Raw genomic sequence first — 54,668 nt, forward strand, 5'->3', positions numbered from 1 at the left:
GGCTGGGGCACCTGGGCGTGAAGTTCGCGCTCGCGCTGGGCGCGCATGTGACGGTCTTCAGCCACACGGACCGCAAGAAGCAGGATGCGCTGCGGATGGGCGCCCACGAAGTGGTCGTGTCGACGAGGCCGGAGGAGATGGCGGCGAAGGCGAACAGCCTCGACTTCATCCTCGACACCGTCTCCGCAACCCACGACGTCAACGCCTACCTGGAGCTGCTGCGGCGCGACGGGCACCTCGTGCTGGTGGGCTTCCCGGCCCGGCCGCTGGAGGTGGCCCCCGTCTCGCTCCTCTCGCGGCGCGCGAGCTTCTCCGGCTCCGGCACCGGCGGCCTGCCGGAGACGCAGGCCATGCTCGACTTCTGCGGCGAGCACGGCATCGTCTCCGACATCGAGCTGATTCCCATCCAGGGCATCAACGAAGCGTTCACGCGGCTGGAGAAGGGCGACGTGAAGTACCGCTTCGTCATCGACCTCAAGAGCCTGGGTTGACCTTCATGGCGAGCATCGGGCGGTACGCCGCCCGGTAGGACCAGGCCAGGAAGATTTCGGCCGCCAGGAGCATCACGGCCAGGCCCAGGCCCGACGGCGCGAGGAAGGCGTGCGTCAGGAAGATGTTCACGATGACCGGGGCGATGAGCGCCAGCGCCAGCGGGACGAAGCGGTTGGCCAGCAGCAGCAGGCCCACCACCGTCTCCGTGCCCTTCACCAGCGCGAACAGGAAGCCCGTCGCCTTCATCGCGATGCCAAAGGCCACCGCCGGATCCGCCGGGTTCAGGTCCTTGGGCATGGGAATGAACTCCAGGAACCCGTTCAGGCCGAAGACGAAGAACACCAGCCCCATGAACACGCGGGCCGCCGTCGGCAGGAAGCGGGCGAACGACTTCTTCTTCGGGGTGGCATCCACCCCGGGGGTGGAGGAGGAGAGGGTGGCGTCCATGGCGTACTCCGTTCAGATGGAAAATCGCGGGCCTTCTACTCCACGTCGAACCAGGCCCACACGAATCGACATGACCCACGCTTTTCAGCGGTTCGGCACTCCGCCTACATGGCCGTACGTCCGAGCGCGCAGCCGCAGCACCTGGTACGTGGCGCCGCAGAGGAACAGGCCGAGCAGCGTCGCCAGGGCGGCCTGCACCAGGGGAGACTGCGGGCTGTCGGCCAGGGGCTTGTTCGCGGGCAGCCGGGTCAGCGTCTCGTTGATGCCCGGCACCAGCAGCACCATGAAGCTGGCGGAGTACGTGAGGGTCCGCACGTATTCCGTGGCGCGGCCGAACACGCCCAGGCCTGGCGCCGCCGCGCCCACCGCCATGAGCAGCAGCGCCACGAGCCCCAGCGCGTGGCCCGGGTTGAAGCCGCCCGTGCTGGACAGACCGAACGATGTCACCACCGACGTCACCATGCTGACGACGTACGCCTGGCCGACGCGCGTCCCCGGGTCGATGCGCCCGTCGCGCACGAAGGCCCAGACGCCGAAGACGATGGGAGGCACGCTCACGAGCGTGTGGATGATGCCCAGAATGGACAGGGGGTTCGCCATGACAGGACTCCAGATGAGAGGGATTGAGCTTCAGGCCAGCAGGTATTCGCGGATCATCACGCGGGCGCGGTGCAGGCGGCTCTTCACCGCCGCCGGCTCCAACGACAGGCGCTCGGCCATCTCGCGGATGGAGAGCGCTTCGAAGTCGCGCAGCACGACGACCTCCAGGTATTGCGGCGGCAGCGACTCCAGCGCGGACGCCATGTCCAACCGCAGCGAGTCCGGCGTGTGCGCGGACATCCACTGGTCCACGAGCGCTTCCTCGTAGGGGTCGTTCTTCAGCACCGTGCGGGCCAGGCGGCGGCACTCGCGCTGGACAATCTTGAACATCCACCCGGAGAACGACGCCAGCTTGCGCACGGCGGTCAGGTGGCGGGACATCACCAGCATGGCCTCCTGGACCGCGTCGTCCACGTCGCTGATGAGGCAGCGCTTCTGCGCGTAGCGCCGGAGGTTCGGCTGCTGGAGTTGCAGCAGGTGCACCATCGCGTCGCGGTCACCGGCGTGGGCCGCGAGCAACAGCGCGTCGGGAGTGGTGGTCGAACCCATGAGGCGGCCTCGTGCGACGGGGAAAATCCCCATTCGCAAGATAAGAGGCGGCCACGAGGCGAATGGATTCGCGGCCCTGCTGATTTTTCTCCGGCCCCGCCCAACCGCTGGAAATGTCAGGGGTTTCAGCGCCAGAGGTTGTTGCGCGCCAGCTCCAGCACCTCGTTGGTGCGGCCGTTGAGCAGGGCCTTGATGCCGAACAGGGTGAAGCCCGCGGCCATGGACGCGGTGATGCGCGGCGGCATCACCAGCTCCGCCTTGCTGACCACGGCGTCCACCAGCACGGGCCCAGGCGTCGCGAGCGCCAGTTGGACGGCTTCATCCACGTGCGCCGGGTCCTCCACGCGCAGGCCCTTGACGCCCACGGCCTCCGCCAGCGCGGCGAAGTTCGGGTTCTGGAGCGCCGTGCCCACGTCGAGCATGCCGCCCACCTGCTGTTCCATGGCCACGAAGCCCAGGGAGCTGTTGTTGAACACCACGACCTTGATGGGCAGCCCCAACTGCACCAGGCCGATGAAGTCCCCCATCAGCATCGTGAAGCCGCCGTCACCGGAGAAGGAGATGACCTGCCGGTCCGGGAAGGCCTTCTGCGCGCCAATGGCCTGCGCGAGGGCGCTGGCCATGGACCCATGGTTGAAGGAGCCCACCAGCCGCCGGCCGCCCTTCATGGTCGCGTAGCGCGCGGCCCAGACCGTGGGCAGGCCCACGTCACAGGTGAAGATGGCGTCGTCCGACGCCTGGAGGTCGAACGCACGGGCCACCTGCGGCGGGTGGATGGGCTTCCTGCCCACCGTGCCCTGCCCCAGCGAGTCCAGCTCCTCGCGCGTCTTGCGGTAGTGCACGAGCGCGCGCTCCAGGTGCTTCGTGTCGCGCTTCGCTTCGATGCGGGGAAGGAGCGCCTGGACGGTGGCGGACACGCTGCCCACCACGCCCAGGTCCACCCGCGTGCGCTTGCCGATGTTCTCCGCGCGCACGTCCACCTGGATGATCCGCGTGTCGGCGCTGTCCGGGTAGAACTGCCGGTAGGGGAAGTCCGTGCCCAGCATCAGGAGCACGTCGCAGTCGATCATCGCCCAGTACCCGGACGCGTAGCCGATGAGCCCCGTGAGCCCCACGAAGTGGGGGTTGTCCTTCTCCAGGAACTCCTTGCCCCGGAGCGCGGAGACGACGGGCGCCTGGAGGCGCTTCGCCAGCTCCACCACCTGCGCGCCCGCGCCCTCGCAGCCCGCGCCGCACAGCAGCGTCACGCGCCCGCCGCGATTGAGCAGCGCGGCCATCTGCTCCACCTGTGCGGAGGCGGGCATCAGCTGGGACGGCGACGCGCGCAGCGACTCCGGCGTGGGGGCGCGCGCGTCCTCCGCCTTCATCATGGCGATGTCGCCGGGGAGCACCACCACGGCCACGCCGCCCTTGCCCACCGCGCTGCGGACGGCGATCTCCGCCGTGCGCTGCATCTGGTTGGGCCCGGAGACCAGCTCACAGTAGTGGCTGCACTCCTTGAAGAGCGACTCCGGATGGGTCTCCTGGAAGTAGCCGGTGCCCAGTTCCACGGTGGGAATCTGCGCGGCGATGGCCAGCACCGGAGCCCGGTTGCGGTGGCAGTCATACAGGCCGTTGATGAGGTGCAGGTTGCCGGGGCCGCAGCTCCCCGCGCACACGGCGAGTTGCCCGGTGAGGTGTGCCTCCGCGCCCGCGGCGAAGGCGGCGGCCTCCTCGTTGCGCATGGGCACCCATTCGATGTCGCCCCGGCGGCGCAGCGAGTCCGTGAGGGCGTTCAGGCTGTCGCCCACCACGCCATAGATGCGCTTCACCCCCGCGAGCGCGAGGACCTCCACGAACTGGTCCGCCACCGTCTTCTTCATGGTCCATCCCTCGCCTGGGCCGGTTCACCCCGGGCGAAGATGTGCACCGTCCCGCTGGCCTGCGACCGACCGTGCAGCCGGGCCCCAAGCAAGGCTGGCTGCCCGGTGCAGTCGGGCGGTCGCCATTCGCCGCGCCCCGAGCACCGTTCGCCGCGCCATTCAGGTCACTGGCGGCATGACCCCTGGAGGCAGGTGCCGGCCGCGACATCGTGGGGCCATGCGAAGCCCCCTGCTGTTGTCCGCTGTCACGGCGCTGCTGCTCACCCTGCCCGCCTCCGCCGCCGAGGACCCCGGCCGCGCCCACGTCCTCGCCGCCGCCGAGGCGATGGGCGGCGAGGCCCGGCTCCGCGCGCTCAAGGGCCTGCGTCTTCGAGGCGTGGGCCACTGGAACCTGCTGGAGCAGTCCGAGCGCCCCACGCCACCCTTCCTCGTCATGTACGAGCAGTTCGAAGAGGTGCGCGACCTGCGCCGGGGCCGCCTGAGCCAGAAGTCGGAGAGCCGCGGGATGGTGATGGATGAGTGGAAGGGAGTGACGATGCTGCTCGCTGACGGTGTCGCGGCGGCGGACTTCCAGGGGAAGTGGAGGCCCCTGGGCGCGGCACAGCTCCAGGACATGCAGGAGCGGCTGGCCTTCGCGCCCGAGCACGTGTTGCTCGCGGCCCTGGACGCCAAGGACCTGCGAGCCCAGGCGGACACGGTGCTGCAGGAGGTGCCCCACCACGTCGTCGCCTTCCACCAGGACCGCGCGAGCGTGCGCCTGGTCCTCAACGCCCGCACGGGCCTGCCCACCGCCGTGGAGACGGTGGACGCGCATCCGGAGGACCCGTTCTGGAGCGTCTGGGGCGACGTGCGAACCGTGTTGTCCTTCCAGGCGTGGACGTTGGAGCCGGGAGGCCTGCGCTACCCGCGCCACTGGGAGTGGGCGCGCAACGGTCAGCCCCACCACTCCGTCACGGTGACGGCGGTGACGGTGGATCCGCCGCTCGCGGACGCGGACTTCGCCGTGGCGGATGACGTGAAGCAAGGCTTCGAGGCCCGCCGCGCAAGGAAGCTGGACGAAGCCCCCGTGGTCCGTCCGGAAGCACCGCCCGTGGAGGTAGCCCCCGGTGTGGTGCAGCTGCCGGGAGCGTGGAACGTGGCGCTGGTGGCGCAGGATGACGGCGTGGTGGTGGTGGAGGGCCCGCTCGCGTCCGGCTACTCGGCGCGAGTGATGGACGAGGCCGCGAAGCTCTTCCCGGGCCTGAAGGTCAAGGCCGTGGTGTCCACCAGCGACGCCTGGCCGCACATCGGAGGACTGCGCGAGTACGTGGCCCGGGGCATCCCGGTGTACGTGCTGGACCTCAACCGCACGCTGGTGGAGCGGCTGGTAGCGGCGCCGCGCACGCTCGTGCCGGACGCGCTCGCCAGGAAGCCGCGAGCAGCGAAGCTCCAGGTCGTAAACGGACAGCGCGTGCTGGGCACCGGGAAGAACCGGCTGGAGCTCGTCCCGGTGCGAACGGAGACGGGGGAGCGGATGCTGTTCGCGTGGCTGCCGGAGCACCGGCTGCTCTACACGTCCGACCTGGTGCAGCCCCAGCCGGACGGCACGTTCTTCAACGTGCAGCAGGTGGACGAAACGGTGGAGGTGGCCGCGCGAGAGAAACTCCCGGTATCCCAGGTGTTCGGCATGCACCTGAAGCCCACGGATTGGAGCGCCCTCACCACCGCCGTGGACAAGGTCCGCAAGCCCTGAGGCCCTTGGCCAAGAACCCTGTCGCCACCGATGAGAAGGTGAGAACCCAGCCGGGCCTCCCCGTCGGCGGCGCACAGCGAAAACCTGTCCGACAGTCGGACAAGTTTCGGAAGACCGCTCCGAGCAGGAGGGCTGCTCGACCCGGACGGCTAGAACCTGTCCGACTGTCGGACAGGTTTTGGAAGACCGCGCCCGGCGGGCGGTGGACAACCTGGGCTGTCTGGAGGTTTCAGCGGGCCCGGCCCAGCCGCCGCTCCAGGTGCTCGCGGCGGCTACGGCTCACGCGCAGGCGCATGCCGCTTCGCAGCACCACCACCTGCTCCGTGGGCGAGGGCCGGTGCACTTCTTGAATGCACGCCACGTTGACGATGGCGGAGCGGTGGATGCGCACGAAGCGCTCCGGGTCCAACCGCGCCTCCAGCGCCGCCAGGCTCTCGCGCAGCACGTGGGCCTTGCCGTCCGCGTGCAACGTGACGCAGTAGTCGTCCGCCTCCACCCACTCGATGTCCGCGACAGGGACGAGCACGGAGCGCAGCCCCACGCGCACCAGCAGCCGGTCCGCGGGAGGCTCGGCGGGCCTTGGTGCCGGGCCCGCGTCCGCCAACAGGTCCGCGAGTCGCCGGCCCAGCTCGGCGGCCTCGCCGGCGCGCAGCCTCTGACGAGCCCGGGCCAGCGCCTCGTCGAAGCGCGTGTCGTCGAAGGGCTTCAGCAGGTAGTCCACCGCATGCACGTCGAAGGCCTTCACCGCGAAGGTGTCGAACGCGGTGATGAAGATGACAGCGGGCATGTGCTCCACGCCCACTTCCCGCAGCACTCCGAAGCCGTCCAGCTCCGGCATCTGAACATCCAGCAGCACCAACTGAGGGCGCTGGGCGCGGATGGCATCCACCGCTTCGCGGCCGTCGCGGCACTCGCCGCACACCACCGCGTCGGGATGGCGAGCCAGGGCCTGCCGCAATCCCTTCCGAGCCAGCGGCTCGTCGTCCACCAGCAGCACCCGCAGCTCAGCCATGCGCCACCCCAGCGGCGCCCGGCTTGGAGCGCCAGGGCAGCAGGACCGTTGCCACGGTGCCCTGCCCTTCCGCGTTGGCGACTCCCAGCCGTCCCGCTTCGCCGTAGAGCTGCGCCAGTCGCGCCCGCGTGTTCGACAGGCCGATGCCCCTCGCCGCTTCCAGGTCGAAGTCCCGGGGCAGCCCCGGACCATCGTCACGCACGGTCAACTCCAGCGCGTCTCCGCACCGCCTCGCGCCAATGCGCAGCACCCCGGATGCGGAGCGCACGCCGATGCCGTGGCGGAGCGCGTTCTCCGCGAGCGGCTGGAGCACCAGGTGGGGCACTCGGGCCTCCAGCGCTTCCGGCTCCACCGCCCACTCCACTCGCAGCCGGTCCGCGAAGCGCAGCTGCTGGAGCTCCAGGTAGCGCGACAGCACGGCCACCTCGTCTCGCAGGGACACCTCCTGGGTGGCTCCCTGCTGGAGCAACTGCCGGAGCAGATCGCTCAACAGCACCAGCATGCGCGCGGCCTCCTCCGTCTCCTTCTCGCGCACCAGCACCACGATGGCGTTGAGCGTGTTGAAGAGGAAGTGCGGCTGCAATTGCGTCTGGAGCGCGAGCAGCCGGGACTCGGCCAACTGCACCGCGAGCGCCGCGGCCTGTCGCTCGCTGTCCCTCGCCCGCTGGGAGGCCCGGGTGGCGGAGGCCACCGCCAGCACCGTCGCGTAGGCCATGCCCATCATCGGCAGCCAGCCCCACCATGCACGCAGCCAGCGCGCGGCCCAGGTGGCATCCCGCCCGGGCATGAACTGCGCCGTCGTCAGCGCGTACACGGCGGCGAACAGGGCGCCCATGCCCAGACACGCCGCCAGGTGCACGAGGACGGGGCGCGGCCTCGGAGGGCTCAGGGGCTCGCGCGCGGCGAGCCGGGTGAGCCACGGCGTGAGGGGCAGCCACACGTACCAGGCGGGCATCTGCGCCGCGAACACCCGCCACAGCGCGGGCGCCCCGGCCATGTCCCGGCTGAACGTGTACGTCTCCAACGCGGAGAAGAGCGCGGGCACGGACCACGCGGCGGCCCGCTTCGCCCAGGCACGCCACGCGCTTCCAGAGGTGTCTTCCACAGTGGCCACGAGGCCCGCGAGTCTACCGGCGGGCGCCGCGGACTTCACCGCCTGCGCGAGGGTTCAGGGAAAACCGCTGAGCACAATCTTGCCCAGCGTGCGGCCCGTCTCCACCGCCGCGTGCGCGCGCCGGAGGTTCGCGGCGGTGAGCGGGCCGAAGTCCTGCGTCATGGTGGTCCGCAGCGTCCCCGCCTCCACCAGGTCCGCCACCGCGTCGAGCAGCCGCTGCTGGGAGAGCGGATCCGCGTCGTAGAGCGCGCGCGTGAACATCAGCTCCCAGTGGAGCGCCAGGCTCTTGCGCTTCATCGCGTTCACGTCGAGCGGCGTCTGCGGGTCGTCGATGATGCCCAGGTGCCCGAAGGGCGCCATCAGCTCCACCAGCTGCGTGAAGTGCTGCTCCGTCGCGGTGAGCGCCATCACGTAGCGCACGCCGCCCGGCACCAGCGACTTGACCTGCTCGGCCAGGGGCTGGCGGTGGTCCACCACGTGGTGCGCGCCCAGGGACTTGCACCACTCCACCGTCTCCGGCCGCGACGCCGTGGCGATGACCGTGAGGTCCGTCAGCTTGCTGGCGATTTGAATCGCCATGGAGCCCACGCCGCCCGCGCCGCCCACCACGAGCAGCGCGTCCTTGAGAGTGCCCGTCTTCTGCTGAGGCACACCCAGGCGCTCGAACAGCAACTCCCACGCGGTGATGGAGGTGAGAGGCATGGCCGCCGCCTGGGCGAACGTCAGCCCCTTCGGCTTGCGGCCGACGATGCGCGCGTCCACCACGTGCAGCTCGGAGTCCGTGCCGGGCTTCGCGATGGAGCCCGCGTAGAAGACCTCGTCACCGGGACGGAAGCGCTTCACGTCCTTCCCCACCGCCTCCACCACGCCGGCCGCATCCCAGCCGAGCACACGCGGCGAGGACTCCACCTTGTCCTTGGGCGCGCGCACCTTCACGTCCACCGGGTTCACGGACACGGCGCGTACGCGCACCAGCAGGTCTCCGGGACCGGGCGTGGGGTCCGGCAACTCCACGTCGACGAAGGCTTCGGGATGGTCACTGGGGAGGTACTTCGTGAGGGCGACGGCTCGCATTGGGGGCTCCTTTGCGTGCAACATCGTCCCGAAGGTCGGAACGGACAAGTACGCAGGATTTCCGCCCATACGCACGAAAAGGGAACCATGGCCCGGCACAAGACCTATGACTGCTCCGCCGGTTGTCCGGTGTCCGCGACGCTGGATGTGATTGGCGGCAAGTGGAAGGGGCTCATCCTCTACCACCTGCTCGAAGGCACGCTGCGCTTCGGCGAACTGCGCAAGTGCATCCCGGACGTCACGCAGCGGATGCTGACGCAGCACCTGCGCGAACTGGAGGAGAGCGGGCTCGTGCACCGGCAGGTGTACGCGGAGGTGCCTCCGCGCGTCGAATACAGCCTCACGCCGCAGGGCCAGACGCTGCGAGGCGTGATTGCCGCGCTCAAGTCCTGGGGAGAGACCTACCTGGGCCGGAAGGCTCCGCAGCCCGCGGCCCCGAAGCGACGGCTCGCCGTCGCGAGGCGCTGAAGCGCGGCGCCCTACCCCGCCGCGCGCACCAGGCGCAGCACCAGCACGAAGTGCAGCCCCGCGCCCACCAGCGTCATGGCGTGGAACACCTCGTGGTAGCCGAAGACGCCGGGCCGGGGGTTGGGCCGCTTGAAGGCATACGCGAGCGCGCCCAGCGTGTAAGCCAGCCCCCCGGCGATGATGAGCACGATGGCGGAAGACCCCACCGCGCGGAAGACATCGCCGAAGTACGGCATCATCGTCCACCCCACCCCGATGGCCAGCGCCGCCGTCACCCACTTGGGCGCGCCCACCCAGAACATCGACTGGAGGATGCCCAGCAGCGCCCCCGCGTAGAGCCACGCCATCAGCGGGTTGCCCACCTCGGGAGGCAGCCCCAGCAGGATGACCGGCGTGTACGTCCCCGCGATGAGCAGGAAGATGGCCGCGTGGTCCGCCCGGCGCATCCACGCGCGGGCCTTCGGCGACCAGTTCACCCGGTGGTACGTCGCGCTGATGGTGAACAGCCCCACCAGGCTCAGCGCGTACAGCGCCGACGCCAGCATCGTGCGAGGCGTGGGCGCCATCGCCACCAGCACCACGCCCGCGCCCACCGCGAAGGCCGCCGCCCACTGGTGCAACACCCCGCGCAGCTTCGGCTTCTCCATTCCCAACACCACCGCGCTCACGCGCGCCCCATGACGGACTCGACACCCTTCGAAACGAAGCATTTCATGACGGTGGCGACTCCACGCCTTCCCTACGGAATGGTAGGTTTCGGTCCGGTAAGTTACCGGTGGGTAGGTTGGAGGTCAACTTGAAGAAGAAACAGCGGCTTACAGGCGCGGAACGCCGGATCCAGTTGATGGAGATCGGCCGGTCGGTCTTCGCCTCGAAGGGCTACGAGGCAACCTCGATTGAAGAGGTCGCCCAGCAGGCGGGCGTGTCCAAGCCCATCGTCTACGAGCACTTCGGCGCGAAGGAGGGGCTGTACGCGGCCATCGTGGACCGGGAGCTGGAGGACCTGGTGGCGCGCGTGTCCGCGAGCATCGCGCAGGGCACGCCCCGGCAGCGCTTCGAGGACGCGGTGCTGGCGTTCATGTCCTACGTGAAGGAGGAGCCTGCGGGCTTCGCGGTGCTCACGCGGGACTCGCCTACGGCGGCGGCGCGGCGCGGACTGACGCGCGTCATCGACGACCTGGCCCAGCGCGTGAGCGACGTCTTCCGCAGCGAGTTCGAGCGCGCCGGCTACCCGTCCAAGGTGGCGCCCATCTACGCCAACGCGCTGGTGGGCATGGTGACGCAGGTGGGCCACTGGTGGGCCGCGGAGGGCAAGTCCTTCTCCACGGAGAACGTGGCCCGCCATGTCGCGGCGCTCGGGTGGATGGGATTGAGGCACCTGCCCAAGGACCCAGCGGCACCCGGCGCGAAGCGCGAGCCGAAGCGCCGGAGCTGAGGCTACGCCTTCGGAGGCCGCGCCTTGAGCGCCGCCTGGATGCCTTCCAACGCGCCCGGGTCCTCGATGGTGGTGAGGTCACCCGGCTCGCGATCCTCCGCCACGGCCTGGATGCTGCGGCGGAGCAGCTTGCCGGAGCGCGTCTTGGGCAGGTTCGCCACCACGTACACCGCCGCCGGGCGGGCCACCGCGCCCAGCGTCCGGCCCACCGTGTCCATCACCTCGCGCGAGAGGGCATCCCGGTCCTCCTCGCGTTGCAGGCGCGCGGGGTCCTTGGGCACGACGAAGGCCATCACCACCTGGCCCTTGAGCTCGTCCTTCACGCCCACCACCGCCACCTCCGCGATGGCCGGGTGTCCGCTGATGGCTTCTTCAATCTCACGCGTGCCCAGGCGGTGGCCCGCCACGTTGATGACGTCGTCGGTGCGGCCCAGGATGAAGTAATCCCCATCCGCGTCGCGCGTGGCCCAGTCGAAGGTGTTGTAGAGGGGCGTGTCGAAGCTTGCGAAGTACGTGGAGACGAACCGCGCGTCGTCGCCCCACACCGTGGACAGACAGCCCGGCGGCAGCGGCGGTTGAATCACCAGCACGCCCTTCTGGTCCGCCGCCGTCACCTCTTCGCCGCTCAGCCCATCCACCAGCTTCACGCGGTAGCCATAGATGGCCGCGCCCGGTGAACCCAGCTTGCGCTTGCGCGGCTCCACCCCGGGAACGGGCCCCAAGATGGGCCAGCCCGTCTCCGTCTGCCAATAGTTGTCCAACACCTGCGTGGACGGCAGCGCGTCCGAAATCCACGCGTGCGTGGGCGCGTCCAGCGGCTCTCCCGCGAGGAACAGGTAGCGCAGGCTGGACGTGTCGTGGCGCTTCAAGAACGCCGCGTCCTGCTTCTTCAGGATGCGGATGGCCGTGGGCGACGTGAACATCACGCTCACCTTGTACTGCTCGATGAGCCGCCACCAGACGGCGGCATCCGGGCGGATGGGCAGGCCCTCGTAGAGCACCGTCGTCATGCCGTTCAGCAGCGGGCCGTAGACGATGTACGAATGGCCCACCACCCAGCCGATGTCTGAGGCGGTGAACATCACCTCGCCGGGCTGGCCCGTGTAGATGTGGCGCATGGACGCGGCCAGCGCCACCGCGTAACCGCCCGTGTCGCGCTGCACGCCCTTGGGCTTCCCGGTGGTGCCGGACGTGTAGAGGATGTAGCTGGGCTCCGAGGACTCCATCCACTCCACCGGAACCTGGGCGCCCTCGTGCTCGCGGCCCAGCGTGGCGAAGTCCACGTCGCGCTCCGGCGTGACGGGGCTGTTGGGAACAAGCCCCCGGTCCACCACCAGCACGCGCGCGGGCGGGTGCTTCGCGAGCGTGAGGGCCTCATCCACCAGCGGCTTGTAGGGGACGACCCGGCCCGCCCGCATGCCCGCGTCCGACGTCACCAGCAGGACAGGCTTCGCGTCGTCGATGCGCATGGCCAGGCTGTGCGCCGCGAAGCCGCCGAACACCACCGAGTGGATGGCCCCCAGTCGCGTGCAGGCCAGCAGCACGAAGACAGCCTCCGGCACCATGGGCATGTAGACGATGACGCGGTCCCCGCGCTTCACGCCCAGCGAGCGCAGCACGGCCGCCGTCCGGTTCACCTCCGTGTGGAGCTGCGCATAGGTGTGCTGGCGGCGCTGGTCCGTCTCGGTGGATTCGAAGACAAGCGCCAGCTGGTCCGCGCGGGTGGCCAGGTGCCGGTCCACGGCGTTGTGGCACAGGTTGGTGCGCCCGCCGACGAACCAGCGCGCGAAAGGCGGCCGGGAGTCATCCAACACGGAGTCGAAGGGCTGCTCCCAGTCGATGAGCCGGGCCTGCTCCGCCCAGAACGCCTCCGGCGCTTCGATGGAGCGGCGGTAGAAGTCCAGATAGCTGCCCATGCGGACGCTCCTGCGAAGGGAATGTGCCCCGACGATAGTGGCGAGCCCGCGAGGGTGGGAAGGACGCCTTCCGGAAGATGCCCGGGACTCATCAGCGCGACGGGCGTAACCCCATCAGCTTTCCACTGAAGGGGAGTCCACACCATGAAGCGTTTCGCGCAGGCGTTGGGAACGTCCGTCGCGCTGGCCCTGCTGGCCGTCCCCGTGGCGTACGCGGGGACGAAGGCCGCGTTCAACGTGGTCGTCAACACCTCCATCCGCGACGAGGAAGGCGCGCAGGGCACGGCGCACAACAGAACCGACACCGTCCAGCGCATCTACTGCCGCACGTCCGCGGACGCAGCGGGAAATGAGTCGGTTCGGTGCCTCGCCGTGTCCGCGGCGAACGTGTCCGCGACCTGCTTCTCGACCCTGCCCGCGCACGCGCGCAGCGCGCAGTCCGCTGGCAACGCGTCCTTCATCTATTTCACCTGGGACGTGAACGGCGTCTGTCAATCCATCGACGTGCTCAAAGCCGAAGGCGCCGTAGTCCCGCTGCTTGCGCCACGCCCCCGGAGCCTCTTGATGAAGACCTTCCTCCAGACACTGTTGTCACAGGTCCCGGGCATCGCGCTCGGCATCACCGGGGGCGTGGCGCTGACCTTCGCCACCCTGGAGTCGCGGGTGGAGCGGATGCTGGACGCGAAGCTGGAGGCGCAAGCCCGTCAGCTTCGCGGGCTCGTTGGGCCGCTGGACGGACGATGATCAACGGCGCTTCCACCAGGCCCTCGGCGCCGGCCCGCGCGAGGAGGTCGAAGCGATGGAGCGCGACCTGTCCCTGGCCATCAACAGCGGCCTGCTCCGGCCGGCGCTGGGCGCCGAGAGGTAGCGCGCGACACGACGCAAGCGCGTCCTGTCAGCACGCAGCCTGGGGGGCGTGAGCGAGCCGTGGATGTGATCACGCGGGGTTGAGTTCTGGTCCTGACCTTGCAGTTGGAGAGGGCGCATCCGTGAAACAGGTTTTGTTTCACGACACAGGTCCCTCACTCGCCAGGTCCTTCCATGACGATCTCCACGACCCTCACCATCCAGAACAACTCCGGCTGCCCCATCGATAACCGCGGCACGCCGGACTACAAGGACGGCGCGCTCAGCGGATCCGCGCCCGCCACCAGCATCGCGGCAGGCTCCAGCACGACCTTCAAGATCGAGCAGAAGAACTCCGTCTCCCCCGGCCCCGAAGGCACGGTGACGTACAAGCTGGAGACGGGGAACGAGCAGGTGCCCCTCTCCTTCTACTGGAACTACTCCAGCGGAGCGCAGCACCACGAGTCCTATACCGCCACCACGAACTCCAGCCTCGCGCCGGTGGTCATCACCCAGACGGACGCGAGCGGAGACAACCACGCGACCACCTACCGGGTGGACTTCAAGCCGCGCGCGCCGCACGAGTGGGACCTGGTGTGGGCGCTGTCCGTGGGCCTCATCAACAAGCAACTGCACGCGCTGCGCTACTACCAGCTCATCCCGTCCTCCTTCACGCAAGCGGCGTCCGGCGGCGCGCAGCTCACCGTGACGGCCATGGGTGACCCTACCGTGTCGGTGTCCGACGACCAGACGACCCACCTGGACGTGCACCTGGCCTTCACCACCGCGACCCTCCAGTACGTGGAGTCAGGCGCGACGAAGACGCAGGACCTGTCGGGCACGACGGTCATCGTGTCCCTGGACCTGTCGCAGGCGCAGGTGACGGACCCCAACACGCTGGCCGCCACGTCGGATGCGAAGCAGCACATCCAGGGCCTCCAGTCGCTCAACTACTCCGTCTACCGCCTCTTCCTGGACCTGGCCCAGCCGTCGCTGTTCCGCGCGCTCCAGGTCGTGAACGCGAGCAACCAGTCCGTGTCGCTCAGCCAGGCCGCGCAGAGCGCCCTCCAGGCCACGCTGGCCGGCGTGGGCCACATGGACGTGGCGTACACGACGCAGGCCCCGGGAAGCCCCGCGAGCATCATCCCCACGTTCGCGAAGGAGCGCACGACCCGCTACAGCACCAACGGGAACTTCAGCACGCTCAACGTGTGCATGATGAGCCGGGGCCGGAAGGAGCCCAACTGGAACTCGCGCTTCGGCTTCACCGCGCCGCTGGCCGCCACCACCAACCCGGACGGCACCCCGGCGGAGGCCCGCGCGAGGCTGTTCCTCAGCCAGGACACGCTGGGCGAGGGCTACCTCAAGCCGACGGTGCTGCCCGCCATCCTGAGGGCCTCCGGCATCCCCGGCACCATCTCGCGGCTGGCGCCGCTGATGTACCAGTGCGTCGGCTCGCGCGATAACTCCAGCAAGAACGACGGCCGGGGCGAGTTCGTCCAGGTGGACAACGGCTTCGACCAGTACGTGTTCGGCACGGAGACCGTCGTCTTCACCACCCAGCCCAACCTCACCCAGACCGACCGCTGCACGGTGGCGATGAACGGCCAGTTCCAGGTGAACATCGAGGCCAGCCAGTATCCCCTGGACTTCATCGGGCTGGGCCTGAAGGACGTCCTGGGGAAGGCCACCTACGTGCAGCCCTGGACGGGCACCATCACCATCGCGGCCGGAAACGGCGGCAAGCTGGTGACGTCCGTGACCATCGTGCTGGGCAAGGCCCCGGCGCCGGACGTGGACAAGACCCTGGATGGCTGGGTCTTCAACGCGTTGGACAAGCTGTTCAACTGGTCCTCCACGTCGCCGCAGGACGAAATCACGCAGAAGGCGCAGGACTTCGCCAACAACCTGGCCGCGACCTTCCAGAACAACGCCTCCATGTCGCTGGATGTCGAGGACTGCGTCGTACTGCCCACGGGCTCCGCGCATGACTACAGCCAGTTCGTCTTCAACTCGGAAGGCGCCGTCCAGGTGGACGTGTCCTTCCCTGGCTGAAGCGCCCATCCCTCCCAAAGACATCCAAGGAATCCATCCATGTCCCAGACAACCCAGACGGGCTCGGCGACCGTTTCCTCCAGCCTGATGTACAACTACCTGGCCGCCACCTCCGTGGACGCGGCCTATCCCCTCGCCTCCGCGGAGGACACCGGCGGCTCGCCGCTGCTGTTCAGCGTGGGCGCGTCCTCGGCGAACACCGCGCGCAAGACGCTGTGGGTGATGTTGCGCGACACCACCGTGACGACCGGCTGGCGTCAGGTCGAGCTCAGTCCGGACGCGAACCACGACGTGCAGGGCTACGCGGTGGTCCAGGCCCCCTCCGGCCAGGTCATCATCGCCGTGGCCATGGATGACGGCGCGGGAGGCAGCCGCGTGTTCGTCTCCCCCGCCCTCACGCCCACACCGGACGGCGGCCCGTGGAACACGCTCAACACGGCGTGGGTCCAGCGCAACGGAGCCCCCACCGGCATGCCCGTGCAGCGGCTCCTGCTGGGCGACTTCGTCAGCGCCAGCGAGGCGCCGCTGCTGGTGGCGGAGGTGAAGAACACGAACAGCACCACCGGCCGCTACTTCGTGGACGCGTCCACGAGCGCCACGAACAGCGCGTGGGTGAACTGGGCGCCGCCCAAGGACATGCAGACGCTGCACGACGTGGTGGTGGCCCGCGCCTCCATCACCGGCATCTCCTACCGGGGCACCTGGTCGCTGTTCGACGACAACACCGGCAAGCGGTGCCTCACCTTCACCAGCCTCCTGGACCCGTCCACCAACACCACGCATTCGCTGTCGGTGACGGCGCCATCGGGCGGCCGCTGCCTGTGTGCGCTGGAGGACCGCCAGAACCAGGGCCTGAGCGCGCTGTACGTGGGCGGTGACGGGCTGTCGTGGTTCCCCTCCACGGGGCTGAAGAACGCGAAGAGCACCGCGCTGGCCATCGCGTCCTCGAACGTGCTGTCCGGCGTTACCTCCATGCTGGCGCAGCAGGACTCCCAGCGCGTCAGCGTGTGGGCGGTGGACGGCAGCCAGCGGCTGTTCTCCCTGAACAACGCGGTGGGCGCCACGGACGGCTGGTCCGCGCCGCTCCAGCAGCGCGAGCACGTGGCCCGGCTGGCCCCGCGCCGCAACCAGAAGCGCTCCACGGGGGAGCTGTTCGTGACCTCCACGGACAACAGCCTCATCACGTACCTGTGGCAGGACCCGGACACCACCGCCTGGCAGAACACGGACATGGTGCTGCCCACGCTGGCCAACGGGCAGGAGTTCCCCAGCTACACCACGGTGGTGCGCTTCACCGACGCGCAGGGCGCGGCGCTGGTGGGCCAGCCGGTGCAGGTGAACGCCTCCGAGTGGTCCCGCGTGATGGTGAACGGCTACTGGACGGACCTGGACACCAGCACACGCGTGGAGGTGAAGACAGACGCCAGCGGCACGGTGACGCTCATCAACAAGGTGTCCGACGTGGGCACGCCCGTGTTCCGCTTCAGCGCGTCGTTCCTCGCGCAGGACGTGACGGCGGACCCCAGCGCGGAGCTGCGCGCGAACCTGGCCGCGAAGCTGAAGGGCCAGGACCTGTCCCAGTGGACGAAGCCGGACGGCACGCCCATGGTGCCCCCCGGCGCGGACCCGGACCTGGTGGCGCAGGTGCAGGCGTCGCTCCAGCAGCTGATGGACAACATGGACAGCCTGCCCGCGGACGGCTCGTCGGCGCCCCTGGAGCCAGCCGCGCCCACGGCGATGGCGAAGACCCAGACGTCCTTCGCGGTGCTGGGCAACGTGACGAACGCCATCGAGACGGCGGCGGGCGACGTGCTCCAGGCGCTCAAGAGCGCCGCGGGCGCCGTCTACGAATACGTCATCCAGCCCATCGTCAACGGCGCGAAGACGCTGCTCCAGTTCTTCGTGAAGATTGGCGAGCAGGTGGTGACGTTCGTCGTGCGCACCATCAAGGAGGCGCTCCAGCTCATCAGCTGGCTGTTCCAACAGCTGGCGGTGCTGATTGAAGACATCATCGCCTTCCTGGGCTTCCTGTTCGCGTGGGACGACATCCTGGCCACCCAGCGCGTGATGGAGGCGATGACGAAGGACGTGGTCCTGGCGCTCGCGGGCAGCATGAAGGGCATGGAGGCCTCCATCACGGAGTACTTCAACGGGCTCATCGCGAAGTGGGACGGCGTCTGCCAGACGGCACTGGGCATGCCGGACGTGACGACGCAGCAGGTGGTGACGCAGACGCAGGCCGCGCAGACGCCGGAGCAGAAGTCCGCCACCGACTGCCTCACCACCAGCCCGGGCGCGACCTTCTCCACCTACCAGGTGTCCCACGGCGGCATCGGCGACAGCACGGCCGATGACTCCGACGCGCCGGTGGCGCAGGCCGTCACCGACTTCCTCCAGACGGTGGGGAACATCCTGTCGGACGTCGCGGACTCGGTGAAGGAGCTGTGCCAGGGCCTCCAGACGATGGTGCAGCAGGGCACCGTCAGCCTGCACTCCATCGTCCAGCTGCTGGCGGGCGAGGCCGCGAAGACGCTGCTCGCCGCCGCCAGGGACCTGCTGGTGGGCCTGTGCGAGGTCATCGCGGACGTGAGCCAGTCGATTCTCGACGACGTGCTCCTGCGCCCGTTCAACATCCCGGTGCTGAGCTGGCTGTACAAGAAGCTCACGGGTGAGGACTCGCTGACGATGCTGGGGGCCCTCAGCCTGCTCGCGGCCATCCCCGTCACGATTGTCTTCAAGCTGCTGACGGGCCATGCACCCATCCCCGAGCAGAAGCAGTCCAGCTTCATGCGGGTCATGACGCCCTGGCGGACGACGTCACTGGTGGCGCTGCCCGAGTCGAAGGACGACAACGGCGACAACGTGCTTGGCGACTCCGCCCACAACTACTCGGTCATCGGCGGTGCGCTCTCGATCATCTCCTCGTTCTGCTACACGCTCTTCCTGACAGGGGGGCAGCTCACGAAGAGCGCGCCCGCGCAGCGGTGGTTCTCCACCGGGCAGACCGTCGCGACCTGGACGGGAGTGGCGGGGAGCTTCCCCTTCGACGAGGACGTGCCCTCGCAGCAGTTGGACCGGATGGTCTGGGCGCTCTATTCCCTGGAGGCCGTGGTCACCGGGCTCGTGTCCCTGCTGAGCTGGACGCGGGGCGCGGATGTGGAGGCGAAGGGACTGGCGAAGGCGCTGGAAGTGACGGACAGCACGCTGCTCACGTTCATGGGACTCGTGAGCCTGGTCCTGTCGGTCGTCAGCTACATCCTGGAGTTGGATGGGGAGATCGACCCCTCCGTGCCCTACCACTCCACCTTCTGGGACACGGAGAAGTTCGGCGCCAACGTCCTGTCCTTCGGCGGCATGACGGGAGAGGGAGTGGCGGGCCTCATCCCGGGCGAAGCCGACAAGGCGCTCATCCTCGCGGGCTCGGCGGTCGCGGAGTGGGGAGCGCTCCTGCTCGATGTCACGCGCTGGGCGGACGCCGTCCTCTACAACAACACGGGTGACGGCTCGGACAAGAAGCTCTTCCAGCTCTGGTGAGCCAACACGCCCCCGTCCCCTGGCACGAAGCCGGGGGACGGGCGGTGTCACGGAACGATTAGCGCGCCTGGGCGCCGTCGGCGCTGACCAGGGCGGTGGCCTCGTTCACGATGGTGTAGCTGCCGGCGGAGCCCTTCACGTCGATGCCGGAGAAGTGGCGGTAGGGATAGGCGCCGTCGCCGATCTGCTCCACCAGCTCCAGGGTGTCACCGGTGAGCTGCTGACCATTCACCTGGGTGGTGAAGGTCTTGCCCTTGAGGCTCATGCGCCAGATGCAGGCGCCGTCCTCGGTCTGGGGCACGGCGTCCGCGCGCACGGCGAACGGGAACGGCAGGTGGCGGAAGTCGATGGCCGCGAAGCCCCAGGCCATGTACACGTTGCCCATCCAGTCCGTGAAGATGACGACGCGGGCCGCGGGCTCGTGGGTGCCGCCGCCCTGGAACACGCCGTCGCGGTACACGTTGACGCGGTAGGTGGAGCCACCGGCCGTGCCGGTGAAGGCGGGCGCCACGGACAGCTGCGACCCGTTCGCGCTCGGCGTGACGCTCAGGGTGCTGACCACCTGGTCCGCGTCACGCGCGGCCAGCGAGAACTGGCCCTGACCGCCGCCCAGGTTCATCCGCGCGGCCTGCTGCCAGCCCGTCGCGTTGGAGAACCGGCTGGCCACGCCGTTCGCGGTCCCCTGCGCGAGCCCGAACACCTGGAGCCCCTCCGCCGTGGCGGCCAGCTGCGCGTTGCCCACCGCGCAGCTCTGGATGCCATTGAACCGAGAGACACAGCCCTGCGCCTGCGACTCCTGCGTGCCCGTGGGGGCCTGCGCGCTGTCGTCCGGACCCTGGCAACCCGCCAGGGACAGGAACGCCGCCGCCATCACGAATCCGGTCTTCATCGTCCGCATGTCTTCAACCTCGAAATGGGGTGTGTTTCACCCGGTGGGCGAAACACCGCGCGCAAGACCTCCGCCCCGCGAGCGGCGGCAGCGGCCTCTGCACCCGCCGAGCCAGTAACATGCGAAAACAAATCTTTCGGATTCCCCCGGAAAATCTGCTGACGCGGTAAGTCGCAGTAGCCCCGCATGTCACACGCTCCTGGGTTTGTAGCGTGCGCCGTCACCGTTGGGCCTCCACCGGACTTGCTCGGGTACACTCGAGCGCTCGGGAAGGTCTTTTGTGCCCCGTCCAGGAGTCGCCGCATGCACGCCGCCCCTTCCGATTCCGCGGTCCTTCCGCCCCCACTTCCCGCGGGGCTGCCGTGGGTGGGTCAGGGGTTGGAGTACCGGAAGGATCCGCTGGGCTTCTTCCTGCGCTACGCGGACCGGGGCGCGGTGGTGCGGACCCGCTTCGTGGGGACGGACATCTACCTGCTCAACACGTCGGAGGCCATCGAGCACGTGTTGGTGAAGAACTTCCGCAACTACCCGAAGGACGCGTTCCAGAAGCGCGCCCTGGAGGCGGTGGTGGGCAACGGCCTGTTCACCAGCCACGGCGACTTCTGGATGCGGCGGCGGCGGATGATGCAGCCGGCCTTCCACAAGAACCTGCTGGCCGCGCACGGAAGCATGGCGGTGAAGGCCGCGAACACCTGGATGGCGTCGCGGCCGGAGGGAGAGGCGTTCGACGCATACACGGAGATGATGGCGCTGACGTTGGACGTGGTCGCGGAGACGCTCTTCGGCGCGAACCTCTCCGCGCAGGCGCGGGAGCTGGGACGGGCGATGGAGGCGGTGATGCTGCATGCCCAGCACCTCTTCGACACGCCCATCACGCTGCCCGCCTGGGTGCCCACGCCGGGACAGCTTCGGTTCAGGGCTGGCCTGCGCGCATTGCACGCCGTCGTGGACGACGTGGTGGAGCGCCGAAGGAGGCAGGGAGGCCCTGGAGAGGACCTGCTGGGCCTGATGCTGGAGGCGCAAGCCGAGGACGGCGAGCACCTGACGGACGCGCAGCTGCGCGACGAATGTCTGACATTGATGATCGCCGGGCATGAGACGACGGCCGCCGCGCTGGCGCTCAGTCTGTGGTTGCTGGCGCGCCATCCGGAGGCGGAAGCAGCGCTGCGGCAAGAGCTGGCCACGGTGTTGGGAGGCCGCGAGCCCACTGTGGCGGACCTGCCGTCACTGCCGTACTGCGAGCAGGTGGTGAAGGAGTCGCTGCGTCTGTATCCGCCCGCGTGGGGCATGAGCCGGGTGGCGGAGCAGGACGACCGGATGGACGGCGTCTTCGTGCCAGCAGGGACGGTGGTCGCGTGGTCCCAGTGGGCACTGCACCGGGACGCAAGCCACTTCCCGGAGCCGGAGGCCTTCCGACCCGAGCGCTGGGCGGACGGGCTGGAGCGCCGCATTCCGCGCTTCGCCTACTGCCCTTTCGGAGGAGGGCCCCGGCTCTGCATCGGCGCGGGCTCCGCGTTGATGGTCATCCGCCTGGTGTTGGCCACGGTGCTCCAGCGCTTCCACTTCGACGCAGCGCCAGGGCCCGCACCGGAGGTTCTTCCCGCCATCACCCTGCGTCCGAAGGGCGGCATCCCGCTCACGCCGAGGAAGGTGTCTCTTCGGGAGTGAACACTGCATCCGCCCCTGCTCCAGGGGTGGGCGATTTTCCGGCCCCGGACGCTTCCGGTTCCGCGGTGCCGGTCCCACTTTTGGCGGTGAGGAGTCACACACCCCATGGATGCGGACGGCACATCCGAGCTGGGAGCCGCGAAGGTTCCCCTCGTATCCAACCAGAAACAGCAGCGCACGCGGCGCGCGCCCCGGAAGCTGAAGCCCTCGCGGCTGCAGGCCGTGGACTTCCGCTCCGTGGAGGAGCGCATGGACGCGGGCCGCGCCCTGCGCAAGCGCTGTCCCCGGAGCAGCCACGCCGCGTGGAAGGCCTTCCGGGGACGCGACCCGCGCGCGCAGCTCAAGGAGTCCGACGCCACGCGGTTGCCGTGGCTGGTGCCCGTGCGCCATGAGCGCATGTCCGAGTCCCCGTTCGCCTTCCTGCGCGGCACGCCCTTCGTCATGGCGCGCGACCTGGCCCACACGCCGCACAGCGGCCTGCGCAGTCAGATTTGCGGAGACGCGCACCTGGCCAACTTCGGCCTGTTCGGCACGCCCGAGCGCAACCTCATCTTCGACCTCAACGACTTCGACGAGACGCTGCCCGGCCCCTTCGAATGGGACGTGAAGCGCCTGGCCGCGAGCTTCGTCGTGGCCGCGAAGCAGAACGGCCTGGGCGCCCGCTGCGGCAAGAAGGCCGCGCGCAAGGCCGTGGAGTCCTACCGGCTCACGATGCGCGAGTTGACGACCCGGAGCCTCCTGGAGGTCTGGTCGCTCCACGTGGACGCGAAGGAGCTGAAGAACTCCGACTCCGTCGACACCGCGAAGCTCGCCGCGGAGGCGGTGGAGAAGGCGAAGCGACACACGAGCGCGCACGCGGTGGAGAAGCTCACCGTGGAGCGCAACGGCCAGCGACACCTGGCCTACCAGCCGCCCCTGCTCTTCCCGCTCAGCGCGGTGAAGATGGACGTGTCGGCCACGGAGCTGGACCGGCGCATCAAGCGGCTCACGGTGGGCTACCTGGAGTCGCTGGACGGCGCGGTGAGGGATTTGTGCCTGCGCTACCGGCGCAAGGAGTGGGGCTTCAAGGTCGTGGGCGTGGGCAGCGTGGGGCTGCAAGCCTACGTCGTGCTGTGTGAAGGCAACGGCGGGGAGGACCCGTTGGTGTTGCAGCTCAAGGAGGCCAAGGCCTCCGTGCTGGAGCCCTACGTGGGCCCCAGCGAGTTCCACAGCGCGGGCGAGCGCGTGGTGGTGGGCCAGCGGCGCATGCAGGCCTTCTCCGACCTGTTCCTCGGCTGGACGGAGGTGGAGGGCATGGGCGCCTTCTACGTGCGACAGCTGCGCGACATGAAGGGCTCGCTGGACGCGGAGAAGATGGAGGGGCCGGTGTTCCAGGACTACGCGGACGCGTGTGGAGCCACCCTGGCCCGCGCCCATGCGCGCACCGGCGACGCCGCGCTCATCGCGGGATACCTGGGCACCAAGGACCACTTCGACGAAGCCGTCACCGAGTTCGCCTGTGCCTATTCGGATCAGGTGGATTCGGACTACGGGCACTTCATCGACGCGCAGGCGAAAGCCCTGGAGGCCCTGACACACTGAGGTCAGGATGCGGCGCTTCCTGAGCTTGGGGAGCGCCATGAGGCTGGCCGGAGCCGTCACGCTGTTGCTGCTGCTCGCGACGGGGTGTGCGACCCGCCGCGTTGTCCATATCGATACCGGGAGAGGACCCCGGGTTGTCCACGAGCCGGTGGAGGCCGCCCCGGTCCAGGTGAGCGAGGACGCGTTCACGTCCGCCCTCACGCAGCTCATCCTGGACATGCGAATGGACGTTGCCTTCCGTGAGGCGGAAGCAGCGGATGCGCGAGGGTGGGTGCGGTCCAGGACGCTGCTCGCCTCCGCAAAGGGCCTCGCGGACCCTGGCTCGGGGAGTTCGCCTGAATCGTTGTACGCGCGCCTCTGCCCCGAGAAGGATGACTGCCTGGCCCTGGTAGGCGGGACGGGGCTGACGTTCTCGCGCAAGGACCGGACGCTCATGGCCCTGTCCTTCGCGCTCGATAGCGTGTGGGAGAGCGTCGAGGCTGAGGTTGGCAAGATGCTCAACCCGGCGGTACTCAAGGCCATGGTGACGTCGGCCGCGCTGAGCGTGCTTCTCACCATGACGCTGCCCGAGCCTGTCACCAAGGTCATCGCCGTGGCGCTGACGGCCGCCATGGTGGCCTACCTGGGCATCGTGCCGGTCTGGGAGATTGGGCGGGGCTTCGTGCGGCTTTGGGACGACGCAGGGACGGCGACGAGCACCCTTGAACTGCAGGACATCGGTCACCGGTTCGGGCGGGTGTTGGGGACCAACGGCACGCGCGTCCTGGTGCTGCTCGTCACGGCTGCGCTGGGCGGGAGGAACGCGATGGCGGCCCAGGGGCCCAAGCTCCCGGGCTTCACCCAGGCCGCGCTCCGGGGACAGGCCGAGGCGGGATTCTCACTCGGGGCTGCGCTGAATGGGGGCGTAACTTCCATGGCGATGCCCGCCGCGGGTGTGCTCAACGTCACGTTGGCGCCTGGAGCAACGGCTGCTCTCGCGATGTACTCGAGCGGCCAGATTCCAGGTGACGCCGAGGGGCCGGTTCATCACATCTGCACAAACAAGAACCTGGTCTCCGCTGTGTCCGGCGGGCCTTGGACGCCGCTATGTGCAAAGCTATTTGCCCGGGCCGGGATGAAGCTGGAGGACGTCGCGAACCAGGTACGTCTAAAAGCCCATCAGGGGCCGCACCCACGCGAATACCATCGGGCTGTTCTCGACCGATTGGAGAAGGCGTTGGGGCGATGCAAGTCAGAGGAGACGTGCAGGGTCCGCCTGATTGAGGAGCTGGCAAGGATTGCTGGAGATCTTCTTACGACTGGCACGGATTTGAGGAAACTGGTCGTGGTGGGTGGAGGCTGAGATGGCGCGAGAATTCTACGCGGTGGAGATTGGGGATGTAGCGCAGTGGAGCCTTGATACACCCGCCCCCATGGAAGGAGGCGCGCTGGAGGAGCCGTGGATGTTCGTCGAGGGTAGACCGGTGATTGACCCGGGGCCGCTCAAGACAACCCCCTTTCACGTTGATGTGAAGCGTACTTTTTCGGTAGCCAATGCAGACCGTACGCCCATTGCGAATGAGCAGGTCGCGAGCGTCTTCCGGGAACTTGCGCCTGACGACGTGCAGTTTTTTCCGATAGAGATTGAGGGGACGCCAGAGCGATACTACGTCGTCAACGCGACCCGGCGCTTCAAGTGCATTGACGAAGCCAACTGTCGCGAGGTCCAGATATATCCTCCGGACGGGGCTGTACCCGAGCGGGTAGGCGAGTACCGCTCAATCTCTGGCCTGCGTATCGACACTTCGAAAATTGAAGATGCGCGTGTCTTCCGCCCTATGGGTTGGGAGCTGGCCTTGATTGTCTCCGAGGAGGTCAAGGAGGGCATTGAGAGAGTCGGCAACACGGGAGTGTTCTTCAACCGCGTGACGGGTCCCCAAGCGACCCCTGAGTGAGGAGCGCTCCACGGGCCAGCAGTCCTGAAGTGCCTCTCTTGGGGATGGCCGTCCCTGAACCGCCGCCGCTACCATGAGCGGGATTCCCCGGAGCGGAATCCGCATCCCTCCACCCGCTCCCCCTTCGCTCCGGGTGCACCGAGAGACTGCCTTCGCCTGAGCCGAAACGATTGCTTGTGAGTGGAGTTCCTGATGCGGCTTCCATGGCTGGTGCTGTCCCTGTTCTGGGCGCTGGCCGGGTGTAGCGGTGCGACGAAGGTCGTCCGGCTCGACACGGGGCGCGGTGCGCCTGTCGTCCATGTGCTTCGTGCGGATGGAACAGCCCGGCCGGTCCCGCTTGATGCGGGGGCGCTGAAGGAAGCCGTGGCGCGGCTGGCCCCGGGGCTTCGGTTGTCACCGAGGGCCCAGGATGCCTCCCGGCGCCTCTTCGAGGTGGAGCCCCGGAGCGGTTCGTACCTGGTGGATGTGCAGCGCCGCCGCATCACGCCTCTCGGGCCGGGTGAGCACCTGTCCTCCGAGCAGACTCAGCCAGACGTGGAGCTGACCCGCGCCTACTTGCGCTGGTGCGGACGGACCGGACGGGCCGGTGACTGTCTGGGGCTGCTGAAGGAGAGCCCGGTCATCACAGGGGACGCGCGCTTCGCCCTGGCGCTCGCGCTGGCGAAGGGGGCGGTGCTGGAGGAGCTGTGGGAGGCCGTGAAGGACATGGCGAATCCCGAAGCGCTGATGCAGGCCGCTCTGTGGACAGCGGTCACGTATGCGCTGCTCTGGACCGTGCCGGAGCCCGCGACGAAGGGCGTGGCGGCGGTGCTCTCGGCAGGGCTCATCGCCTACGTGGGCATCGACACGTTCTGGGCGCTCATCCAGGGCTTCCGGCACCTGATGGCGGAGTCAGATGCCGCGCTGACGTTCGACGAGCTGCGCGGAGCGGGAGAGCGATTCGGCAAGGTGATGGGCCGGCAGGCGGCGCGGGCCTTCGTGATGCTGGCGACGGCGGCCATTGGAAGCACGGGCGCGACGCTGGGGGCGAAGCTCCCGGGCCTGCCAGGGGCAGCCCAGGCCGCGGTCCGGTCCGAGACGGAGGCCGGTGTGCTCTACGCGGCCGTGGGACAGGTCGAGACGGTCGCCATCGCCGCGGATGGCTTCACGTTTGGCCTCGCGCCGGGCGCCGTGGCCATGTCATCGAATGGAACGCACGGCGGTGGGAGCGCCTCCACTGGATACAAGGCCTGGCAGACACACCGGGGCATGACGAAGGCACGAGGGAGCGCGGGCACGAACAGGGAGTGGCACCACGTCGTCGAGCAGACAGAGGGGAATGTCCGCCGGTTCGGGCCTGACGCGATACACAACACCGAGAATGTCATCGCCCTGGACAAGATGCTCCACGACCTGGTCAGCGCGTTCTATTCAAGGAAGCGTGCCTTCATTACCGGCTCTCCGGATATGACGATTCGAGAGTGGCTGAGTACGCAATCGTATGCGGCTCAGCGGGAGTTTGGCTTGCTCGCAATTGAGAACATCAAGGCTGGGATGTGGCGATGACCCCGGAAGCCCTTGTCAAGCAGTTTGCCGATAACGTTGCCGCGCAGACTGATGCCATTTTCAAGCCTGGGGCCGACCCTGACGATCGCCATGGTGACCTCTACATCCAAGCGTTCAAAGAGCTTCGTGCGCTTGGGGATTCCGGTCGTGAGGCGCTTGCGAGCCTCTTCACGCATCCGAGGGCCGATGTCAGGGTCGCGGCTGCTTCATTTTTGCTTCGCTATCGAACCGCCGAAGCCAAAGCTGTTTTGGATGAGGTGGCTCAGCGAAAGGGGTTCTTTGCTTTCGAGGCGGGGCAGGCACTGAAGCGCTGGGAGGAGGGCACTTGGGCCCTGGACCCAGCATAGCGAGCGGTCCGTTCGCAAATGGCTTCGCGGACCGACTTGTGGGATTCAAAGAGCCCTCAAGCGATGAGCCCCCTTGCGCGGATTGGGAACGACAAGACAGGAATCGGGCATGAGCTCGGATACACTTGTTGAACATTTTGCCGAGTATGTCGCGGCACAGACAGACGCAATCTTCCAGGTGGGTGCGGATCCCGAGGACATACACGGCGACCGGTACATCGCGGCTTTTGATGAACTCCGTGCCCGAGGTAACGAGGGAAGAGAGGCGCTATGCATCCTCTTGAAACACCCCAGGATGGACGTGAGGGCCACCGCTGCTGCCTTCCTGCTTCGCTACCGCACCGCCGAAGCCAGAGCGGTGTTGGAGGAGGCTGCGAAAGGAGAGGGGCTCGTTGCCTTTGGCGCTCAACAGACGTTGAAGGGGTGGAAAGAAGGCGTTTGGGCCCTGGATCCGGAATAACGGCGGGCCCCATGCGTCTCGGCCCCTCCCACCATTCCCCCATTCAGAGCAGGAGTTGAAGCGCTCGGTTTGAGCATGAAGACACGTGACCTCAAGGTGCTAGGGACAGAGGAGTTGATTGCGCGTTTTCGCGAAGTTTCAGCCAGGCACGGGCGCCTACTGAATGCGCGCGACATTCGGGCTGCGAACAAGGACTACCTTCTCGCGGCAGCCGCCAGGAAAGGGCTGCGTACCCGTGGGCCCGATGCGGAGAAATGCCTGCTGGTGTTGCTGACCGATCCGGAGCCAGGGACGCGGTACTGGGCCGCGACGGCCGCCCTGGGCTTCGCTCCCAGCGAGGCAGAACGTGCGCTTGCCCTGTTGGCGGAGCCGCCGCCGACTCTGCTGAGCGTGAGTGCGGCGATGACCCTTGATGCGTGGAAGAACGGAACCCTTCCCCTGGAAGAGTAGAACCGCTCAGCCCGCCATCCGCGTCCAGTCGTCCTCGTGAGCGAAGAGCTTCACACCCTTGCGTTCGCAAACCTCCGCGTGCACCTGGGCGGCGGGGCCTCCCACCCAAAGGGGCAGCCCTTTGGGCACCGCCTCCTGGATGCGCGTCAGCACATCCTCGAACACCATGGCGCCCCGGTTCATCACCGCCGACAGGCCCACCACGTCTGGCTTTGCCCGGGCCACCATCTCCCCCAGTCCTTCCGCCGGCACGCGCTGCCCCAGCAGCGTCACCCGCATGCCCGCGTGGCGCAGCCGCAGCGCAACGCCCAGCAGGCCAATCTCGTGCTCCTCCTCCGGGAAGCACGCCAGCACCGCGTGCTTGCGTCCTCCCCGTGGGGCACCGTGCAGCAGGCTCACCAGCCGCTCGCGCACCACCTGCGTCACCAGGTGCTCCTGCGCGACCGTCAACGTGCCCGCGTGCCAGCGGTCGCCCACCTCGCGCTGCACCGGCACCAGCACGTCCTCGAAGGCTTTCAACGGCGGAAGCGCCGTCAGCACCTCGTCCAGGATGCGCACGACGCGGGGTTGGTCATACGCCTCGGCCGCGGCCATCACCGCCGCGCGCCACGTCTCCGGTTGCGACCCGGTCCGCGCCTGAAGATTCTCGATGGGCGCGGAAGGCGCCACGTCCAGCTCCGCGCGCAGCTGGGGCAGAAGCTTCGCCGCCTCGCTGATGGCAACACCCTCGTCCGTCAGCGCCTTGAGCCGCTTGAGCAGGGCCACGTCGCGGTCGGTGTAGACGCGATAGCCCGCGGGCGTGCGCTCCGGCTCGAGCACCCCGTAGCGGCGCTCCCAGGCCCGGATGAGCTCCACCCGGACTCCCGACAGCTCCGCGGCGATGTGGATGCGATAGGTGCGCTCAGCCATGGTGTGCGTGCTTCACGGTCGGTTCTGCGCGTTTCGCGCCTGCTGCCAGACGGCGATGAGCTCCTCCGCGGACTCCGCGTACTGCGCGCCCAGGGTGAACAGCGTCTTCAGGTGCTCCCGCGCCCCAGGCCCGCCTACCACCACCGGCACCGGCGCGCACGCATGCATCGCTTCGGACAACACCGAGACGAAGTCGGCCGAGTCCCGGCGGCGGATGAACGACAGCGCCACCAGGTCCGGGCGCACCTGCAAACAGGCCCCCTCCAACGCCTCCGCGGGCGTGTCCGCCCCCAGCAGCGTCACCCGCCAGCCCCGCGCTTTCAGGTGCACGCCCAGCGCGAGCAGCCCGCCCTCGTGGTGGTCCCTCGCCGGACACGCCAGGAGTCCCCGGGGCCCTTCGCCCACACGCTCCATCCCCGCCAGCAGCATGCGCAGCCGATGCCGCACCAGCGCGGACGCCATGTGCTCGCGCGCCACGTCCAGGCGCGAGGCCATCTCGCGCAGCAGCGGAATGAGGACGGTGTCGCAATACGTGGTCGCGGACAGCCCCTCCTGGGCCGCGGACACCGCCGCGTCCGCGGCCTCCGAGTCCAGCACCATCACCGCAGCCCAGAAGCGCTCCAGATGCCGCGCCAACGGAGAAACGGACGTCCGGGGCTCGTCGCGCACCTGGGCGATGGCCTCGCTCACCGAGAGGCCCCCTTCCATCAGCTTCGCCACCCGGCGGACGGCCTCCACCTCGTCGCGTGAATAGACGCGGTAGTTGTTCTCGCTGCGCTCCGGACGCGGGAAGCCATGGCGGCGCTCCCAGGCGCGCAGGGTGGCCTCGCGGATGCCAGTGAGCCGGGCGATGGTGCGGATGCGCAGGCTCATGGGCTCAAGCCTCGCGCACGGTCCCAGCGCTCCGCCACGCCGCGCGCCCCCGCCATCTTCCGCGTGAAGCCCTCCAGGCTCGTGGCCTCGGATACCCGCCGCACCACCGTCTCCAGCCCGCTCTGGAAGCGCTCCAGCGGACCGGCCTCGTGGACCTCGCCCACCTCCAGCAAGACGTCCGGACGCTCGTGCTCGAAGAAGGCGTAGCGGATGGCGATGGGCACGCACTCCGCCTTCGCCGCGCGGGCCAGCAGCTCCACGCCGCGCTCCAGCTTCAGCGGGTGGACACCGAAGGGCCGGTGCTCGCCTTCCGGAAAGACACACACCGCGGCGCGCGGCTTGCGCAGCAACTCCTTCGCGTACCGCAGCGAGGACAGGGACGACATCGCGTCCTGCTTGCGGATGCTGAAGGCGCCCATCTTCGTGTGGAATGGATAGCGGCGGAGGTTCTCCTCGTCCATGAGGCAGTACCCGTCCCAGCCCGCCGCCTGGCAGAGCTGGTGCAGCACGAAGCCGTCCCACCAGTTGGAGTGGTTCAGGTAGACGAGCCGGCCCACCCCGTCCGAGGGCAGCTCGCCGCGCACCCACAGGCCCCGGAACGTCGAGCGGACCTTCCACCCGATGTACCGGTCCACCGCCCACCCGAAGGGCCCACCCTTGGCCGCGCGAATCAAGACGCCCGAGCCTCCCGGAGCCGCAGGAGCGCCGTGAACAGCGCGAGCCCCAGCGACACCAGCACGCTCGTGATGAGGAAGAAGAGGATCTCCTCCAGCGGTACGGCGCCGATGAACACGCCCACGTGGCGTCCCTCTCCGAAGTTCCAGATGCCGGTGGAGATGGCCAGGTGATCCGCGACGGACAGGTACACGCCCACGACCAGGGCCGGGGGCAGCACCGCGCGCAGCACCTCGCCCGAGCGGGCCTTGTAGTGCATCACGAGCGCCGCCAGCTGGATGGCAATCACGGGCAGCGTCCACGCCAGCAGGTGGATGAGGTACGCCCAGCGTGTCTCCATCATGGCGACACCTCGGAGGGCTCCAGGGTCCGCTCCGCGCGGACGGACTTCCGCTCGTGAGACACGGGCTGAGGCTTCTTCGCCAGCACGCGCTCCAGCCGGTCGCGCGCCCACAGTCCCACGAGCAGCGTCTGGAGCCCGAAGAAGAGGTACTCCTCCAGCGGCAGGTAGCCCAGCTTCACACCCCAGATGCGCTCCGGGTCGAAGCCCCACAGGCCCCACTTCACGGCCATGTTGTCCCACGGCGACGTGGCCGCGTAGACGACGATGAACAGCAAGCCCATGGGCGCGAGCCCGCGCCACGACAGCGTGCGGCGGTAGCGCACGAGCAGGAACAGGATGGGCAGGACGACGAAGATGCCCAGGAAGCGCGCGTAGGTCATCCCGGGCCTCCACTCCACTGCGACGCCACCCGCACCATGCGTCCCCCGGCTTCCAGCGCGTAGGTATGGCCGCGCCAGGTCACCCTTCCCTGCCGCGTCAGCGAGGCCGCGAAGGCCGCGAGCAGCAGCAACTCACCCTGCATCCAGTCCGTCAGCGCGTGGCCCCGGTCCACTTCCGAAGGCACACTGCTCAGCGCGGCGAGGCGCAGCGACAGCAACGTGCGCACGGCGACGAGCGCCGCCACCGCGAGCCACACAGCGGGCTCATGAAGCCACGCGGCCAGGAGCAGCAGCGGCACGGTGGGCGTGAAGAGCAGCGGCACGGTGGGATACAGCGCGGGCCGATGGCTCGCGAGCACCTGCATCCAGCGCGTGAAGCGCTCCAGCGGCACGCGCCACGACGTCCCGTTGGCGACAGGCACCCACGCAGGTGAGGGGCTCAGGGCCACGTCCAGGCCACGCGCGTGCAGTCGCTTCGCCAGCTCCAGGTCCTCGCCGATGTGGTCCGACAGTCCGGCCAGCTCTTCCGCCGCGCGCGGTGACAGCCCGAGCGCCTTGCCGCACACGGCCTGCGCGCCCGCGCTCATCGCGTGCAGCGCGCGGAAGCTGTGATGCGTGTAGCGGAGCAGCCCAGCCATCGCGCGGCCCGCCGCGTCCACCGCGCCCACGGGCGTGGGAGCGGCGGTGCTCAAGGCGGCGCCGGCCACGAGCGGAGAGGCAAGGCCTTCCACCAGCGCGCCCGTCACCGCCACGTCCGCGTCCACCGCGAGCACCACCCGTCCGCGAACATCGAGTGTCTCCAGCGCGTAGAGCAGGTGGCCCACCTTGCGGTTGGGGCACACGGGGTCGCTCGGAAGCCAGCGCACACCCTCGGCCAGGCGCGGCCGGTACGGAGACAGCACCACCTGCTCCAATGGTCCCGCGTAGTCGATGGGGTGCGCCAGGTTCTCCAACTCCAGCGGCGTGGGCGCATCCACGGGACGCAGGAGCAACACGGAGGGCAGCGCCCCCCCGGCCGTCACGGGCGCACGGCGATACAGCCGCGCCAGCGCCACCGCGCTGAAGCCACCGGCCATCGCCGTCCACCCGAGCGTGAAGAAGCCGAGCGCGTTCATACCGCTTTCCCCACGCGCGTGCGGAAGTGCGCCATCCAGCGGATGAACGGGGAATGGAAGCGGCGGAAGTCCGCCACCTCTCCCATCGAGTCCAGCGTGTCCCGCCGCGACTCCAGGCGCGCGTAGAAGGGCGACGACTCCAGCAGATGCGGTACGCCCACCACCTCGTTGCCCGTGTGCAGCTTCGAGGGGACGCGCAGTCCCCAGCCCGTCAGGTTCGTGGGACGCGCCTCGGGGTTCGGGCCGCGCTCGCACACCACGCCATTCGCTCCCGCCATCATGCGCACTGGCGCCACGCCGTCCGGCAGGTGGTAGTCCACCACCGTGTGGTTCGCGTGGTGCGTACGCGCCCAGTGCCAGCCGGACAGCCTCGCGCCCAGCAACTCCTGGCCGTGGTTCGTGTCGTGGTAGCCCATTCCTTCCGCCGTCACGCCCAGCGTGGACACCTCCAGCCGGGCCTCGGAGCGGGGCGCCAGGGCCTGCCAGTAATGCGGCAGGCCCGGCATGAGCCGCACCTCCGTGCCCCGCCCCGTCAGCGGCCGCAACGTCAGGCTGGCGCGCACTGGACGGCCCCACGGCGCCGTCCGGTCATCCACGTCCATGCGCACCGTGCCATCCACCGCGTGCGTCAACGTGGAGCGGCCGATGCGCAGCCGTCCCGGCCCCTGCAACTCCACGCGAGGGTACTCGCTCAGCACCCACAACTTGCGCACACCCTGGTGGTAGAGCGCGAAGTTCACCGCGCTGTACGCCAGCGGATGTCCGCCGCGCCGAGCCGCCACCGAGTAGCGCGGCGAGAACAATGACCCCAGCATGAAGATGCACACCGCGCTGTACGGCCCGGCGGTCACGTCCGCGTAGAACCAGCGGTACGCCCCCGCCAGGTCCGGCAGCGCGGGCAGCGCGCACGACTCCGCCGCGTCGGACAGGAGGTTCTGCGCGAGGACGGACTTCATGCCCCCTCCCGCAGGTGCGCGGATGCCATCTGGGCCGCGAACCGGCCCGACAGCATCACCAGCGGCACCCCGCCGCCCGGATGCGTGCCGCCGCCCGCGAAGAAGAGCCCAGGCGTGCCGCCCCGGATGCGCGGCCTGCGGAACGGACCGAAGCGGCCATGCGGCAGGAAACCGTAGATGGAACCGCCCGGGGCCCCGCGCGCCGCCAGGTCCACCGGCGAGCGCTGCCCCACCACGCGCACGCGCCCCTTCAACGCCGGGTAGTGCCGCACGAGCTTCTCGAACATCTGCTCGCGCACGCGCTCCGCGTTGGATTCCCAATCACGCCGGGCCTGCTCCGCCCTGCCCTCCTCCAGCGGCATGGCCGGCGCGTTCACCATCACGAACAACCCCGTGCGGCCCGGCGGCACCATGCTCGAATCCGTGGCGGACGGGTTGCAGACATACACCGTGGGGTCCGTGGCGAGCTGGCCCGCGAAGAGCTCATCGAACTCCTTCCGGTAGTCCCCGCCGAACATCACCGCGTGGTGCGGCACCGCCGTGCGCCCCTCCACCTCCAGGAGCAGCACGAAGCCGGACAGTGACAGCGGCTCCGATTCCCGGCGCAGCGACGCCAGCGGATCCGCGTTCACCACCACGCTGTCGAACACCTCCGCGACCGGCTCCACGCGGTAGCCTTCGGTGATGCGCTCGAAGCGCGCGCGCGTGTCCAGGTGCACCGTCACACCCAACCGCCGCACCGCCTGCCCCAGCGCCTCCACCAGCGCGCCAATGCCGCCGCGCACGTGGTGCACGCCATACGCATGCTCGATGTGCGGGATGAGCGCGAACGCCGCGCTGGACGCATAGGGCGACCCGCCCGCGTAGGTGGCGAAGCGCCCCACGTACTGCCGCAGGTGGTGCGTCTGGAAGTGCTTCGCCGCCAGCGCGTGCAGCGTGTCCATCTTCATCCCGGCCAGCATCGCGCCGATGCCCCGGCGGGCCACGCGTGCCATGAAGCCGGCCATGCCCTCGAAGGGGGCCTCCAGGTAGGGCTCGCCCGCCGCGCGCCAGATGGCCGCGGCCTCCGCGTAGAAGGAGTGCACGCCCTTGCGCTCCACGGGCCGCAGCTCCGCGGCGCTGTCCGCCATGCGCTCCAGGTCCTTGTACGCCGTGAAGCCGCACCCATCCGTGAAGTGATAGGTGCACTGCGGCTCCAGCTCCGTGAACGGCGGCAGCAGGTCCAGCGCGCCCAGCTGCTCAAACGTGCCGCGCACCAGCGCCGGCAACGTGAGCAGCGTGGGGCCCGTGTCCAGCGTGAGCCCCTCCACCATCACCGCCTGCGCCTTGCCACCCAGGGTCGGGCCGCTTTCGAACAGCGTCACCGCGTGGCCCTCCTTCGCCAGGAGGCCCGCGGCCGTCAGCCCACCAATGCCGCCGCCAATCACCGCCACGCGCGAGGCCTTCATCGCGAGCCTCCCGTGCCCGTGGGCAACAGCGGCACCGGCGCGGACGGCAGGGCCAGGGGCGCCTCCGGCAGCGCGGCCCGGGGCCGAAGGAACACGGTCGCCGTCAGCTCCAGCTTTCGCCCCGTCGTCGTGTGGGCCCGGGCGCTGAACACGTCGTAATCCCGCGCCTCGATGTCACGCAGGATGTCGCCGTAGATGGAGCCCATCAGCCGCACCATGCGCTGGCTGCCAAAGCCGGTGAGGTAGTGCACGCCCGCCGCCGCCCGCGCGTAGTACGCCCGCGCGCGCTGGATTTGAAAGCGCATGAAGTCACGCCACTTCGCGTCCACCCGTCCTGCACGCAGGTCATCTTCGGTGATGCCGAAGGCCCTCAGCTCCTCGGAGGGCAGGTACACCCGGCCGCGCTCCAGGTCCTCGCGCACGTCGCGCAGGATGTTGGTGAGCTGCATCGCGCGGCCCAGGTCCGCCGCCGGCTCCACCGCGCGAGCGTCCACACAGCCCAGCACCGGCGTCAGCATCAACCCGACCACACCTGCAACCCGGTAGCAGTACAGGTCCAACTCCTCCCACGTGTCGTAGCGCACCTTCGTCAGGTCCATCTCCATGCCGGAGATGAGGTCCTGGAAGGGCTGCTCGGGAATCCGGTAGTGGTGGATGGTGTGGCGCAGCGCCGCGAACTCGCTCGGGTCCCACGGCGACGGCGCGTCCGCGGAGGGCTGGCGCGCGGACGGCGGGCCCAGCTCCTTCGAGGCCAGCTCCGGCAGCGGCAGGTACACCTCCGCCACGCGCTCGCGAGCCCGGGCCAGACGCGTCGCCAGGTCCATGGGCGCCTCACCCGGCAGCGCGCTCTCGCCCGCGTCCACCAGGTCATCCAGCCGCCGGCAGAAGGCATACAGCGCGAAGGCCGCCTTCTTCCGCTGTCCGAAGAGGAGATACGACGCGAAGAAGAAGCTCTTCGCGTGGTGGCGCGTGACGACCCGTGCGCGCCGGTAGCCCTGCGCGATGAGCGCCGAGGAAGCGGTGACGCTCATGCCGCCACCTCCACCGCGGGAACGCCCGCGCGAGGAGACAGCGCCACACCCTGCTTCTGGGCCCACTCCGTCAGCCGTTCGGTGACGAGCCGCGCGGAGATGAGCACCGTGGGCAGGCCCGTGCCCGGCTGCGTGGAGGCGCCCACGAAGAAGAGGTTCTTCACGCGGGGGTCCACGTTGGCCGGACGGAAGGGGCCAATCTGGAAGAAGTTCTGCGCCAGCCCGAACGCACTGCCACGCGCCAGGTTGTACGTGCCCGCCCAGTCATCCGGGGTGAAGACGCGCTCCACTTCGATGTCCGCCTCCAGGTCCGGGTACCCCAGCTCCGCCATCCGCTGGAACACCTTCGCGCGCACCTTCGGGCCCTCCACCTTCCAGTCCAGCCCCGAGTGCTGATGCGGCACGGGCACCAGCACGTAGAGCGAGTCCTTCCCCTCCGGCGCCAGCGACGGATCCGTGCGCGTGGGCACGTTGACGTAGAAGCTGGGGTCCTCCGGCACGCGGAAGCGCTGGAAGATGTCTTCGAACGAGCCCGCGTAGTCCCGGCCGAACATCACGTTGTGATGCAGCAGGCCCGGCACCTTCTTCTTCATGCCCAGGTAGAGCATGTAGCCGCTGGAGGTGAACCGCAGCTTCTCCCCTCGCTTGAACGGCGCGTCCTTCGGATCCAGCAGCTTCTCGTACGCGTACGGCAGGTCCGCGTTGCACAGCACCGCGTCCGCGGACACCACCTCGCCGCCCGCGAGCCGCACTCCCGTGGTGCGGCCGCCTTCGGTGAGGATGCGCTCCACCGCCTGGCCGTAGTGCAGCGTCACGCCCTCCTCGCGCGCCAGGCGCTCCAGCGCGAGCGGAATGGCATACAAGCCGCCCTTCGGGAACCAGATGCCCACGCCCAGCTCCGTGAAGGGCAGCAGGCCATACACCGCGGGCGACTCGAAGGGAGACACACCCAGGTACATGGTCTGGAACGTCATCGCCGCGCGCAGCCGGTCGTCCTGGAAGTAGCGGCTGACGTCCGCGTACATGCGGCGGTGCGCGCGTGCCTTGAAAATCTTGGCCAGCACCCGGGGGGAGAAGTAGTCGCTCACTCCGTTGAAGTTGCGGCCCACGAAGTGGTCCAGGCTGATGCGGTACTGCTCACGGCCCTGCGCCATGAAGGCCAGGTAGCGCTGGAAGCTGCCCGGCTCCACGCGCTCCAGCTCGCGGCCCATGGTACACAGCTCGGACGTGAAGGTGACATCCGAGCCGTCGCGGAAGTGCACCCGGTAGTTCGGGTCGCACCGCACCAGCGTGAGGTAGTCCTCGATGCGGCGGCCCAGCGCGCGGAAGGTCTCCTCGAACACCTCCGGCATCAGCACGATGGTGGGACCCACGTCCCACGTAAAGCCATCCACCTGGAGCTGGTTGCACCGGCCTCCCGGGCCGTGCGTCTTCTCGAAGACCTGGACGTCGAAGCCCTGCCGCGCGAGCCTCGCCGCCGCGGCCAGTCCGCCCACCCCCGCGCCCACCACCACCACCCGATTGCCCTGTGCGCTCATGACGGTGTCCTCAGGAAGCGCGACGCGACAGCCGGGTGATGAGGGCATCCAACAGGTCCCTCAGGCCATGGGGGTTGGGCAACGCCTGCAGGCTCCGCCGCGCCGAACGCGACGCACGCTCCACCGCGCGCTCACACGCCGCACGGCCACCGAAGTGCTCCACCAGCTCCCGCGCACGGGCGAGCGCCGCGTCGTCCTTGCACTCCACCGGCAGCGCCCACAGCTGCTCCAATTCCTCGCGGCCCTCGGGCGTGGCGCGCACGTACGCGGCCACCACCGGGAAGGTGCGCTTGGCCTGCATGAAGTCGCCGTCGGACGCCTTGCCCGCCACGGCCGCGTCGCCGAACAGACCGATGAGGTCGTCGCGCAGCTGGTACGCGAGCCCCACCGAGCGCCCCACCCGCTCCAGTCCCTCCAGGAGCCCCGCGTCCGCGCCGCCCAGCATCGCGCCACACACCAGCGGGGCGCAGAAGCCGTAGCGCGCCGTCTTGAGGTGCGCCACGCGCAGCGTCTGGAAGAGCGACATCTCCGCCAGCGGCACGCGCGCCAGGTCCAGGTCCAGGTACTGCCCCGCCGCCGTGTGCCGGCACACGCCCAGGTAGTAACGCGCCACGCTCGACGCTCCCGTCAGCCCCGACTCCAGCATCGCCTCCAGCGAGCGCGCGAAGAGGTGGTCCCCCATCACCACCGCCAGGTCCTCGCCCGGACGGCCCGGAGCCAGCATCCGGTGCAGCACCGGCCCGCCCCGCCGCAGCTCCGCTTGATCCGCCACGTCGTCGTGGATGAGCAGGAACGTGTGCAAGAGCTCCAGCCCCGCGGCGAAGCGCCACAGCCCCGGCGGCACCGAGGTGCTCCCACGCGCCAGCCCGTGCCCCGCCAGCACCAGCGCCGGCCTCAGCCGCTTCGCCGGCCGCAGCGCATAGGCCCTCGCCTGCGCCGCCGCGTGTGTCCAACGTGCGTCCAGGGCCTGCTCGTCCGGCAGCTCGAACAGCTGCGCGAGCGCGGCCTCCACTTCCGCCTGCACGAGCTGCAACCAGGCCTGTTCAGGAGGCCCGGCTCCGGCGGAGGGCTGCTGCACGTTGGGAAGCAGGGGGGCCATACAGCGGATCTCCGGAATCGGGAGCACGGCAGCAGCCTTCTCACCTAGAGGTAGCGTTTGCGTCCAGAGATTGTCAAGACTATGTCTAAGGTTTGTATAAACCTTGTACACGGAGGCTCCCTGATGAAGGCGTGGATCGCAGGCGCGTTGACGGTGACCCTGGCGGCGGGAAGCGCGGGTGGCGCCACCCCGGCTCCAGAGCCCGTGGACGCGACGTTAAGCACCAGCAGCGGAGAGCGGGTTCAGCTGGCCCGCTGGCGTGGGAAACCCGTCATCCTCTTCTACGAGGACAAGGACTCCACGACACTCAACGCCCCCCTGAAGGCGGAGCTGTTCACCCGGGGACGCGAGCGCGGCCTCCTGCAGAGTGCGTTCGTGGTCGCGGTGGCCAATCTGGAGAAATACGACTTCTTTCCCGCGCGGGGGATCGCCCTGTCGTACGTGCGTGACGAGGAGAAGAAGGCTGGCGTGCCCATCCTGGTGGACCTGAAGGGCACCCTGGGCCAGGAGCCCTTGAAGCTGCCCACCAAGACGTCCACGGTGATGCTGCTGGACGCGGAAGGCACGCCGGTCTACCGCCACTCCGGGCGCATGAAGCCGGAGGAGCAGGCCCGCTTCTTCACCGCCCTGAGTGAGCTGGTGGGCCAGGACCTGACCGCTGAACGAGAAAAGGAGGTCCACCCTTGAGGGTGACCTGCACGGGCGCCACCGGCTTCCTCGGTCCAGGCCTTGTCCAAGGTTTGTTGGAGGCCGGCCACACGGTGCACGTGCTCAGCCGGAACGTGGAACACGCGCTCGGCCGGCTGCCCGCCGGAGTCACGGGCTCCTATTTCGATGGGAGCACGCCGCTGTCGCCGGACGCGCTCGCGGGCGCGGAAGGCGTGGTGCACCTGGCCGGGGAGCCGGTGGACCAACGTTGGACGCATGAAGCGAAGCACCGCATCCACCTCAGCCGCGTGGAGGGCACGCGCGTGCTGGTGGAGGCGATGAAGCAGGCAGGCAGCGTGCGGCACTTCGTCTGCGCGTCGGCGGTGGGCTTCTACGGCGGCGCCCGGACGGGACAGACGCTGACGGAGGAGGATGCGCCCGGCGACGACTTCCTCGCCCGCGTGTGCCAGGGCTGGGAGGCGGAGGCCCTGCGCGCGGAGGAAGCGGGCATCCGCACGGTGCGCCTGCGTATCGGCGTGGTGCTGCACCCGGCGGGCGGCGTGCTGCACCGGATGCTGCCGGTGTTCCGCATGGGCGCGGGCGCGAAGGTGGGCAACGGCCAGCAGTACGTCAGCTGGGTGCACAGAGAGGACCTCTTCCAGCTGATGCGCTTCGCGCTGGAGCACGCCGCGCTGTCCGGCCCGGTGAACGCCACGTCACCGGAGCCCGTCACCAACGCGACCTTCGCGCACACGCTGGGCGCGGTGCTGGAGCGGCCCGCGGCGCTGTCGGTGCCGGGGTTGGTCCTCAAGGCGCGCTTCGGGGAGATGGCGCGCGTGGCGCTGGAGGGCCAGCGGGTGATGCCCCGGCGCGCGCTGGAGGCGGGCTTCCAGTTCCGCTACCCCGACCTGACCGGAGCGCTGCGCGACCTGCTGTCCCCTTAATACAGTGCGAGCCACGCATGGACGACACCCGGACGCTGGAAGCCCGCGCGCGCGAAGAAGGCACGCCGCTCATCGACGGAGACACCGCCACCTTCGTGTGGAAGGGCCCCCGGCAGGTCTTCCTCCAGGGGGACTTCCAGGACTGGCGCGGCACGCCCCTGCCGCTGGAGCGCGTGGGCAAGGGATTGTGGGCGCGCTCGCTGGCGCTGCCCGAGGACGCCTACGTCGAGTACGCGCTCCAGGACGCGAAGGGCCGCCGCGTGCGCGACGCCTTCAACCCGCGCCGCTCCGACAACGGCTTCGGCGACTTCAACCACTGCTTCTGGATGCCGAAGGGCGAAGCGACCCCGCTGGGCAAGCGCATCCGGAACGTGCCCAAGGGCCGCGTGACACGCCACCAGCTGGCGACACACGAGTGGGCCGTGGGCCAAAAGCGCGCGGTGGCCCTCTACGCGCCGCCCATGAAAGGTCCCGTACCGCTCATGGTGGTGCTGGACGGCGACGACTACCTCCAGCGCGTCCAGCTGCCCGTGGTGGTGGACAACTTGATCGCCGCGGGCCGCATGCGCCCGGTGGCCATGGCCTTCGTGTCCAACGGAGGCCCGGCCCGCACCACCGAGTACGCGTGCAGCGAGGCCACCGTGGCCTTCCTGCACCAGCGCGTGCTCCCACTGGCCCGCGAGCACCTGTCGCTGGTGGATGAGCAGCGCACGCCGGGCGCGCACGCGGTGCTGGGCTCGTCGCTGGGCGGCCTCATGGCGCTCTACGTGGCCCAGCGCCTGCCGCATGTCTTCGGCCGCGTCCTGTCCCAGTCTGGCGCCTTCTCCATCGAGGGCACCGACATGGTCGTCTTCGACCTGGCCCGGCGCACCGCCCAGCCGCCCCTCCATGTCTGGATGGACTGCGGCCGCTTCGAGGGCCTCCAGGACGGCAACCAGCGCCTCCTGCCCCTCCTCCAGGCGGCCGGGCACCGCGCCACGTACCGGACCTACAGCGGGGGCCATAATTACCCCGCGTGGCAGACCAGCCTCCCGGCCGGCCTTGAAGAAATCTTCTCGACCCCTGGATGACGCATCGCGGCGAAGCGCCGGATTTCCGTCCGGGATGAAAGCCCCCTGGAATCAAGGGGTTGGCCGGGAAGGAAGGCGGCCAAGGCCGGATGATCCAGGATTGAGAGGGGGCTCTGACGCGGCATGCGGGCGGCCGGACGGGGCCTGTGGACTGGGGGGCTACGCAACCCTGGGGAAGGACGGCCCGATAACAGATGTAGGTGCGCAACCCGGAGCGAGTACCGCGACGGGCCTTCCCCCGCGCCTGGAGTCCCCTCATGTCTCGCGTCGATGGTGGCAATCGCCCGTCCATTCCCCCGAAGCGCTCGGAGTTCGAGCGGTCCGAGCGGAGCGACGTCACGCGCGACAGCAAGCCGGGAGCCCAGGGCCGGACGCCCGCCAACCCCAACGTGCGCTCCTTCCAGGGACGCAGCGACTTCGAGCCCGCGCGCCCCACCGCCGGGCGCCCCACGCCTCCGCAGACGCAGGCCGTGAAGGCCCCGCCCTCTCCGGCGGACGCGGAGTCCATCGCCCAGGCGGACATGGAGCTGGGGCTCCTGGAGGAGTTCCCGGACGCGGACGCGCAGAGCGGCATCGCCTCCGCCATGCTGCACGCGCACGCGGACGCGCCCGTGTCGCAGAACCGCATCGTGGAGCGGCTGAAGCAGGACGGCCGCCTGGAGTCGCTCTTCGGCGAGGTCTTCCGCGAGGACAACCCGTACGTGGAGCAGCCGCACAAGAACGCCATCGTGAAGGCGCTCGACACGGCGCTCTCCCGCGGCACGGTGACCGGCGACGACCTGCGCGCCTTCTCCCGTGGCACCTACGCCCAGGAGTGGCAGCAGATCGGCGCCGCGCTGGGCACCAGCCAGAAGTAGCCGGACGCAGGGCTCCCAGGCTTCAGGCTCGGAGCCCCCTCGCCGCTTCACGCTTCTTCACGCGCATGCCGGTTGCGCCGTGGCGCGTGAACGTGAAGATGGGCCTCCCATGGTGGAAAGCCCGTTGCGCATCATCCTGTTCGTCCTCCTCGTCAGCGTCGCGTCGGTCTACGTCCACGTCTACCTGTACCGGCGCCTCTTCCGCGACACGTCCACGAACCGCGCCTGGCGCACCGCCGGCAAGGTGCTGCTGACGGCGCTGTGCGTGCCGCTGCTGCTGTCCTGGGTGGTGACGCGCATCATCCCCTCCGCGTTCATCGTCGCCGTGGCCGCGTGGACGTGGATGGGCGTCGCCGTCTACCTGCTGCTCTCCCTGGCGCTGCTGGGCGCGGTGCGCTGGCTCGTGGCGCGCACGCGTGGCCACCGGGGCGTCGCCGCGCCGCTCGCCACGCCCGCGCCGGACCCCGCCACGCCGCCGTCCCTGTCGGACCTGGCCGTCACCGTGCCGCCCCCGCCTCCCGCCGTGCCCCCCGTGGACGAAGCGCGCCGGTTGTTCCTCTCGCGGGCCACCGCGGGCAGCGCGGTGCTCGCGGCGGGCGGCCTCACCGGCTACGGCATGTGGAGCGCCTTCCATCCGCCCGTGGTCAACGAGGTCGCGGTGCGGCTGCCCGGCCTGCCCAAGGCGCTGGATGGCTTCACCCTCGTCCACATGAGCGACATCCACGTGGGCCCCATCATCCAGCGGCGCTTCATGGATGAGCTGGTGCGGCGGGCCAACGCGCTCAAGCCGGACCTGGTCGCCATCACCGGCGACCTGGTGGACGGCACGGTGGCCGACCTGCGCCACTCCGTCGCCGCGCTCCAGAACCTCCAGGCGCGCGCGGGCACGCACTTCATCACCGGCAACCACGAGTACTACTGGAACGCCAGCACCTGGGCGGACGCGCTCACCGGCCTGGGCGTCACCGTGTTGCGCAATCGTCACGTGACGATTGGCGACGCGGGCGGCGCGTTCGACCTGGTGGGCGTGGACGACTGGTCCATGCGCAACGGCCCCAAGGGCTACAACCTGGACGCCGCCATCCAGGGCCGGAATCCGGACCACGCCGCGGTGCTGCTCGCACACCAACCATCCAATTGGGATGTCGCCGCGAAGGCGGGCATGGGCTTGCAACTGTCCGGACACACTCACGGCGGGCAGTTCTTCCCGTTCACCGTCGCCGTCTCCGCCATCTGGAAGCACGACGCGGGCCTCTTCCAGGACGGCGACAACCACCTCTACGTCAGCCGGGGCACCGGTTTCTGGGGCCCGCCCCTGCGCGTCGCCGCCCCGTCTGAAATCGTTAAGGTGACGCTCCTGGCGTGAGGTGTAGATTTACCCGGAAATGAGCAAGGAACCAGCGAAGCGCGAAATCAAACAGGAGCGGGCCGCGCGAACGCGGGTCGAAATCCTGGAGGCCGCCATCAATTTGTTCGCTCGGCGGGGCTACCTGTCGACGACGATGTCGGACCTGGCGAAAGCCATCCGGATGACCCCTGGCGCGCTTTACTGGCATTTCCCTACAAAGGAAGACCTGCTCCTGGCGGCCATTGATGAATTGCATCAGCGCTACCTGATGGAGTTCGCGCCGCTGCTCGCCGAGCGCCGCGTCCTGTCCGGCCGGGAGCAGTTGGTGTTCGTGGTGTCGCGCACGTCGCAGTTCCTGCGCTACCACCGCGAATACGGCATCTTCTTCGGGATGCTGTCCGCCGAGTCCGCGGAGTCCAACGACCGCGTGGCGGAGGCGCTGCGCGACAAGATCTCCCTCTACGTGGCGGTGCTGGCGGGGATGATCCGCTTCGGCCAGAAGCGCAATGAGTTCCGCCAGGAGGTAGACCCGCTGCACATGGCCCACACGATGATGGGCGGCTACCTGGGCATCCTGCTGCACCACAACCTGTTCCGCGCCGCCGTGAACTACGACCCGCTGATGGCGTCGTTGGATCAGATCCTCTCCGGCGGCCTCCACGTGCGCGGCCCCATGGGCTGATGCGCTGACCCCACCGGGCCGGGCGGCCCGGAAGAACAGACGCCCGGTCCCCCATGCGAGGGGACCGGGCGTTTTTCATTTCAGGGAGGCTTCAGCCCCCGCTCCCCCGGTGAGGGGAGCGGGGCGGGATGCCGGGACTACGGCATCTCGACGGGGCTCGACGCGTTCTGCGGCTGACGCGCCGTGCGCTGCACGAAGTCCGCCGCGTTGTCGTCCGTGTCCTGGCCGTTGCCGGCGAGCTCGTCGTCGCCGCCCACGCCCATGGTGGTGGAGGTGGAGGTCGCCCGGGCCTTGCGCTCCAGGCTGCCGCCGGACGCGGGGTGCGCCGGCGCGGCATGGCCGCCTTCAGGGGCCGCGGCGGTGCCGTAGCCCAGGGTGTCGACGGCGTTCACGTCGACGTCCGCCTCACCGAGGGCGGCCGTTCCGATGCGCACGTGGCCGCCGGCCGTCACGCTGGCGGACGAGTTGAACCCGTACGTCGTATCCCCCTTCACGGTCGCGTCCGTGGGGTAGCCACCACCGACCAGCAGGTAGTAGCCGTGCGCCTTGATGACCGCGCCCGCGGGCAGGGTGTACGTCTGACCGTACTTGGAGGTCGCGCCCGCGGCCCGGTACTGGAGCTTCCAGCCGCTCATGTCGACCACCGCGCTCGTGGGGTTGTAGAGCTCCACGAACTCATCCGTCGCGCTGGCGGAGGTGCCGCCGCAGAACTCGCTGATGACGACGTGGCCCTGCACCGCGGCCACCGTCACGGTCGACTCCTTCGTCACGCCCTGGAAGGACGCGGTGAGCGTGCCGGTGCCCGTCGTCTGCGTGGCGGTGAAGACGACCGTGGCGGTCGTCTGACCCTCCGGCACCGTCACCGTCGAGGCCGACAGCGAGCCCAGCTCCGAGGGCGCGAACGCCACGTCCACGGCCGCGCCGCCCGCGGGGGCCTTGCGGTCCAGCGTAACGGTGAACGTCTGCGTCGTGCCCACCGTCACCGTCGCCGTGCCCGGCGTGACGCTGGCGAGCTTCGCGGGAGGAGGCAGCACGGTCAGCTGCGCCGAGCGCGTGATGCCGTTGAGCGAGGCGGACACCGCGCCCGTCCCCTCTCCCTCCGCGGCGGCGGTGAACGTCACCGTCGCCGTCGTCTCGCCCGCGCCCACCGTCACCGACGTGGCGGACAGCGCGCCGAAGGGCGTGGCCGGCGAGGTCAGCGCCAGCAGCACCTGCACGGGCTCGACCGGAACGGACGCCAGCGTCACCGTGAACACCTGCTGCGCGCCCGCGTTCACCGTGGCGGGGGACGGGGTGAGCGATGCAAGCCGCGGCACATCCGTAATGACGTTCACCGTGGCGCCCAGCCCGCCCGCCGCCACCATGCCGGTCCCGGTGCTGCTCTCATCCACGGTCAGGTCGAAGGTCGCCGTCAGCGCGTCCGCCGTCACGTTCTCGGCCGTGATGGTGCCGAAGCCCGCGGGCGACACGGTCGCGTTCAGCGTCGTTCCCTCCGGCACCGGCCGGTCGAACGTCACGGTGAAGCGCAAGGTGCCGCCGGGCGCCACCGCCGCCGTCGCCGGGGTGAGGTCCGTGGCGATGACCGACTCGCCCGCCCCCAGCACGCGCAGCGCGGTCGTCAGGCTGGACGTGCCCAGCGTCGCGGTGAGGGTCACCGAGGCCGCCGCCGCCTTCGCGTCCAGCGCCACCGTGGCGCTCGTCTGGCCGGCCGGAATCACCATCTGCCCGCCCACCGCGGACAGGGCCGCCGCGTCGCTGGAGGAAATGGTCACGGTGACGTCCACCGGGTAGGCGTTCGCCATCGTCACGGTGAGGGGCTGCGGAATCGCCTGGGTGCCGCCCACGCGCGCGAAGCCGCCGGACGTGAACGCCGTCAGCGCCGGCAGGGGCGGCAGCGGGATGACCATGTCGGCCGCGCTCCGGGGCAGGACCTTGTGGTCGCTGAAGCCGAACGTGAGCACGCCACGCAGCGTGATGTACTCCGTGCCCAGCACCTGCGTGGGGTAGGCGAAGGCCTGGTCGTCCACCATCAGGCCCGAGGACGCCGGGTTGCCGGACTTGTTCTCGTCCACGATGAACTCGCGGTTGGTGTTCTCCAGGCGGGTGTTGAAGACGTTGCGGACCTCCACCAGCGCGCCCTCCAGCGCCTTCGCCTTCGGGCCATTGGTGCGGATGTCCTCCGTGCGCACCACCACCGGAGCCGGCAGCGGGTTGGCCGCGCTGTGCTTCGTCACCTTGCCGTCAGTCACCTCCAGCAGGCCGAAGTAGTCCTTCAGCAGGCCCTCCACGCGGATGTTGTCGCCCACCGCGACGTCGGCCTTGGGGCTGTAGATGAAGAGGCCGGAGTTCTCCGCGCCCTTGCCCGCCGGGTAGTTCGCCACCTGCACCCAGTAGCCATTGGCCGCCTTCGCATCCACCGCGGTCACCACCACGTCGTCCACCGCCACCTTGGAGCCCACCAGCGACTGGTTGCCGAAGCGGGGCGTCACCTTCACGTCGTAGACGGTGGTGGCGCACGCGGCGCCGGCGGGGTTGGCCACCGGGCACGCGTCACACGCATCGCCCACACCGTCGCCGTCCGTGTCCTTCTGGTCCGGGTTGGCCACCAGCGGGCAGTTGTCGGTGGTGCTGGTGATGCCGTCGTAGTCGAAGTCGGACGGGTCCGCGACCGAGCACGTGGCCGCGTCATTCGGGCAGCCGTCGCACAGGTCGCCCTTGCCGTCGCCGTCCGTGTCCTTCTGGTCCGCGTTGGCCACGAAGGGGCAGTTGTCCTTCCAGGTGGCCACGCCGTCGTGGTCGTCGTCATCGCCGCGGAAGGCCTGGCACGCGGTGGTGCCGGCCTCCAGGGGGCACGGGTCGCACGCGTCACCCACGCCGTCGCCGTCCGTGTCCACCTGCCGCCCGTTGTCCATGGGGCGCACGGGGTTGAAGATGGTGGGGCAGTTGTCGACGGCGTCCTCGATGCCGTCCGCGTCCGCGTCCGCCGCGCTCGCCACGCCCGTGTAGACAGTGGAGCCGTTGACAGCGGCCGCCGGGAAGGAGGTGTTCACCGCGCTGCGAGAAGGCTCGCAGGTGGGCTCGTTCTGCGGGGTGCCGCACGCGAACAGCGGGTAGAGGCCCTGGGTGTCCGGGGAGCCCTGGAACTCCACCAGCGTCTTGCCAATCTCCGACTTCACGCACGCGGCCTTCTGGGTGCCGCACACGTCCAGCGCGTCGCAGGCGTCCGTGCCCTTGAGGCCGTCCACCAGCGCCTGGTCACCGAAGAGCGGCTTGCCGCCGCGCACCGTCAGCACCACGTCCTGCGGCTGCGCGGTGATGACCGCGCGGAACGGCGAGGCCGCGTTCGTGCCCACGCGGAAGATGGCCAGGTCCGCCATCTTGCCCGGGGCGATGCGGCCCACGCGCTCATAGATGTCCACCACGTCCGCGGCGTTGGCCGTGACCATGCGCCACAGGTCCTCGTCCGTGAAGGTCTTGGCGTAGCGCGTGGTGTTGAGGTGGTCCGCGCAGGCCAGCTCGCGCAGGATGTTCATGGAGCCGGAGCGGATCCAGTCGGTCCCCAGGGAGATGGAGGCGCCCATCCGCTTGTAGGTCGTCACCATCGCCGTGTCGCCGTACAGCGAGATGTTGGAGCGCGGCGACCAGACCAGGCCCGTGCCGTGCGCCACCATCTGCGAAATCTCCACCGCGGTGAGACCCACGCCGTGGATGATGGCCGAGCGCGGGAACAGCACGTTGCCGGCGCCCGTGGACAGGCAGCGGAACTCGTTCTGCGCCGTGGACGCGATGCCCTCCGCGATGTGCGGCAGGTACGCGGACGTGCGGCCGGTGATGGTCGCCGAGGACGGGAACGAGGAGTAGGAGCAGGAATCCGTCAGCGTGCTGCCGTTGCTGTCACCCAGCGGGAAGGTGTCCGAGTCCGCGTACGCCTCCCCCAGCCCCTCCTGCTGAGCGACGGCGGACACGTCCAGGTTGCGCAGGAAACCGAGCTGCCCGCCCGCGCCCGCGATGGAGGTGGTGCCCGCCATCACCTGGCGCAACTCCGACCAGCGGATCGCATCCGCCTTGGAGTTGGACTTGTTGTCCAGCGCGGTGTGGTTGTTCTTGCCCGTGCGCCAGTCGTGGCGGTGCTCGTAGCGCTCCACGCTGGTGCCCGCCAGCGGCGAGCCCGGGTAGGTGATGTGGTCGTGCGGGTTGATGAGGCCCGGGGAGATGACGCCCGTGGGGCACGTCACCACCGTGGCCTCCGCCGCGCCGGCCGCCTTCGAGCAGTCACACTCGGAGCAGGTGATGACGCCCTGTGCGTCCACCAGCACCTGGCCGCCCACCAGCGTCTGGCCGTCCTTGAGCACGATGCCCGTGAAGAGCTTGCCCGCCGTGCCCGCCTTCGTCACCTCACAGGTGGCGCCGTTCGCCAGCGGCGCGGGAGGCGTGGCCCAACACTGAACCGTCTGGGCGGTCGTGACGGTACAGTCCGCCTCACACCCGTCACCACCCGTGGTGTTGCCGTCGTCGCACGCCTCCGTGGGTGCCTTGACGCCGTCACCGCACTTCGCACCCGGGAGGGTGCAGTTCGCTTCGCACCCGTCACCACCGTTGGTGTTGCCGTCATCGCACTGCTCGGCGCCTTCCCTCTTTCCATCACCACAGACCGCATTGACCTCTGGGTCCGAACTACAGGCACTGCCGAACAGAAGGACCGCGCCCAGGGCGGCCAGCAATAAACGGGGGGAGCTGCGCATGAAGCCTCCTGCCCGAAGGCAGTGCCGTGAAGAAAGAACGGGTGCGACGAGGAAAGCCCCCCGTGCCTCGCATGCCGCCTGGGACGGGGGTGCAACATTTCAGCGATACCTGACCCCTGAAGTCCACTTCGTGGGGCGCCAAGGGCCTCCCGTGTGGCGGAAGGTATGGTAGGAGCACACCCAACGTGTGGGGGAGCAGGCGGATGACGCGCCCTGCCACGTTCTAGAGTGGGGGGACATGATTACCCGGAATCCATCCAGCACCGTGTCGCGCTTCCTGGACTCGCACCTGCGGCGGGACGCGCAGGCCCGCGAGCTGTCCGTGGCGCGCTTCATGAGCATCCTGTCCGCCATCTGCGTGGTGGTGGCCGCGGCGCTGGGGCCCGCGATGGGCTGGGACCTGACGCTCGCGCTGATGGGGCTGTCCGCGGTGCTGTCGGGCTACTACGGCTGCATGTGGTGGGTGTTGCGCTCCGGCGCGTTCCACCCGGCCATCCCGTGGCTGAACGTCTTCATTGAAGTGAGCATCCCCGCGGTGGTGCTGGCGTTCGACCTGCACTTCAAGGGCCCCGTGTACGCGCTCACCGCGCCCACGCTGGTCATCTGGGGCACGCTGGTGACGCTGGCGGGACTGCGCAGCAACCCGCGCCTGGGGCTGGCCGCGGGCGCGCTGGTGGCGGCGGAGTACCTGGCGCTCTACTTCGGCTTCGTGCGGCCGCTGTTGCCGGAGGAGCCGCTCGTCACGCTGGGGCCGCTGTTCATCTGCGTGCGCGCGTTCTTCTTCGTGGCCACCGGCGCGCTGACGGCGACGCTGGCGCGGCACTTCCTGGAGCGCACTCGGAGCGCGCTCGCGGCGCTGCGCGAACAGGAGGTCATGGGCAAGTACGTGCTGCATGAGCGCGTGGGCGCGGGCGGCATGGCGGAGGTGTACCGGGCCACGTACTCGCCGGAGGGCGGCTTCGAGAAGCAGGTGGCCCTGAAGCGCATCCTGCCGTCGTACGCGGACGACGCGGCGTTCGTGACCATGTTCCGGCGCGAGGCGGAGCTGTGCTCGTCGCTCTACCACCCCAACATCGTCCAGGTGTTCGACCTGGGCCGCCACGGCGGCACCTACTTCCTGGCCATGGAGTACGTGGACGGGCTGCCCATGAGCGCGCTGCTCAAGCCGCGGAACCGCCGGCCGCTGCCCATGTCCGCCGCGACGTTCCTGGCCGCGGAGCTGGCGGGCGCGCTGGACTACCTGCACCGGCGCACCAGCGCGGACGGCGTGCCCCTGCGGCTGGTCCACCGCGACCTGAATCCGCCCAACATCCTGGTGTCTCGCATTGGAGAGGTGAAGCTGTCGGACTTCGGCATCGCGCGGGACGCGATGCGCGCGAACCTCACGGTGGCCGGCAGCGTGCGCGGCAAGCTGGGCTACATGGCGCCGGAGCAGGCCATGGGCAAGGACATCGACGGGAGAGCGGACCTCTTCGCCCTGGGGCTCACGCTGCACGAGGCCCTCACCGGCCGGCGCGCGCTGAGCGGCCACTCGGAGGAGGTGCTGCTGCGCGCGGCGGTGGACCAGGAGGTCGTCCCGCCCTCGCAGCTCAACCCCGCGGTGCCGCTGGCGTTGGACCTCATCGTCATGCAGCTGCTCCACAAGGACCCGGAGAAGCGCACGCCCAACGGCGCGGCGCTGCGGCAGCAGCTGCTGGCGCTGGAAGGCCCCGCGGCCCCCTTCCCTCACGGCCAGGGAGAGCTGGGGCGGGTGGCGCGCGAGGCGAAGGCGCTGACGGAGCAGCTGACGCAGGAGACAGTGGAGACGTCGGCCGTGGGGAAGCCGTCCCTCGCGCGGATGGCGTGACGCGGGGCGTGGCTGCGCGGGGCACGGGAGCGCGTTAGAACGCGGCGCGTTTCCTGTCGCCTGGAGCCCGCCGCCTTGGACATCGCCGTCATCACCTACGCCGGACTGCCTCGGATGAACCCGCTGGACGCGCCGCTGGTGCCCGCGCTGCGGGCGCTGGGCCTGGACGCACGGCCGGTCATCTGGGACGACCCCTCCGTGGATTGGAGCCGCGTCCGCGCGGCGGTGGTGCGCAACGCCTGGGACAGCCACCTGCGCCGCGAGGAGTTCCTCGCCTGGGCGGACCGCGTGGGCAGCGTCACGCGCCTGTTCAACCCGGCGGACGTGCTCCGGTGGAACACGCACAAGGGCTATCTGAAGACGCTGGAGGCGCGCGGCCTGCCGCTGACGCCCACCGTCTGGGTGCCGCCCGGCGGGACGCTGGACGTGGCGGCGACGGCGCGCGAGCGCGGCTGGGACGCGGTGGTGCTCAAGCCCGCGGTGGCGGCGGGCGGGCTCAAGGTCTTCATCGTCCGGCGCGAGCAGTGGGACGACGCGAGCGCGAAGGTGGCGGAGCTGGCGAAGGAGGGCGACGTGATGGTGCAGCCCTACCTGCGCGCCTTCGAGACGGAGGGCGAGCGCTCGTACATCTTCTTCAACGGCGTCTTCAGCCACGCGGTGCGCCGCCCGCCCACGCTGACCACCGCACCCCGGGGCTTCGCGGAGCCGCACGGCTTCACGCCGGACAACGCGGCGGAGCAGCAGCTGGCGCACGAGGTGATGGAGGCGTCCGGGGGCGCGCGGCTGTTGTACGCGCGCGTGGACGTGGCCACGGACAACGAAGGGCGCACCCGGCTGCAGGAGGTGGAGGTGACGGAGCCGTGCCTCTTCCTGCCCATGGACGCGGGCGCGGCGGAGCGGATGGCGAAGGCCGTCGTTGCCCGGTTGTAGCCTTTCGGGTCGCCCCATTCGCCCACTCGTGGACACCTGGGAGGCCGTCAGGGCGACGCGAAAGCGGCGGATGGGGTTATGAATGGGCCATGCGAGCCCTGTTGCTCTCGCTGCTCATCCGGCAGCACATGGCACTCAAAGAGAAGTTCAACGCCAAGTACCCGCACGCGTGGCTGGTGTGGGAGGCGGGCGCGTGGAACGTCCCCGAGGAGCAGAACGTGGCGGCCACGCGGCTGCCCATGATGGACCTGCGCGACTGCCTGCCCGCGGGCGACGCGCTGTGCTTCGAGCTGATGGGGGTGGCGGACCGCGGCCCCCTGAAGCTGGGGCGCGCATCGCACAACACCTTCGTCGTCAACGACGCCACGGTGTCTCGCGAGCAGTTCGCCCTGCACCCCTCGCCGGACGGCGGCTGGAAGGTGGAGCGGCTGGCGCAGTCCCGGCCGGTGACGGTGAACGGCGAGGCGCTGGAGGCGGAACAACCGCGCCTCCTGAGCACGGGCGACGAGCTGAAGGTGGGCGACGTGCGCCTCACCTTCCACGACGCCCCGTCGTTCCACGCGCGCATCGGCCGCATCGCCGCGCAGGTGCTGGCGCAGGCCGCCGCGCCGCCACCGCCGCAGCGCTGAGGCCCGCACGGGCTGCCTCGCCCGCGCCGCGGAAGCGTGTCGTGAACGTCGGGCGGCGCTGGCAGGCCGCCTACCGCCCCACGGTGCCGAGCGTCGTGTCCCGGGGATTCGGCGCCGTGGCGAGCCACACCGCGCCGCCCGCGAGCAGCGCCACCGCGCCCGCGCCCGCCCAGACGTACCAGCGGCGCGTCCACGGCTTGGAGGCGCCCGCATCCGTCTGCACGGACGCGTCCGGCACCTGCATGGCCAGGGCTTCCGAGGCCCCGTTCTTCTCCCGCGCGGCGGACGGATTCGCGGCGAGCCTCGCCTCGTTGGCGCGTGCCTCCGCCAGCGCGGCCTGCTCCCGCGCCTTCTGAAGCTCGCGGTCCCTGGCGAAGCGCTCGCGCTCCCGGCGCTGCTCCTCCTGGACGCGCACCTTCGCGTCCATCTCCGCGATGAGCTCGCGCACCACGTCCGCGTTGGCCGGCTCCCCCTGCGACAGCGACAGGTAGCGCCGGTAGAAGAAGGACGCGCGCGACGGGTTGTTCAGCTGCCGGTGGCACTGCGCGATGTTGAAGAGGAACGCGGGCAGCGGCTTGAGGCGGTACGCCTCGCTGAAGGCCTTGAGCGCCCGGTCGAACTCGCCCAGGTCGTACGCCAGGTTGCCCTCGGAGAACTTCTCCCGCGCCGGGTCGTCCGCGGCGGTCGCCGTCGCCTCCGCCGCCACCGCCGGGAACGGCGTCCCCAGCGCGAGCGCGAGCGCCAGGCTCAGGGCCTTGGGCTCACTGCGACGCGAACGGATCAATGACCGCATCCCGGCTTCCTCCCTTGCGGCCCGGCCCACGCGCGGGGGCTCGGCGCGGCCCCGCGCTCGCCTTCACGAGCGGCACGGACAGCTCCGCGGCGGCGGCATCCTGCTTCAGCTCCACCGTCCGCTCCAGCGGAACGTAGCCCGCGAGCTCCACGCGCAGCTGCGGCGGCACGGCCTTCCGGGTCAGCGCCTTCGTCAGCGGCGTGACGCCCAGCTCCTCGCCGGTGTCCACGCGCACCACCTTCGCGCCCGGCGGCGACGAGTGCACCGTGAGCGTCACCGGATCCGCCGCGCCCGCCACCGGCGCCACCTGGGCGGCCAACTCCGTGACGGACGCCACCGCCACCGGAGCCTCCCCGGCATGAGAGGCGCGCATCGAGTGCAGCCCCTTCCAAGTCGTGATGCCAGACACCAGCGCGAGCGCCGCCAGCCCCACGGACACCTGGAGCCGCCGGGAGCGCAGCAGGCCCGGCACCCGCATGCGCAGGGTGGGCCGCTCCGCCTCCTCCACCACCAGCGCCTCCGTGCGCGGCTCCGGGGCCGGCGCGGTGGGCATCAGGAGCAGCGCCGTGGTGACCTCCGCCAACTGCTGGGGCCGTCCTTCCGGCTCCTTCGCCAGGCAGCGCATCACCAGCTGCGCCAGCTCCGGCGGCACGCGCTCGCCCGAAGGCAGGTGCGACGGCAGCGGCGGCGGCGGCTGGGTGATGATCTGCACCACCAGCTGCCCGAAGGCGGACGCCAGGAAGGGCGGGTGGCCGGAGAGCATCTCGTAGAGGATGTTGCCCACCGCGTAGATGTCCGCGCGCCCGTCCACCGGCAGCCCCGCGGCCTGCTCCGGCGCCATGTACGCGGGCGTGCCGATGATGGTCCCGTCCAGCGTGCCGGTGAGGCTCACGCCCGTCTGCGTGGTGATGAGCTTCGCCACGCCGAAGTCCAACACCTTCACGAAGTCCCGCTGCCCGGAGCGCTGCGTGATGAAGAGGTTGTCCGGCTTGATGTCCCGGTGCACCACGCCCACCTGATGGGCCGCGCCCAGCGCCGCGCACACCTGCACGCCCATGCGCTGCACGCGCTCCAGCGTCAGCCCCTCTTCCTTCAAGAGCGCCGCCAGGCTCTGCCCGCGCAACAGCTCCATCACGCAGTAGACGTGCCCGTCGGGCGACTCGTCCACGAAGTCGAAGACCTCCACGATGTGCTCGTGGTTGATCTGATTGACGGTGCGCGCCTCCTGGAAGAAGCGCTGCACGAACGAGCTGTCCCGCGCGTGCTCCGGCTTGAGCACCTTGAGCGCCACCTGGCGTCCCAGCCGCACGTGCCGCGCCTGGAACACGCGGCCCATGGACCCTTCGCCCAGCAGCTTCTCCAGCTGGTAGTTGCCCAGCACCGCGCCTTCCTGCGCCTCCTGTCCGACCGGCGACATCACGACTGGCGCTCCGCCACCGTCGGTCACGGCGTCACCCGATTCGGACAGGACTGTGTGTGCGAAGAGGTCGTCGGTGCCCATGGGGGGATCAGGTTTCCATGCCCGGGCGACCCTGCAACCCACGGGAGGGCATCAATCGCGCGCGAAGCGGAAAAACTTTCGACACGTGACGATTCACCCGCCGTGTACCGGATGGACAGGTGGCATGTACGGCGGCCACGCACCTTGAGTCCACGGACATTGAAATACTTCTCCATACAGCCCACTCCCGTCCAAATCCCCCAGCGCACGATGGTCGCCGCTTGGATGCGGCGGGTCAACGTGGGCGGAGGTCGTCAGGCACCGGGGGGCACGCGGAGTGTTCCCGTTCGTGTTCCCGCTG

49 protein-coding genes are annotated in these 54,668 nt (G+C 69.6%); 25 read left to right on the forward strand and 24 right to left on the reverse strand.

Annotated features, from left to right (window positions below):
• Positions 1-491, forward strand: a 491-nt coding sequence (locus D7X99_RS25890) for a zinc-binding dehydrogenase (protein WP_147476265.1), incomplete at its 5' end; no start/stop codon positions are given.
• Here D7X99_RS25890 and D7X99_RS25895 read toward each other — a convergent pair.
• The 4 genes from D7X99_RS25895 to poxB form a co-directional block, all read right to left on the reverse strand.
• Positions 475-939 (reverse strand): DoxX family membrane protein, encoded by a 465-nt coding sequence (locus D7X99_RS25895; protein ID WP_120576450.1) that lies wholly within the window; start codon positions 937-939, stop codon positions 475-477. The genes D7X99_RS25890 and D7X99_RS25895 overlap by 17 nt on opposite strands.
• Before the next feature lie 84 nt (positions 940-1,023).
• Positions 1,024-1,539 (reverse strand): hypothetical protein, encoded by a 516-nt coding sequence (locus D7X99_RS25900; RefSeq protein WP_121780117.1) that lies wholly within the window; start codon positions 1,537-1,539, stop codon positions 1,024-1,026.
• Positions 1,540-1,569: 30 nt separating this feature from the next.
• Positions 1,570-2,088, reverse strand: coding sequence for an RNA polymerase sigma factor (locus D7X99_RS25905; RefSeq protein WP_120597250.1), 519 nt, complete (start codon positions 2,086-2,088; stop codon positions 1,570-1,572).
• Positions 2,089-2,213: 125 nt separating this feature from the next.
• Complete coding sequence (poxB, locus tag D7X99_RS25910) at positions 2,214-3,950, reverse strand: ubiquinone-dependent pyruvate dehydrogenase (RefSeq protein WP_121780118.1); 1,737 nt, start codon at positions 3,948-3,950, stop codon at positions 2,214-2,216.
• A gap of 217 nt (positions 3,951-4,167) precedes the next feature.
• On the opposite strand from poxB, the gene D7X99_RS25915 reads away from it, so the two are divergent.
• Positions 4,168-5,682 (forward strand): hypothetical protein, encoded by a 1,515-nt coding sequence (locus D7X99_RS25915; protein WP_121780119.1) that lies wholly within the window; start codon positions 4,168-4,170, stop codon positions 5,680-5,682.
• A 229-nt stretch (positions 5,683-5,911) separates the two neighbouring features.
• Here D7X99_RS25915 and D7X99_RS25920 read toward each other — a convergent pair whose 3' ends face one another.
• The 3 genes from D7X99_RS25920 to D7X99_RS25930 are packed head-to-tail and all read right to left on the reverse strand — an operon-like array spanning position 5,912 to position 8,882.
• Entirely contained in the window at positions 5,912-6,694 is a 783-nt protein-coding gene (locus tag D7X99_RS25920; RefSeq protein WP_121780120.1) for a LytTR family DNA-binding domain-containing protein, read from the reverse strand.
• Positions 6,687-7,808 (reverse strand): sensor histidine kinase, encoded by a 1,122-nt coding sequence (locus tag D7X99_RS25925; protein WP_121780121.1) that lies wholly within the window; start codon positions 7,806-7,808, stop codon positions 6,687-6,689. The genes D7X99_RS25920 and D7X99_RS25925 overlap by 8 nt, the downstream gene beginning before the upstream one ends.
• Positions 7,809-7,862: 54 nt before the next feature.
• Positions 7,863-8,882 carry a zinc-binding alcohol dehydrogenase family protein gene (locus D7X99_RS25930; protein WP_121780122.1) on the reverse strand — a complete coding sequence of 340 codons (1,020 nt, stop codon included), beginning with the start codon at positions 8,880-8,882 and terminating at the stop codon, positions 7,863-7,865.
• 87 nt (positions 8,883-8,969) lie between these two features.
• Between D7X99_RS25930 and D7X99_RS25935 the strand changes: the two genes are divergently transcribed.
• Positions 8,970-9,350: a helix-turn-helix domain-containing protein gene (locus D7X99_RS25935; RefSeq protein WP_121780123.1), complete on the forward strand. Its 381-nt coding sequence runs from the start codon at positions 8,970-8,972 to the stop codon at positions 9,348-9,350.
• An 11-nt stretch (positions 9,351-9,361) separates the two neighbouring features.
• Here D7X99_RS25935 and D7X99_RS25940 read toward each other — a convergent pair whose 3' ends face one another.
• On the reverse strand, positions 9,362-9,997 hold the full coding sequence (locus D7X99_RS25940) for a hemolysin III family protein (RefSeq protein ID WP_120597261.1): 636 nt from the start codon (positions 9,995-9,997) through the stop codon (positions 9,362-9,364).
• Positions 9,998-10,146: 149 nt separating this feature from the next.
• On the opposite strand from D7X99_RS25940, the gene D7X99_RS25945 reads away from it, so the two are divergent.
• Positions 10,147-10,785 carry a TetR/AcrR family transcriptional regulator gene (locus D7X99_RS25945; RefSeq protein ID WP_169819916.1) on the forward strand — a complete coding sequence of 213 codons (639 nt, stop codon included), beginning with the start codon at positions 10,147-10,149 and terminating at the stop codon, positions 10,783-10,785.
• 2 nt (positions 10,786-10,787) lie between these two features.
• On the opposite strand, the gene D7X99_RS25950 is transcribed toward D7X99_RS25945, so the two are convergent.
• Positions 10,788-12,701, reverse strand: coding sequence for a propionate--CoA ligase (locus D7X99_RS25950; protein ID WP_121780124.1), 1,914 nt, complete (start codon positions 12,699-12,701; stop codon positions 10,788-10,790).
• A 144-nt stretch (positions 12,702-12,845) separates the two neighbouring features.
• On the opposite strand from D7X99_RS25950, the gene D7X99_RS25955 reads away from it, so the two are divergent.
• From D7X99_RS25955 to D7X99_RS25965, 4 genes are all read left to right on the forward strand, one after another.
• Positions 12,846-13,445: a hypothetical protein gene (locus D7X99_RS25955; RefSeq protein ID WP_121780125.1), complete on the forward strand. Its 600-nt coding sequence runs from the start codon at positions 12,846-12,848 to the stop codon at positions 13,443-13,445.
• Positions 13,423-13,569, forward strand: coding sequence for a hypothetical protein (locus D7X99_RS42905; protein WP_158627070.1), 147 nt, complete (start codon positions 13,423-13,425; stop codon positions 13,567-13,569). Before D7X99_RS25955 ends, D7X99_RS42905 begins: the two co-directional genes overlap by 23 nt.
• 173 nt (positions 13,570-13,742) lie before the next feature.
• Entirely contained in the window at positions 13,743-15,602 is a 1,860-nt protein-coding gene (locus D7X99_RS25960) for a hypothetical protein (RefSeq protein ID WP_121780126.1), read from the forward strand.
• Positions 15,603-15,641: 39 nt separating this feature from the next.
• Positions 15,642-19,136, forward strand: a complete 3,495-nt coding sequence (locus D7X99_RS25965) for a hypothetical protein (RefSeq protein ID WP_121780127.1) — start codon at positions 15,642-15,644, stop codon at positions 19,134-19,136.
• A 58-nt stretch (positions 19,137-19,194) separates the two neighbouring features.
• Here the strand turns inward: D7X99_RS25965 and D7X99_RS25970 are convergent, their stop codons facing one another.
• Positions 19,195-20,025: a hypothetical protein gene (locus tag D7X99_RS25970; RefSeq protein WP_121780128.1), complete on the reverse strand. Its 831-nt coding sequence runs from the start codon at positions 20,023-20,025 to the stop codon at positions 19,195-19,197.
• 303 nt (positions 20,026-20,328) lie between these two features.
• On the opposite strand from D7X99_RS25970, the gene D7X99_RS25975 reads away from it, so the two are divergent.
• From D7X99_RS25975 to D7X99_RS26010, 8 genes are all read left to right on the forward strand, one after another.
• Positions 20,329-21,693: a cytochrome P450 gene (locus tag D7X99_RS25975; protein ID WP_158627071.1), complete on the forward strand. Its 1,365-nt coding sequence runs from the start codon at positions 20,329-20,331 to the stop codon at positions 21,691-21,693.
• A 105-nt stretch (positions 21,694-21,798) separates the two neighbouring features.
• A complete protein-coding gene (locus D7X99_RS25980) occupies positions 21,799-23,274 on the forward strand; it encodes a DUF2252 domain-containing protein (RefSeq protein ID WP_121780130.1) in 1,476 nt (491 codons plus the stop codon).
• 37 nt (positions 23,275-23,311) lie between these two features.
• The gene (locus tag D7X99_RS25985) at positions 23,312-24,616 is read left to right on the forward strand and encodes an AHH domain-containing protein (RefSeq protein ID WP_121780154.1); all 1,305 of its coding nucleotides are present in this window, start codon (positions 23,312-23,314) and stop codon (positions 24,614-24,616) included.
• A gap of 1 nt (position 24,617) precedes the next feature.
• The gene (locus D7X99_RS25990) at positions 24,618-25,208 is read left to right on the forward strand and encodes a DUF1629 domain-containing protein (RefSeq protein WP_121780155.1); all 591 of its coding nucleotides are present in this window, start codon (positions 24,618-24,620) and stop codon (positions 25,206-25,208) included.
• Between the two features lie 192 nt (positions 25,209-25,400).
• A complete protein-coding gene (locus D7X99_RS25995) occupies positions 25,401-26,753 on the forward strand; it encodes a hypothetical protein (RefSeq protein ID WP_121780157.1) in 1,353 nt (450 codons plus the stop codon).
• Positions 26,750-27,100, forward strand: a complete 351-nt coding sequence (locus D7X99_RS26000; RefSeq protein WP_121780156.1) for a DUF2019 domain-containing protein — start codon at positions 26,750-26,752, stop codon at positions 27,098-27,100. Before D7X99_RS25995 ends, D7X99_RS26000 begins: the two co-directional genes overlap by 4 nt.
• A 109-nt stretch (positions 27,101-27,209) precedes the next feature.
• Positions 27,210-27,560, forward strand: coding sequence for a DUF2019 domain-containing protein (locus D7X99_RS26005; RefSeq protein WP_121780131.1), 351 nt, complete (start codon positions 27,210-27,212; stop codon positions 27,558-27,560).
• Between the two features lie 75 nt (positions 27,561-27,635).
• A complete protein-coding gene (locus D7X99_RS26010; RefSeq protein WP_147476266.1) occupies positions 27,636-28,010 on the forward strand; it encodes a DUF2019 domain-containing protein in 375 nt (124 codons plus the stop codon).
• 6 nt (positions 28,011-28,016) lie between these two features.
• Here D7X99_RS26010 and D7X99_RS26015 read toward each other — a convergent pair whose 3' ends face one another.
• From D7X99_RS26015 to D7X99_RS26065, 11 genes are read right to left on the reverse strand one after another with little or no spacing between them, the layout of a single operon-like run.
• The gene (locus tag D7X99_RS26015; protein WP_121780133.1) at positions 28,017-28,919 is read right to left on the reverse strand and encodes a MerR family transcriptional regulator; all 903 of its coding nucleotides are present in this window, start codon (positions 28,917-28,919) and stop codon (positions 28,017-28,019) included.
• 12 nt (positions 28,920-28,931) lie between these two features.
• Positions 28,932-29,792: a MerR family transcriptional regulator gene (locus tag D7X99_RS26020; protein ID WP_121780134.1), complete on the reverse strand. Its 861-nt coding sequence runs from the start codon at positions 29,790-29,792 to the stop codon at positions 28,932-28,934.
• The gene (locus tag D7X99_RS26025) at positions 29,789-30,466 is read right to left on the reverse strand and encodes a lysophospholipid acyltransferase family protein (RefSeq protein WP_121780135.1); all 678 of its coding nucleotides are present in this window, start codon (positions 30,464-30,466) and stop codon (positions 29,789-29,791) included. Before D7X99_RS26025 ends, D7X99_RS26020 begins: the two co-directional genes overlap by 4 nt.
• Positions 30,463-30,810, reverse strand: coding sequence for a lycopene cyclase domain-containing protein (locus D7X99_RS26030; protein ID WP_121780136.1), 348 nt, complete (start codon positions 30,808-30,810; stop codon positions 30,463-30,465). The genes D7X99_RS26025 and D7X99_RS26030 overlap by 4 nt, the downstream gene beginning before the upstream one ends.
• Positions 30,807-31,190: a lycopene cyclase domain-containing protein gene (locus tag D7X99_RS26035; RefSeq protein ID WP_120576427.1), complete on the reverse strand. Its 384-nt coding sequence runs from the start codon at positions 31,188-31,190 to the stop codon at positions 30,807-30,809. The genes D7X99_RS26030 and D7X99_RS26035 overlap by 4 nt, the downstream gene beginning before the upstream one ends.
• The gene (locus D7X99_RS26040) at positions 31,187-32,305 is read right to left on the reverse strand and encodes a glycosyltransferase (RefSeq protein ID WP_121780137.1); all 1,119 of its coding nucleotides are present in this window, start codon (positions 32,303-32,305) and stop codon (positions 31,187-31,189) included. The genes D7X99_RS26035 and D7X99_RS26040 overlap by 4 nt, the downstream gene beginning before the upstream one ends.
• Complete coding sequence (locus D7X99_RS26045) at positions 32,302-33,261, reverse strand: carotenoid 1,2-hydratase (RefSeq protein WP_121780138.1); 960 nt, start codon at positions 33,259-33,261, stop codon at positions 32,302-32,304. The genes D7X99_RS26040 and D7X99_RS26045 overlap by 4 nt, the downstream gene beginning before the upstream one ends.
• Positions 33,258-34,709 (reverse strand): NAD(P)/FAD-dependent oxidoreductase, encoded by a 1,452-nt coding sequence (locus tag D7X99_RS26050; protein WP_121780139.1) that lies wholly within the window; start codon positions 34,707-34,709, stop codon positions 33,258-33,260. The genes D7X99_RS26045 and D7X99_RS26050 overlap by 4 nt, the downstream gene beginning before the upstream one ends.
• Positions 34,706-35,740, reverse strand: coding sequence for a phytoene/squalene synthase family protein (locus D7X99_RS26055; protein WP_121780140.1), 1,035 nt, complete (start codon positions 35,738-35,740; stop codon positions 34,706-34,708). The genes D7X99_RS26050 and D7X99_RS26055 overlap by 4 nt, the downstream gene beginning before the upstream one ends.
• Positions 35,737-37,278 carry an NAD(P)/FAD-dependent oxidoreductase gene (locus D7X99_RS26060; protein WP_121780141.1) on the reverse strand — a complete coding sequence of 514 codons (1,542 nt, stop codon included), beginning with the start codon at positions 37,276-37,278 and terminating at the stop codon, positions 35,737-35,739. Before D7X99_RS26060 ends, D7X99_RS26055 begins: the two co-directional genes overlap by 4 nt.
• A 10-nt stretch (positions 37,279-37,288) precedes the next feature.
• Positions 37,289-38,377: a polyprenyl synthetase family protein gene (locus tag D7X99_RS26065; protein WP_121780142.1), complete on the reverse strand. Its 1,089-nt coding sequence runs from the start codon at positions 38,375-38,377 to the stop codon at positions 37,289-37,291.
• A 123-nt stretch (positions 38,378-38,500) separates the two neighbouring features.
• Between D7X99_RS26065 and D7X99_RS26070 the strand changes: the two genes are divergently transcribed.
• The 6 genes from D7X99_RS26070 to D7X99_RS26095 all read left to right on the forward strand — a co-directional run bounded on the left by D7X99_RS26070 (position 38,501) and on the right by D7X99_RS26095 (position 43,926).
• Positions 38,501-39,064 (forward strand): hypothetical protein, encoded by a 564-nt coding sequence (locus D7X99_RS26070; RefSeq protein ID WP_169826617.1) that lies wholly within the window; start codon positions 38,501-38,503, stop codon positions 39,062-39,064.
• Positions 39,061-39,969 (forward strand): TIGR01777 family oxidoreductase, encoded by a 909-nt coding sequence (locus D7X99_RS26075; RefSeq protein ID WP_121780144.1) that lies wholly within the window; start codon positions 39,061-39,063, stop codon positions 39,967-39,969. The genes D7X99_RS26070 and D7X99_RS26075 overlap by 4 nt, the downstream gene beginning before the upstream one ends.
• A 17-nt stretch (positions 39,970-39,986) precedes the next feature.
• Positions 39,987-41,039, forward strand: coding sequence for an alpha/beta hydrolase-fold protein (locus D7X99_RS26080; protein ID WP_121780145.1), 1,053 nt, complete (start codon positions 39,987-39,989; stop codon positions 41,037-41,039).
• Between the two features lie 257 nt (positions 41,040-41,296).
• Entirely contained in the window at positions 41,297-41,896 is a 600-nt protein-coding gene (locus D7X99_RS26085; RefSeq protein WP_121780146.1) for a hypothetical protein, read from the forward strand.
• A gap of 109 nt (positions 41,897-42,005) precedes the next feature.
• Positions 42,006-43,262, forward strand: coding sequence for a metallophosphoesterase (locus D7X99_RS26090; protein ID WP_121780147.1), 1,257 nt, complete (start codon positions 42,006-42,008; stop codon positions 43,260-43,262).
• 19 nt (positions 43,263-43,281) lie between these two features.
• Positions 43,282-43,926 carry a TetR/AcrR family transcriptional regulator gene (locus tag D7X99_RS26095; RefSeq protein ID WP_120599011.1) on the forward strand — a complete coding sequence of 215 codons (645 nt, stop codon included), beginning with the start codon at positions 43,282-43,284 and terminating at the stop codon, positions 43,924-43,926.
• A 137-nt stretch (positions 43,927-44,063) separates the two neighbouring features.
• Here D7X99_RS26095 and D7X99_RS26100 read toward each other — a convergent pair whose 3' ends face one another.
• Complete coding sequence (locus D7X99_RS26100; RefSeq protein ID WP_121780148.1) at positions 44,064-48,668, reverse strand: lamin tail domain-containing protein; 4,605 nt, start codon at positions 48,666-48,668, stop codon at positions 44,064-44,066.
• Between the two features lie 238 nt (positions 48,669-48,906).
• Between D7X99_RS26100 and D7X99_RS26105 the strand changes: the two genes are divergently transcribed.
• The 3 genes from D7X99_RS26105 to D7X99_RS26115 all read left to right on the forward strand — a co-directional run bounded on the left by D7X99_RS26105 (position 48,907) and on the right by D7X99_RS26115 (position 52,073).
• A complete protein-coding gene (locus D7X99_RS26105; RefSeq protein ID WP_121780149.1) occupies positions 48,907-50,514 on the forward strand; it encodes a serine/threonine-protein kinase in 1,608 nt (535 codons plus the stop codon).
• Between the two features lie 75 nt (positions 50,515-50,589).
• On the forward strand, positions 50,590-51,444 hold the full coding sequence (locus D7X99_RS26110; protein ID WP_121780150.1) for a RimK family alpha-L-glutamate ligase: 855 nt from the start codon (positions 50,590-50,592) through the stop codon (positions 51,442-51,444).
• 89 nt (positions 51,445-51,533) lie between these two features.
• Positions 51,534-52,073, forward strand: a complete 540-nt coding sequence (locus D7X99_RS26115; RefSeq protein ID WP_121780151.1) for an FHA domain-containing protein — start codon at positions 51,534-51,536, stop codon at positions 52,071-52,073.
• Between the two features lie 70 nt (positions 52,074-52,143).
• Here D7X99_RS26115 and D7X99_RS26120 read toward each other — a convergent pair whose 3' ends face one another.
• Both D7X99_RS26120 and D7X99_RS26125 read right to left on the reverse strand, forming a co-directional pair.
• Positions 52,144-52,866, reverse strand: coding sequence for a tetratricopeptide repeat protein (locus D7X99_RS26120; RefSeq protein WP_121780152.1), 723 nt, complete (start codon positions 52,864-52,866; stop codon positions 52,144-52,146).
• Positions 52,835-54,367 (reverse strand): serine/threonine-protein kinase, encoded by a 1,533-nt coding sequence (locus tag D7X99_RS26125; protein WP_121780153.1) that lies wholly within the window; start codon positions 54,365-54,367, stop codon positions 52,835-52,837. The genes D7X99_RS26120 and D7X99_RS26125 overlap by 32 nt, the downstream gene beginning before the upstream one ends.
• Between the last annotated feature and the right edge of the window lie 301 nt (positions 54,368-54,668).

It is taken from the genome of Corallococcus sp. AB032C (assembly GCF_003668935.1).
GTDB classification, from domain to species: domain Bacteria; phylum Myxococcota; class Myxococcia; order Myxococcales; family Myxococcaceae; genus Corallococcus; species Corallococcus exiguus.

Excerpts from the sequence above, each read along its gene's own strand:
- D7X99_RS25990 (WP_121780155.1), top strand. The coding sequence starts at position 24,618 with ATGGCGCGAGAATTCTACGCGGTGGAGATTGGGGATGTAGCGCAGTGG.
- D7X99_RS26045 (WP_121780138.1), bottom strand. The coding sequence starts at position 33,261 with ATGAAGTCCGTCCTCGCGCAGAACCTCCTGTCCGACGCGGCGGAGTCG.
- poxB (WP_121780118.1), bottom strand. The coding sequence starts at position 3,950 with ATGAAGAAGACGGTGGCGGACCAGTTCGTGGAGGTCCTCGCGCTCGCG.
- D7X99_RS26050 (WP_121780139.1), bottom strand. The coding sequence starts at position 34,709 with ATGAAGGCCTCGCGCGTGGCGGTGATTGGCGGCGGCATTGGTGGGCTG.
- D7X99_RS25960 (WP_121780126.1), top strand. The coding sequence starts at position 13,743 with ATGACGATCTCCACGACCCTCACCATCCAGAACAACTCCGGCTGCCCC.
- D7X99_RS26035 (WP_120576427.1), bottom strand. The coding sequence starts at position 31,190 with ATGACCTACGCGCGCTTCCTGGGCATCTTCGTCGTCCTGCCCATCCTG.
- D7X99_RS25950 (WP_121780124.1), bottom strand. The coding sequence starts at position 12,701 with ATGGGCAGCTATCTGGACTTCTACCGCCGCTCCATCGAAGCGCCGGAG.
- D7X99_RS26065 (WP_121780142.1), bottom strand. The coding sequence starts at position 38,377 with ATGGCCCCCCTGCTTCCCAACGTGCAGCAGCCCTCCGCCGGAGCCGGG.
- D7X99_RS25970 (WP_121780128.1), bottom strand. The coding sequence starts at position 20,025 with ATGAAGACCGGATTCGTGATGGCGGCGGCGTTCCTGTCCCTGGCGGGT.
- D7X99_RS26040 (WP_121780137.1), bottom strand. The coding sequence starts at position 32,305 with ATGAACGCGCTCGGCTTCTTCACGCTCGGGTGGACGGCGATGGCCGGT.
- D7X99_RS25965 (WP_121780127.1), top strand. The coding sequence starts at position 15,642 with ATGTCCCAGACAACCCAGACGGGCTCGGCGACCGTTTCCTCCAGCCTG.
- D7X99_RS26005 (WP_121780131.1), top strand. The coding sequence starts at position 27,210 with ATGAGCTCGGATACACTTGTTGAACATTTTGCCGAGTATGTCGCGGCA.
- D7X99_RS25995 (WP_121780157.1), top strand. The coding sequence starts at position 25,401 with ATGCGGCTTCCATGGCTGGTGCTGTCCCTGTTCTGGGCGCTGGCCGGG.
- D7X99_RS25930 (WP_121780122.1), bottom strand. The coding sequence starts at position 8,882 with ATGCGAGCCGTCGCCCTCACGAAGTACCTCCCCAGTGACCATCCCGAA.
- D7X99_RS25895 (WP_120576450.1), bottom strand. The coding sequence starts at position 939 with ATGGACGCCACCCTCTCCTCCTCCACCCCCGGGGTGGATGCCACCCCG.
- D7X99_RS26030 (WP_121780136.1), bottom strand. The coding sequence starts at position 30,810 with ATGATGGAGACACGCTGGGCGTACCTCATCCACCTGCTGGCGTGGACG.
- D7X99_RS26115 (WP_121780151.1), top strand. The coding sequence starts at position 51,534 with ATGCGAGCCCTGTTGCTCTCGCTGCTCATCCGGCAGCACATGGCACTC.
- D7X99_RS25985 (WP_121780154.1), top strand. The coding sequence starts at position 23,312 with ATGAGGCTGGCCGGAGCCGTCACGCTGTTGCTGCTGCTCGCGACGGGG.
- D7X99_RS25915 (WP_121780119.1), top strand. The coding sequence starts at position 4,168 with ATGCGAAGCCCCCTGCTGTTGTCCGCTGTCACGGCGCTGCTGCTCACC.
- D7X99_RS26105 (WP_121780149.1), top strand. The coding sequence starts at position 48,907 with ATGATTACCCGGAATCCATCCAGCACCGTGTCGCGCTTCCTGGACTCG.
- D7X99_RS25935 (WP_121780123.1), top strand. The coding sequence starts at position 8,970 with ATGGCCCGGCACAAGACCTATGACTGCTCCGCCGGTTGTCCGGTGTCC.
- D7X99_RS26015 (WP_121780133.1), bottom strand. The coding sequence starts at position 28,919 with ATGGCTGAGCGCACCTATCGCATCCACATCGCCGCGGAGCTGTCGGGA.
- D7X99_RS26020 (WP_121780134.1), bottom strand. The coding sequence starts at position 29,792 with ATGAGCCTGCGCATCCGCACCATCGCCCGGCTCACTGGCATCCGCGAG.
- D7X99_RS25955 (WP_121780125.1), top strand. The coding sequence starts at position 12,846 with ATGAAGCGTTTCGCGCAGGCGTTGGGAACGTCCGTCGCGCTGGCCCTG.
- D7X99_RS26060 (WP_121780141.1), bottom strand. The coding sequence starts at position 37,278 with ATGAGCGCACAGGGCAATCGGGTGGTGGTGGTGGGCGCGGGGGTGGGC.
- D7X99_RS25975 (WP_158627071.1), top strand. The coding sequence starts at position 20,329 with ATGCACGCCGCCCCTTCCGATTCCGCGGTCCTTCCGCCCCCACTTCCC.
- D7X99_RS26125 (WP_121780153.1), bottom strand. The coding sequence starts at position 54,367 with ATGGGCACCGACGACCTCTTCGCACACACAGTCCTGTCCGAATCGGGT.
- D7X99_RS26120 (WP_121780152.1), bottom strand. The coding sequence starts at position 52,866 with ATGCGGTCATTGATCCGTTCGCGTCGCAGTGAGCCCAAGGCCCTGAGC.
- D7X99_RS25940 (WP_120597261.1), bottom strand. The coding sequence starts at position 9,997 with ATGGAGAAGCCGAAGCTGCGCGGGGTGTTGCACCAGTGGGCGGCGGCC.
- D7X99_RS26070 (WP_169826617.1), top strand. The coding sequence starts at position 38,501 with ATGAAGGCGTGGATCGCAGGCGCGTTGACGGTGACCCTGGCGGCGGGA.
- D7X99_RS26055 (WP_121780140.1), bottom strand. The coding sequence starts at position 35,740 with ATGAGCGTCACCGCTTCCTCGGCGCTCATCGCGCAGGGCTACCGGCGC.
- D7X99_RS25920 (WP_121780120.1), bottom strand. The coding sequence starts at position 6,694 with ATGGCTGAGCTGCGGGTGCTGCTGGTGGACGACGAGCCGCTGGCTCGG.
- D7X99_RS26000 (WP_121780156.1), top strand. The coding sequence starts at position 26,750 with ATGACCCCGGAAGCCCTTGTCAAGCAGTTTGCCGATAACGTTGCCGCG.
- D7X99_RS26095 (WP_120599011.1), top strand. The coding sequence starts at position 43,282 with ATGAGCAAGGAACCAGCGAAGCGCGAAATCAAACAGGAGCGGGCCGCG.
- D7X99_RS26010 (WP_147476266.1), top strand. The coding sequence starts at position 27,636 with ATGAAGACACGTGACCTCAAGGTGCTAGGGACAGAGGAGTTGATTGCG.
- D7X99_RS26085 (WP_121780146.1), top strand. The coding sequence starts at position 41,297 with ATGTCTCGCGTCGATGGTGGCAATCGCCCGTCCATTCCCCCGAAGCGC.
- D7X99_RS25905 (WP_120597250.1), bottom strand. The coding sequence starts at position 2,088 with ATGGGTTCGACCACCACTCCCGACGCGCTGTTGCTCGCGGCCCACGCC.
- D7X99_RS26080 (WP_121780145.1), top strand. The coding sequence starts at position 39,987 with ATGGACGACACCCGGACGCTGGAAGCCCGCGCGCGCGAAGAAGGCACG.
- D7X99_RS26090 (WP_121780147.1), top strand. The coding sequence starts at position 42,006 with ATGGTGGAAAGCCCGTTGCGCATCATCCTGTTCGTCCTCCTCGTCAGC.
- D7X99_RS25980 (WP_121780130.1), top strand. The coding sequence starts at position 21,799 with ATGGATGCGGACGGCACATCCGAGCTGGGAGCCGCGAAGGTTCCCCTC.
- D7X99_RS26100 (WP_121780148.1), bottom strand. The coding sequence starts at position 48,668 with ATGCGCAGCTCCCCCCGTTTATTGCTGGCCGCCCTGGGCGCGGTCCTT.
- D7X99_RS25900 (WP_121780117.1), bottom strand. The coding sequence starts at position 1,539 with ATGGCGAACCCCCTGTCCATTCTGGGCATCATCCACACGCTCGTGAGC.